This window comes from Faecalibacterium sp. Marseille-Q3530, assembly GCF_017377625.1.
GTDB classification, from domain to species: Bacteria; Bacillota; Clostridia; order Oscillospirales; family Ruminococcaceae; genus Faecalibacterium; species Faecalibacterium prausnitzii_E.
In genome coordinates this window covers 1-52,580 of sequence record NZ_JAFREH010000017.1, presented here as the reverse complement: position 1 = coordinate 52,580, position 52,580 = coordinate 1, and the positions used below count along the sequence as shown (strand labels likewise).

Sequence of the window (52,580 nt, the reverse complement as noted above, 5' to 3'; positions counted from 1 at the left end):
AGCTGGGATTGTTTTTGAGCGTTTTCTTCCATGAGTTTTTCATCATTTCGGTCGCACGGCTCAAGGATTTGTAAACCTTCATAAACTCGTCCGGCACATGATAGCACCGGAATTCTTCTGTTTGTGGTGTGGGCATGGGAACGGGTTCTGCTTTTTCAGGTTCAAATTCTGCACTGGCAGATTCCAACACTTCCAATGCCTCTGGATGCAGGATTTGAGCAAGGACATCTGAACGATGCTCGGCACTTACCTGCACGAGTTTGGACATTTCTTCGTTGGTAAACTTCACTTCGCCGGAAAAGACTTTCTGCTTGATGCCGGGAGAGAGGTTGTCTGCGATGTCGATGCCTCGTGTATAGTGGCTGGCGCGGAGAACGGAGGCGCGGCTGACACCGTTTTCCTCTGCGATCCGGTCACAGGTTTTCTTTCCAGAGTGGTGGTTATCACCGTGATCACCACCACTTTTCTTTGCTAAAGTGTACTGATTACCCCGAAAGATTTTTGCAGCTTTCTTTTCAGCTTCATACTGTTTCCCAAGCAGATAGCGTTTCTGTTCGGGGCTCAGGTTTCGCCGTCCCAACTGATTCCGGCAAATCCACGCAATGGTTTCTTCGCGGTTCTCAAATTGGAGCGGCGTAGTGGAAAAATAAATCTCAGGATGCTTCTGGAGAATGGCATAACGGTTGTGGCCGTCAACAAGGGTATTGTTCCAAACGATCAAAGGAGAGAGCAGCTTGCCTTCCTTGAGGATGTTTTCTTCAAGCTGCTTAAATTCATCATCGGTCAGAGGAGGAATCTGAGACTGGAACTCCGGGTCGATTTTCAGGTTGATCATACGCACACTCCTTTATCTCTCCTGCTGCGCCGGTTCTTCCTCCCGGAAAAAGGACGCAACATTCTGCTTTGCGGTTTTCAGCTTGAGCAGCTCGTTCTTGGCTTCCTTGTACTGCTCGTAGAACTGTGCCTTTTCGGATGCCAGCTGCGCATACTCGGCTTCCAGTTTCTTCGGGCTGGGCAGCTTGGTGATATCATTTGCCTTGAAATAGGCTGCTGCCGCCCGGTGCGCTGTCAGCTCTGCACGGTGCTGTTCTTCAAAGGCTGCGGGTCGTTTTGCAGCTTTTAACTGCTGTGCGACGCTCTTGGTGCTGGCGTAGGCTGCGACATGATAGCGCAGCTCTTTGTTGGCTTTCATGCGACCTTCGAGATCTTTCACCACTGCCAGCGAATCGTGGAACTTGGTATCAAGCTCTGTAATTCTCTGGTCGAGTGCGTCCTCGTTGAGCAGACCATTTTCCTGCAAGAGGATCAAGGTCTGTGCCATAGCTTTGAGGTTGTGTTTTTTCGCCCAACGCTCGTAGCCGATGCCCTTACCCTGCTTCAGCTTCGCCTGAATATCGATCAGTTTCCCGATGCGGTCAGACTTGGACTGGATAGTGCGCTTGCGTTCGGTATTGGCTTTCAGAGCGGCAAGCACAAGTTCTTTCTCGAACTTGTCACCGATGCTGCGCGCCCGGATGAACTTTGTCCTTCCAGCAGGCAGATAGCTGAGCCGTCCACGGCTTTCCTTGACGGTAATGCCGTACTGCTGCAAGAGCCTGTCCGAGAAATCTTCAAAACTCGTTGCAACATTGAGAACCTCCGAAATCTGTCTCCGCAAGACTTCTTTTGCGGTTTCAAACTTCGTTTGTGTGGGCTGCTGACCTGTTGCGAGCAGGGCAGCGTTTTCATGGTCGAGTTTCAGTTGACCTCGCTGTTTCATCCAGTATTCGCGCTCGCTCACACGAACCTTCGAGCCGTTGAGCAGGTCGATCTGGTACAGTCCAGCACCTTCGCACAGCTCCATGACCTCGACACGCAAGTGCCGCATGGTCTGGGCCGTGCTGGAGTGCTTCATACCCTCACACCAGTCGCGGGGCTTTTGCATATAGGGCTTGCGTTCCACTTCTCGCATTCGGATGCTGCCGATCACGATGTGGACATGGATGTTTCCCGAATGGTTGTGCCCATCGGGGTGAGTGCAGACGATGGCGGGATGACCGGGGAAGTTTTCTTCGCAGAATTTCAGGCCAAGTGCCTGTGCCTTTTCCATGGTCAAGCCGTTGTCGGCTGCATCTCTTGGGTCAAAGCTGATGATATACTGGTGGCTTTTAATATCACCATGCTGGGTGTTCTTGCCATACTTGCGGTTTGCCAGCAGACAGGCCGTTGCAAATGAGAAATCACCGCACTCAAGGGTGTCGATCAGGTACGAATCCCGCAGCATGGGCCTGCCTTGTTCGTCCAGAATTACCTTGCCGGAAAATTCATCGTGCTGGTAAACGAGGTACGCTTCGATGGCGGTGTAGTCCGAATTTTTAGAGGCGATATGCTTGAGCGTTGCCATACAGTTCACCCAGAACTTTCTCGGCGTGGAGCCGGAATGCAGTCAGGTCTGCAAGTTCGTCAAGAAGTTTCGCCCGGAGCTGTTCGGTGTCTGCTCCGCCAGAGTTAAAGTGTCGTGCGAGTTGGTTCAGGTTGCCGCCCACCCTGCTGCACTGGGCAAGCAGGGTGGAAACAGCGGTCAGGGTTTCTTCTCCGCCGCCAGCAACGACAACAGTGCGCTCGATCTTCGCACTGTGCAGCGCACGGCGGATGAGGGTGGACAGGGAGAGATGAAGGAGTTTTGCGGTTTGTTCGAGTTCCATCTTTTCAGTTTCCGTTACTCGGAACTTGATGATGTGCGTTTTGTTGTTCGGCGTGTCGTGGCGGTGGGTCGTGCTGGGATTCGCTTTGACATTCGTTTTGTTCATTGAACCTCCTGTCGTTTCGGATAGCTCCTCGGTGAAGCTATGTAAGCACGACACGCCGTTTGTTCGCGCCATCAGGCGCGAACTATGAGCAGGGTTTGGGGCAGGCACGCCCCAACAAGATCACTTGGAAAACTCGCAAGAGTTCGAGAAGTGAAGTCCCGGATGGACAGGAAATTTTCAAGAATTGAAAATTTGTGGCCACGGGACGGTTCTTGCCCTCTACCGCTGCGCTCAAAACGCATTTTCAACAAATGTTTCCGAATTGTTAAGGCGCAAAAAATAAGTAGAGGTGGTGCTGCTCATGTAAGGGGGATCACCGTTTGCTCCGAACGCAGTTCCTGCCCCTGTTTTGCAGCGGCGTTGACGAAAAGTCGGTATCACGTCCGGTCGGCTTATGAAATTTTCAAGGTACAACTCCCGTAAAGAAAAATACCACCCTGCAAGACAGGCGAAAAATTTTGTCGGGTGAATCGGCGGCAAAATGAATCGGGTGTGTTGCGGAGCGGTAAATCTTTCAGGGATAATCCACGGTGAGGCAGTGTTCAAAATGAACACGACCACATCTTGTGGATGGCTTTTGACCAATCTACAAGAACGGTGGGATTTAGAAGAAAAATACCACAGTATGTAGAATGCGTCAAGAGGGTTTTGAGAGATTTATGCCAGTAAAGTGGAGAGAGTAGGACTTCTTACGGCCTGCTTTGGATTCAAATGGATAAAAACTATGTCCGGACTTTTTCTTCGTTCAGGCTGGTGTCGATAAAACAAATGCAGTGCCCTCCACGGAGATTGGCTCGATTTTCAATTCTCCAAGCACATATTGAACGAGCCGCAATCCATCCGCTGTTCGGACGATGCCCTGTAACCAGTGCCACCGGAACTTCTCTCGACGACATAACAATAATCCTTTCTTTGCTGTGAAAAATGAAAACAGGATCGTTCTAATCGTAGAGGAACCTCAATTCAACGGGTGAATGCGATTCTTCGGATTTCTTTAGAGGGTCAGTTGCAGGATGTTTTTGAGATAGAAAAAATTTTACTTGCAATCTTCTACAAAATGTGGTATATCCATTATACGAAACATTGCTTTGAAAGAACGCTCCACCGTTTATTGACGTATAAAGTGAGGTGCCTGCCATGACCGCCGTGATCTACGCCCGCTATTCCAGTGACAACCAGCGCGAAGAATCCATCGAAGGTCAGATCCGGGAATGCACCGCCTATGCCGAAAAGAACGGCATCACCATCATCAAGCACTACATCGACCGTGCCATCTCTGCCAAGACGGACAACCGCCCGGAGTTCCAGCAGATGATAAAAGACAGCGACAAGAAGCTGTTTGACATCGTGCTGGTCTGGAAGCTCGACCGTTTTGCCCGGAACCGCTACGACAGTGCCCGGTATAAGACCCAGTTGAAGAAAAATGGTGTCAAGCTCATGTCTGCCACCGAGATCATCTCCGAGGGGCCGGAAGGCATCATTCTGGAGTCGGTGCTGGAAGGTTATGCCGAGTATTATTCCGCTGACCTTGCCGAAAAGGTTGTCCGTGGACAGACCGAGAACATCCTGAAAGGCCGCTGCAACGGTGGCCGTGGAACCTTTGGATATACGCTGGATTCCGAGCGGAAATTCCACATTGATCCGCTTGCCTCCCCTTTCGTGCTGGAATCGTTCAGGAAGTACCGGGATGGACTTACGATGAAGGAGATTCGGGACTGGCTGAACGAGAATGGCATCAAGAACCCGGTCGGCGGTGCGTTCACCTATAACAGCGTTGAACATATGCTCAAGAATCGGCGTTACATCGGAGAACTGAAATTCCGGGATGTGGTCGTGCCGGATGCCATCCCACCCATCGTTCCACTGGAACTGTTTGAGGATGTGCAGGAAAAAATCGCCAAAAACAAGAAAGCCCCTGCCCGGAGAAAGGCAGAGGATGACTATCTGCTTACCACCAAGCTGCACTGTGGTTACTGCGGTGCGCTGATGTTTGGAGAGAGCGGTACGAGCCGGACGGGAGAAGTTCATCGTTATTATAAATGTGCTACCGCAAAAAAGCACAAGGGCTGCAAGAAGAAAACTGTCCGTAAACAGTGGCTGGAAGATTTGGTCGTCAACCAGACGATGCAGCTTGTCAGGGACGATGCCGCCATGGAATCCATCATCGCCAAGGTCATGGAACTGCAAGACCGGGAGAACACCAACCTTCCCCTCTATGAGAAGCAGCTCCGGGATGCGGAATCGGGTATCCAGAATATGCTGAATGCGATTCAGGCTGGAATCCTGACCAGTTCCACCAAGGAGCGGTTGGAGCAGCTCGAAGAAACCAAGCGTGAGCTTGAGGCCCGTATTGCGGAAGAGAAGCTGGCAAAGCCCAAGGTCACGGAGGAGTTCATCCGGTTCTGGCTGCTGCGGTTCCGCAAGCTGGACATGAGCCTGAAAGATCAGCGGCAAGCGTTGGTGGATACGTTCATCAATGCGATTTATCTGTACGATGATAAGGTTTTGATAACCTTTAACTATAAAGAAGGTACACAGACCATCACATTTGCGGAAGCGGCTCAAGCCGCATCAAAGGGAAATGGTTCGGATTTGGATTGCTTTACTGCACCAGATGAGAAACCCGCATGAATGCTTGAAAATCAAGCGCTCATGCGGGTTTTTGTTTGTTTTGGAAGGTGCAGATACGAACGAATGACAGCGGTTTTAACGGCTTCTGACGCTCCCAAAGTCGTCAAAAAGTGGTAGAAAAGTGGTAAAAAACAAGAACAGAGGCAAACGTAAAAAGGCTCCACCAAACGGGAAACCGTTCGATGGAGCCTTTTCTTATGCGGAAGAAGGGACTTGAACCCTCACTCCGATGGAACTGGTGCCTAAAACCAGCGCGTCTGCCATTCCGCCACTTCCGCACGGAGCTTATTAAGTGTATCAAGTTTGCACCCAAAAGTCAATTCCTGCGGCACAATTTTATAATCACATCCCGCGCGGCGCATACTAGCAAAAAAGATTCCGGGGAGATGGCGAACGTGAAACAGCAGGACCGAGCGCACCGAAAGGGCTGGAAGCGGGCAAAGCGGGCGGCAGCATGGCTGGCACTGCTGCCGGTCGCTGCGCTGGGGTGGCTGTACAGCCGCCTGCCGGACCGCGTCTATCTGACACCGGGCGAGGTTCTGGCGCTGCCCCGCTTTTCTTATGTGGAGCCGCTGGGGGCACACGGAAGCCAGAATGTCGCCAGCACCCGCGCGGTGGGCAGCTACCAGACCACCCTCTCGCTGGGCGGCTGGCTGCCGATCAAGACCATCCGGACCATCGTTACCGAGCGGATGCAGGTGACGGTCTGCGGGACGCCGTTCGGGGTGAAGATGTTCTCGGAGGGAGCGCTGGTGGTCGGCTTTTCGGACGTGGAACGCCCCAGCGGCGGCACGGCCAATCCGGCAAAGGAAGCCGGGCTGCGCCTGGGCGACCGGGTCATCCGCATCGGCACGACCGTGACGGAGGACAATGACGCCGTCAAAGCGGCGCTGGAAGCAGCGCAGGGGCAGGCGGTGGAGGTCGTGTATATCCGGAACGGAGAGCAGCTCCGCACGACGCTTGTGCCGGTCTGGGATGCGGCAGCAGGGCAGTGGCGGGCCGGGATGTGGGTGCGCGACTCCTCGGCCGGTGTCGGGACGCTGACCTTCGCAGACGATGCACGGGGCATTTTTGCGGGGCTTGGCCACCCCATCAGCGACAGCGACACTGGCGAGAGCATTGCACTGCGCACAGGTGAGATCGTCCCCTGCGAGATCACCGGCTGCAGCAAAGGAACAGCAGGAAGCCCCGGCGAACTGAAAGGGCACTTTCTGGGCAGCCGGGCCATCGGGAGCATCCGCATCAATGGGGAGAACGGCGTATACGGCACAACCCGCACACAGTTCGCCGGGCAGCGCATGGAGGTCGCCTTTGCGCAGGAGGTCACAACGGGCAGCGCGGAGATCTGGTCTACGGTGTCCGGTGAGACGCCGCGCCCTTATCAGGTCCGGATCGAACGGATCAGCGACGCAGACCCCAAACGGAACATGGTCCTGCGGGTGACAGACCCGGCGCTTCTGGCGCAGACGGGCGGCATCGTGCAGGGGATGAGCGGGAGCCCCATCGTGCAGAACGGGCGGCTGGTGGGAGCAGTGACCCATGTTCTGGTCAACGACCCGACACGCGGCTACGGAATTTTTGCCCAGACCATGTTGGAACAGGCCGAAATCGCGGCGCAGAGGGCGCAGGATACAGAATCGTCAAAATGAATAAGCATCATTCGACAATCGACGCCATAATATGGCAAAAATAACCGTTGAAATCAATGGAAAAATATGGTAAAATCAAAAGCGTTAAGGGAACTGCACACTTTGGAGGAATGAACGATGGATAAAATTCGGTTTTTGATGTCGGATACCAGCGCAGAGATCACGGAAGCCTGCCGCGAGGCGCTGGAACAAAAAGGCGTGGAAGTTACGGTCGTCGAAAAGGACGGACAGAAGGTGCTTCAGAAAATGCTTTCGGTGCGGCCGCAGGTGGTGCTGCTGGACGCTTTTATGCCGGGGCTGGATGCACTGGCCGTCAAACAAAAGTACAACGCCGCAGGCGAGCGGCACACCTCGTTTTTTGTGACGGGTGCGTTCCAGAGCGAGGAAATGGTCCAGGAATTGCTGGATGAGGGATTTGCGTACTATTTCGTCAAACCGTTTGACGAAAATGTCCTCGCCAGCCGGGTCGTGAAGGTGGCAATGGGCAAGGAAAAGCATCACCTGCCCACCAGCGTGGACAGCGATGAGCTGACCGTGACGGAGATCCTGCACCAGATCGGCGTCCCCGCCCACATCAAGGGCTACCAGTTCCTGCGGGATGCCATCCTGCTCACCATGAACGAGCCGGAGTACATCAACGCTGTGACCAAGCGCCTGTATCCGGAAATTGCCAAGAAAAACGGCACCACCGCCAGCCGCGTGGAGCGCGCCATCCGCCACGCCATCGAGGTTGCATGGGACAGGGGAGACGTGGATACCCTCAACAGCTACTTCGGCTATACCATCCACAACCTGCGGGGGAAACCTACGAACAGCGAGTTCATTGCGATGATCGCTGATAAAATGCGGCTGGATAAACGGCAGCGGGTGGGGTAAAATATTTCGCGGTATCGAAGTATATGGAAGTATATAAAGGAATAAATTAGAATTGCTGGAAATTTGACTTCTGTTTATCGCTATAAAAATGTGGGATTATGGCTCCATGGCGATAAATGGGTTGAACAAAAAGCAATAAATCTCCTGTATTTATTTGGGGTGCAGTTCCCGATGCGTACAGGAGATTTTTGTCGTTGAACGACCAAAACTTAAAAATTCCCCCTTGCATTTTTCAAAAGTTGTGCTATAATATTTAAGCAATCGTTTCCAAGGCCGCTCGTGGGGGTAGCCGATATTGAAGGTTGTGATGGGCACATACATTGATAATATGGCCCCAATACGTCAGAACCAGAAATGAGGTGAAAAAGAATGAAGCAGGGTATCCATCCGAATTACGTTGACTGCACCATCACCTGCGCATGCGGCAACGTCATCAAGACCCGTTCCACCAAGCCTGAGATCCACGTCGAAGTTTGCTCCAAGTGCCATCCTTTCTACACTGGTAAGCAGAAGCTGGTCGACACCGGCGGACGTGTTGAGCGCTTCAACAAGCGCTTCGGCCGTAAGTAATTTTACTGGTCTTTTCCAAAGCGCCGTCTCCCTTGCGGAGGCGGCGCTTTTTTGCGTGTTAGGGCAGAAAAGTGCGAACGGTGGAACCTTTCGGAACTTACACGACTTTATCTTATTTTCATCACATTTGCAGACTAAAATAAACCAGCAACGAAATCCATCGCGTTCTGCGCGGCCTTTGAGAGGAGCGTTATTTGTGATCGAAGTTTCTCATCTTACCAAAAAATACGGGCACCGTCTGGCGGTAGAAGATGTTTCCTTTGCAGTGGCAGACGGCGGCATCTGCGGCCTGCTGGGGCCGAATGGTGCGGGCAAGTCCACCATCATGAACATCCTGACCGGGTATCTGTCCGCTACCAGCGGGCAGGTCACGGTGGCGGGGCACCCGCTGCCGGAGGAGGCCGATGCGGCAAAGAAGTGCGTCGGCTATCTGCCGGAGCAGCCGCCCCTTTACCCGGAGATGACGGTGCAGGAATATCTGGACTTTGCGGCTGAGCTCAAGGGCGTCAAAAAGGCCGAGCGGAAAGAGCAGGTGCGCAGCGCAGCCCGCCGCACCGGGCTGGAAAAGGTCCTGCCCCGGCTCATCCGCAGCCTCTCCAAGGGCTACCGGCAGCGGGTGGGCATCGCGCAGGCGCTGCTGGGCAGCCCGAAGCTCATCATCCTCGATGAGCCTACCGTCGGCCTGGACCCGGCGCAGGTCATCGAGATCCGCAAACTCATCCGGGAGCTGGGGCAGGCCCACACGGTCATCCTGTCCAGCCATATTCTGAGCGAGGTGCAGGCGGTCTGCCAGCAGGTGCTGATCCTGTCCAAAGGCAGGCTGGCGGCATCGGGCAGTCTGCAGGAGCTGACGGCGGACGGCAGGAGTCTGGAAGAAGTCTTCCTGGAACTGACCGGCGGTGAGACCGAGGAGAGCACAGGGGAGGAAGACGAATGAACGCCATTTTCAAGCGGGAACTCCGCAGCTATTTCCACGGGATGCTTGGCTATCTGCTCACCGCCTTTCTGCTGGCGTCGTCGGGCATCTATTTTCTGGCGCTGAACCTCGGCTACGGCCTGACGGATTTCAGCTACTATACGCTTTACCGCACGATCTTCATGCTGCTGCTCTACATTCCGGTCCTGACCATGCGGTCGCTGGCCGAAGAGCGCCGTAGCCGCACCGACCAGCTGCTTCTGACCAGTCCGGTCTCCGTCTGGGGCGTGGTGCTGGGCAAGTTCTTCGCGATGTGCGCCGTATTCGCGCTGCCGTGCCTTGCGGACGCCGTGATGATCCTCATCCTCTGGGCACTGGGCGGCACAGTCACCGCAATGGCCGCGAACTTCGCGGGCCTGCTGTGCTATTTTCTGCTGGGCTGTGCGGCCATTGCCATCGGCGAGTTCCTCTCCGGCCTGACCGAAAACCCCATCATCGCGGCGGTGGCGGGCTTCTCGGTGCTGCTGCTGGCCTATATGATGCCCAGCCTGCGCAGCCTGTTCAATGCGGGCAGCGCGGTGGCGCTGGTCGTCTTTGTGGGCATTGCGGGCGCAGCATCGCTCCTTGCCGGGCTGCGCACCCGGAGCTTTGTTCTGGGGTGTCTGGCCTTTGCAGTGTGCTGCCTTGGGCTGACGGGCCTTTTCCTCGTGAAGAGCGCCTGGCTGACCGAGGCGTTCAGCGCGGTGCTGAGCGCCCTGTGCCTCTTCACGCCCTTTGAAGATTTTGTCAACAACAGCTTTTCCATCCCGACGCTGGTCTATTACCTGACCGTGACGGCGGTGTTCCTGTTCCTCACGGCGCAGGGCATCGAGAAGCGCCGCTGGAATTAAAGGAGGTGCGCAGCGATGAAGTTCTTCCCCAAAGATAAAACGGCCCTGAATGGGCGGGTGTTTCGCAGCGGCCTCTGTTCCGCTGCCATCACGGCGGCCGTCCTGGTTCTGGCCGTGCTGGTGAACCTGCTGGTGCGGGCCCTCCCGACCAAATACACCACGTTCGACCTCTCGGAGGCCGGGCTGTATACCCTCAGCGACAGTTCCGCGCAGGTGGCGCAGGGCCTGACGCAGGATGTGACCATCTACTACCTCTGCGAGACCGGCAATGAGGACCAGATCATCTCCAAGCTCCTGGACAAATACGCATCCGAGAGCAGCCATATTACCTGGGAAATCAAGGACCCGGCCATCTACCCGACCTTTGCAGCCCAGTACGGCGCACAGGATGCTGCGTCTGGAAGTCTGATCCTGGTCTCCGGGGAGCAGAGTGTCGTGCTGGACGCCTCCGACCTCTACGATTATGACTATTCCGACTACTACACCACCGGCAGCTATCGTGTGACGTTCTCCGGCGAGAGTAAGATCACCTCGGCCATCTACCGCCTGACCAGTGGGGAACAGAAACACGCCTACTACACCACCAACCACGGGGAGCAGGCCCTGACCGACACGCTGACCGATGCACTGGAAAATCAGAACCTCTCCCTCACGGCGCTGGACCTGCTTTCCAGCGGCAGCGTCCCGGAGGACTGCGACCTGCTCATCATCAACGTCCCTGCACAGGACTTTACCTCGGCGGGCGCTCTGGTGGATGAGATGAGCCTTCTGCGCAGCTATCTGAGCGCAGGCGGCAAGGTTCTGCTCACGACCGATACCTATTATAATACGCCCAATCTGGACGCTGTGATGGCCGAATTCGGCCTGACCCGCGCCGAGGGGCTGGTGGTCGAGGGCGATTCCGGCCACTTCATGAACGGCTACCCCTACTATCTGCTGCCGGACTACACCAGCCCCACCGAGACCACGGCGCTGGAGGGCGTGGATACCAGCCGCCATGTTCTGCTCCAGATGGCGCAGGGCATCACCCTGACCGAGACGGAGAATGTGACCGCAGAAGCGCTGCTCACCACCTCCGATGCGGCCTACAGCAAGGCGGCCGGGTACGAGATGACCACGGTGGAGAAAGAGGACGGCGACACGGATGGCCCCTTCACGCTGGCAGCCTACGCCCGCAATACAGCCACCGAGGCGGAGGTCATCTGGATCAACTGCGGCAACATGGACAACGAGAGCGCGTATCAGGTCGTGCCCGGCAACTGCACTTTCCTGCAGGGCTGTGCATCCTCGCTGGCGGGGCAGGTCAGCAGTGTGCTGATCGACTCCAAGGCGCTGGAAGCTGCCCCTATCAGCGTTTCCAGTGCACAGGCGGCGGTGCTGGGTCTGGTGTTCATCCTGATCCTTCCGGCAGCACTGCTGGCGGCAGGTGCCGTCGTGGTCATCCTGCGGCGCAGAAAGTGAGGCCCGCATGAAAACGAAACAGCGCACCCTCATCGTTCTGCTGGTTCTGGTCTTTCTGGCGGGTGGAGCCTTCGCAGCCCTGACGGCGAAGAACGCGCGGGCCGCACAGGCCGAAAGCGCTGTGGCGGAGGGCACCATCCCGCTGTCCTCCTTTGCGGCGGACGACCTGACCGAACTTGCGGTCACGTACAACGGCGAGACGAATACCCTGACGGTTGCAGACGGCAGCTGGACGCTGGCCGAAGACCCGGCCTATCATCTGGACGCCACCGCCTGCAACACGATGGTCACCGTCCTGTCGGCGCTGAACGCCAAACGCCAGCTGACCGAAGAAACCGGCGAGGACTACGGCTTTACGGATGCGAGCCTGACCGTCACGGTCACGGCGGCAGGGGAGACGAACACCTTCACCTTTGGGGCGGAGAATGCTGCCACGGGGGATATCTACCTGAAAAAGGCCGGGGACGATGCCCTGTATACGGTGGCAGCGTCCAAGGCGGCCTGCTTTGCGCTGAGCCGCGCTGAGCTGTTCGGTGCCTTCAACCCGGCAGGGCTGACCCGTTCGGCCATCGAATCCGTCACCCTTGCCTGCGGAGATGAGCCGTTCACCCTGACGGCGGTTCCGGAAGCCGCAGAGCCCGACCGTTCGGCCGACTCCGAAAGCGACAGCGACAGCACGGCGTACACCACGGTCTGGAGGCTGGCCGATGCACCGGACGCAGAGCTGGACGAAACGCAGGTCAGCAGCCTGCTTTCGGCCCTCAGCAGTTACGTCACGGCGCAGGATCCCCACGGCGATGCGTCCGGCATGAAGCAGCTGGCCGCAGCCACGGTCTGCACAGCGGACGGCGAACGGACGCTGACCTATTACGAGGGCACGGACGGCTATTATCTGACCGTGTCGGGGGACGCTTCCCTCTACACGGTGGATGCCGCTACCGTGCAAACAGTGTGCACCGCAAAGGACCGTTACAAAGCGGCTTCGTGAAACAAAAGTTCATCTGGAAGTCCTTTTTGAGCCCGGAAGTTTCCCGCAGGGGAGCCTCCGGGCTTTTTGATGTTCCGGCCCGGTTTTTGCCCGGTGCGTAAAGTTTGGGCAAACTGTGTCAGAGCGATTGACATTTGTACGGAAATTGTATAAGATAGACACGAACAGGGGGAGAGACTGCGCAATTTGTCACCCAAGGCACGGCGCGTGGGGACCGATCGCCCTGGTACGAGGGATGGGGACACGAGCCCTGTCTTTTTTCGTATCTGAGTTTAAGGAGGATTTGGTATCATATGGACAACTCGGTGATCGTTTCACTGCGGGACATCGTAGTGGAGTTTGACGGCCAGCGCGTTCTGGACGGATTGAATCTCGATATCCATGACAAAGAGTTCGTTACGCTGCTGGGTTCTTCCGGCTGCGGCAAGACCACGACCCTGCGCCTGATCGCAGGCTTTTTGGAGCCGAATTCCGGCAAAGTTCTGCTCAAGGGCGAGGATATCACCGGTGTGCCGCCCTACAAGCGCCCGGTGAACACGGTGTTCCAGAAGTATGCGCTGTTCCCGCATCTGAACGTGTTCGAGAACGTGGCCTTCGGCCTGCGGCTGAAAAAGATGGACGAAGAGACCATCCGCCGCAAGGTGCGCGATATGCTGGAAGTTGTGGGCCTGAAAGGCTTTGAGCGCCGCAGCATCGGCCAGATGTCCGGCGGTCAGCAGCAGCGCGTGGCCATTGCCCGCAGCCTGGTCAACGAACCGGAGATCCTGCTGCTGGACGAGCCTCTGGGCGCACTGGACCTCAAGCTGCGCAAGGAGATGCAGCTGGAACTCAAGCGCCTGCAGCGCGAGATGAACATCACCTTCATCTATGTCACGCACGACCAGGAAGAGGCCCTGACCATGTCCGACACCGTCGTTGTCATGAACGGCGGCAAGGTGCAGCAGATCGGCACCCCGGAGGATATCTACAACGAGCCGAAGAATGCCTTTGTGGCGGACTTCATCGGCGACTCCAACATCGTGGATGGCGTGATGCACAAAGACTTCCTCGTCTCCTTCTCCGGTGTCCAGTTCCCGTGCGTGGACCGCGGCTTTGCCCGTGAGCAGAGTGTGCAGGTCGTCGTCCGCCCGGAGGACATCGAGGTCGTTTCGCCGATGGAAGGCCAGCTGGTGGGCGTCGTCAACGACGTCATCTTCAAGGGCGTCCACTTCGAGATGCACGTCGATGTGGAGGGCCGCGAGTGGCTCATCCATTCCACCCGTGCCTGCACCCCCGGCGAGACCATCGGGATGCGCATCGGCCCCAACGAGATCCACATCATGGCGCGTTCGTGAGGGGTGAGCCGAAATGATGAAGATTTACGATCGAAAGCTCGCGTATCCCTACTTCGTGTGGATGACGCTCTTCACGGTGGTGCCCCTCATCATCGTGGTGTATTATGCCCTGACGGACAGCGACGGCAATTTTACCCTGAACAACCTGCTCTCCATCAGCGGCTACGGCTCGGTGTTCGCGCGCAGCCTGCTGCTGGCCCTCATCGCCACGGTCATCTGCCTGATCATCGCGTTCCCCGTCGGCTATTTTCTCTCCCGCCTGCGGGTGAACAAGCAGCATATCATGCTGATGCTGGTCATGCTGCCCATGTGGATGAACTTTCTGCTCCGCACCTATGCGTGGATGGGTCTGCTCAGTGTCAACGGCCCGGTCAACGCGGTGCTGGGTGCCTTCGGCCTTGGCCCCTACACCATGCTGAATACCTCCGGTGCAGTGGTGCTGGGCATGGTGTACAACTACGTGCCCTATATGATCCTGCCGCTCTACACCAGTATGACCAAGATCGACCAGAGCATCGTGGAGGCGGCGCAGGATCTGGGCGCTTCCACCACACAGACCCTGCTGCGGGTGCTCATCCCCATGAGCGTGCCCGGCATCAGCACCGGCATCACGATGGTCTTCGTCCCGGCGGTGTCCACCTTCGTCATCAGCCGGATGCTGGGCGGCGGTTCCAACCTGCTGATCGGCGACCTGATCGAGATGCAGTTCCTCGGCAACAGCTACAACCTGAACGTCGGCTCGGCCATGAGCCTGGTGCTGATGATCATCGTTCTGCTGTGCATGAGCTTTACTTCGAGCTTCGACGAGGATGAAATGGAGGGGGTGTCCTGATGAAAACGAAACATCTCCGCCTGATGCAGCGGGTCTATATCATCCTGTTTTTCTGCTTCATGTATCTGCCCATCGCGTATATGATCGTGTTCAGCTTCAACCAGAGCAAGGGCTATGCGCTGTTCACCGGGTTTACGCTCAAGTGGTACACCAGCCTGTTCCACAACGCCTCCATCCTGCGGGCGCTGGCTGTCTCGGTGGAAGTGGCCCTCATCTCGGCCGTCATCGCCACCATCCTGGGCACGGCGGCTTCGCTGGGCATCGCCTCCATGGGCCGCAAGAGCCGCCTTGTGGTAACGAACATCACCTATATCCCGGTCGTCAACCCGGAGATCATCACCGGCATCTCGCTGATGCTGCTCTTCGTGGCCTACCAGCGTTTTGCGGGCCGGGTGGAGTTCCTGCCCGATACCATCATGGGCCTGCCCACGCTGCTCATCGCGCACATCGTGTTCAACGTGCCGTATGTCATCTTCAACGTCACGCCCAAGCTCAAGCAGCTGGACGTCAAACTGTATGAGGCGGCTCTGGACCTCGGCTGTGACCCCAGGCAGGCGTTCTTCAAAGTCATCCTGCCGGAGATCAGCCCCGCCATCCTGTCGGCTTTCCTCATCTGCCTGACCTACTCCATTGATGACTTCATGATCTCCTACTTCAACTGCGGCACGGTGGAGACCCTGCCCATCGCTATCTACTCCATGACACGCAAAAAGGTCAGCCCGGAGATCTACGCTCTGTCCACCATTATGTTCGTGGTCATTCTGAGCATCATCCTGATCTCCAACGCCATGGAGAGCCGCGGCTACCGCCGGGACCAGAAGGCACTGAGAGGAGGGGATGCCGCATGAAACAGATGAAGCGCATGGTGCTTTTGCTGCTGACGGTGGTGTTTGCCGTCAGTCTGCCGCTTTCGGCGTTTGCCGCCGGGACCATCGAGGTCACGGAAGATGTTTCCGTTTCGGATGATTACGACTGGACCCGCTTCAAGGGCCAGAACGTCACCCTGAATGTCTACAACTGGGGTGAGTATATCTCCAACGGCTCGGACGACAGCGTAGACGTGGTGGACGCCTTCCAAAAGCTGACCGGCATCCACGTCAACTACACCACCTTTGATTCCAATGAGTCGCTCTACGCCAAGCTGAAATCCGGCGCGGCGGATTACGATGTCATCATCCCGTCGGACTATATGGTCGCCAAGATGATCTCGGAGGGGATGCTCGCAAAGCTGAACTTTGACAACATCCCCAACTTCCAGAACATCGACGAAGTCTACCGCAACGCCGACTACGACCCCGCCAATGAATACACGGTGCCGTATATGCTCTGCACCACCGGCATCATCTACAACACCACCATGGTGGACAAAGCGCCCGCCAGCTGGGCTGACCTGTGGGATGAACAGTACGCCGGAAACATCCTGATGTTCAACAACAGCCGGGATGCGTACGCCATCGCGGCATTTGCCACCGGCCACAGCATCAACCCCCAGTCCACTGAGGAAGTGGACGAGGTGGTCAATCACCTCAAGGCGCAGAAACCGCTGGTCCAGGCCTACGTCATGGACGAGATCTTCGATAAGATGATCGGCGGCGAGGCGGCCATCGGCGTCTATTATTCCGGCGACGCCATCACCATGATCGACGACAACCCCGACTTGGCCTGGGTCTTCCCGGAGGAGGGCAGCGTCCTTTCGGTGGACAGCATGTGCATCCCCGCCACCAGCGAGAAGCAGGAAGCCGCCGAAATGTTCATCAACTTCATGTGCGAAGTGGACATCGGCAAGGCCAACGCCGAATACATCGGCTACACCACCCCCATGCAGGCCGTGTGGGAGGTGCTGGACGAGGACCTGAAGTACAGCGAGATCGCCTTCCCCTCGGAGGAGATCGAAGCGAAGGAAAAGGTCTTCACCGCCCTGAGCGACGAGGTCAACAGTGAGCTGGACGTCAAGTGGAGCGAGATGAAGAGCTACGACGAGGGCGGTAGCGGCATCGTCTTCCTGATGCTGCTTCTGGCCATGGTCGCGCTGGCCTGCTTCAACATCTGGCGCAAGCTGCGCAAAAAATCGCGGAACATGTATTGATCCATGCAGGCTGCGCCGCAAACGGTGCGGCCTGTTTTTGATAGAGAGGATATTTTTACCATGGAACTGAACCACTTTACTGAAACTGCGACCGTCCTGAACGCCGACTGTGATTTTCACCGGAAGCTCAAACCCAGCGCCCTGTTCCGTTATGTGGAGCAGGCTGCGGCGGATCACGCCCGCGCCTACGGCATGGACGACGATTTCTTTGCCGCCCGCCACACGACGTTTCTGGTGGGCAAGCAGGCCGTGGAGGTCTACCGGATGCCCACCCGAGGCGAGAGGATCACGCTGGATACCGCCTGTGAGCCTTGCAAAAAAGGCTCGATGAAGCGGATCACCCACATCCTCGACGAGGCCGGGAAAGAGCTGGCCCTCGTGGACTGCCGCTGGATCGTGGTGAACACCGAAACGGGGCACATCATGCGGCAGCCCAGCTGGTGCACCCCCAACTACGAAAACGAGGATGTGGAAGAGGAGCTGCCCCAGCTGGTGCACAAATGCAAGGAGCTGACCCCGGCGGGCAGCTGGACGGCCAGCTACTCGCTGTGCGACCTGAACGGCCATGTGAACAACTCGTTCTATCTGGACATCGCCTGCGACGCCCTGCCGCTGGATGCACTCCGGAAGGGCCCGCTGCGCTTCGCCTCCATCAAGTACCACCGCGAGATCCCGATGGGGGCGCAGGTGGCGGTGGCCTATGCGCCGTCGGCCGACGGCTGGTATGTGGTGGGCCGCCGGGACGAGCACATAGCCTTTGAGTGCTATCTGGAATTTTCCAGCGAAGCGGCTGAGAACGCCTGAGAAAAGAATTACAAAAAAATTACAAAAACTTTCGCAAAACCCCTTGCAAAATGATTTCAAAAGAGTTACAATATGGTTACAAGAAGAGCGAAAGCTCTTCTGCGTGAAATCTTTTTCTTCTTGTTATCCGTGGATATCGGGTGCGCACCGCTCCTCCTCCGGCTGTTCTCCTTCGCAGCTGTTGGTGTGCACCGCACAGGCGGTATCCTCGCTTCGTGTGCAAAAGAGCTCGCTCCCGTTCGGGGGCGGGCTTTTTTGCGCCCCAGGCCCGCAGCAGGGGAGAACGGCCCGCATTTTCGGGAATAAAGTGTTACTTTCCACCGTTTTCTTAGACAAAGTGTCTGGTTTTCGCAAGGACAGTTTTGGAAAGTTTGTTTTGCGAAATGCTTGCGTTTGTGCCGGTTTGTGTTACAATAGGTGCAAGCATTTTTAGCATCTTCCAGGCACGATAAGTGAAATGAATTTGCCGCCGTTTCTACGGGCTGCACGAGAGAAAAGGAGTTTGAGTATGGCATATTTCTATGAAGAACCTTCCCGCACCTTTGGTGAGTACTTGCTGATCCCCGGCTATTCTTCTTCGGAGAATGTCCCCACGGCGGTCAGCCTGAAGACCCCGCTGGTCAAGTACCGCAAGGGCGAGGAAGAATGCCCGCTGGAAATGAACATCCCCATGATCAGTGCCATCATGCAGGCAGTCTCCGGCGACAAGCTGGCGATCGCGCTGGCACGCGAGGGCGGCGTTTCCTTTATCTATGGCTCCCAGAGCATTGAGAACGAGGCAGCGATGGTCCGCCGCGTCAAGAGCTATAAGGCCGGTTATGTCGTCTCCGACTCCAATCTGGCCCCGACGGCCACCCTGCACGATGTGCTGGAGCTGAAGGCCCGCACCGGCCACTCCACCATTGCCGTCACCGCCGACGGCACCCCCAACGGCAAGCTGCTGGGCATCGTGGCCTCCCGCGATTACCGCGTCAACCACACCCCCGATGACGCCTCCGTCACCACCTTCATGACCCCCATCGAAAAGCTGGTCACGGCCCCGGAAAACACCTCCCTGCATGACTGCAACAACATCATCTGGGACAACAAGATCAACACGCTGCCTCTGGTGGATGCCGAGGGCAACCTGAAGTATTTCGTCTTCCGCAAGGATTACGACTCCCACAAGAAGAACGCCAACGAGCTGCTGGACGCCAACAAGAGCTATGTCGTGGGTGCCGGCATCAACACCCGCGACTACGCCGAGCGTGTTCCCGCTCTGGTGGAGGCCGGTGTGGATGTCCTCTGCATCGACTCTTCCGAGGGCTATTCCGAGTGGCAGAGCCGCACCATCGGCTGGATCCGTGAGCACTACGGCGACACCGTCAAGGTCGGCGCAGGCAATGTGGTCGATGCAGAAGGCTTCCGCTTCCTGGCAGAGGCAGGTGCCGACTTCGTGAAGATCGGCATCGGCGGCGGTTCCATCTGCATCACCCGCGAGACCAAGGGCATTGGCCGCGGCCAGGCTACCGCTGTTATCGAGGTCGCCAAGGCCCGCGATGAGTATTATAAAGAGACCGGCATCTATGTGCCCATCTGCTCCGACGGCGGCATCGTCCACGATTACCACATCACCCTGGCGCTGGCCATGGGCGCAGACTTCGTCATGCTGGGCCGCTACTTTGCCCGTTTTGACGAGAGCCCCACGAACAAGGTCCGCATCAATGGCCAGTATATGAAGGAGTACTGGGGCGAAGGCTCCAACCGTGCCCGCAACTGGCAGCGTTATGACCTCGGCGGCTCCACCAAACTGAGCTTTGAGGAAGGCGTGGACAGCTATGTCCCGTATGCAGGCCCTCTGTCCGATGGCGTCCAGACTACGCTGTACAAGGTCAAGAGCACCATGTGCAACTGCGGTGCGCTCTCCATCCCGGAGCTGCAGCAGAAGGCAAAGCTGACGGTCGTTTCCTCCACTTCCATCGTGGAGGGCGGCAGCCATGACGTCATGCTGAAGAACGCGACCCCCAACATCATGAATGGCTAAGCATCATTGAATCGAACGGCTGCTTCCCGGCTTCTGGAAGCAGCCGTTTTTTCTGGTTTGGAAAAAAGATTTTGCCTGCATCCGCCGGAATTTTACAAAACCTCTTGCACCCATCCGGGAAAGATGCTATCATGGTACAAACACCCTGTCATGACAGGGTGGAAGAGCCACGCGCCGCACCTGAGATGCAGACCGGGCCGGGGCGTTTTTTCAGCAGCCGCCCGGTATCGGCCGCTGTATGGATATGAAGAGAGGAAACTTTCATGGACGAGATCAAAGTTGTTCCGTATATTCCGGATGAAGATTACGATAACCCTGCCATGGTCGTGGATTTCTACGAGTTCACGATGGCCAACTGCCTGTTCCTGCACGGCTTCAAGGATACGACGCTGGTGTTCGATATGTTCTTCCGCAAGAACCCCGACAACCAGGGCTATTCCATCAGCGCAGGCCAGCGCAAGCTGACCCGCTTTTTGCTGAACTATCACTTCAACGAGCAGGATATCTGCTGGCTGCGCACCAAGGGCATGAGTGAGGAGTTCTGTGAGTATCTGCGCACCTACCGCTGGCAGGGCGACATGTATGCCCTGCCCGAAGGCACGGTCTGCTATCCCCATGTGCAGATGGTCCGCATCGAGTGCGACCTTGTGGGCGCTATCCTCATCGAGACCTATCTGCTGCAGACCATGAACTTCCACAGCCTGATCGCCACCAAGGCGACCCGCGTCACCGGTCTGAACACCCACACTCCCCGCAGCGTCATGGAGTTCGGCACCCGCCGCGCCCAGGGCGAGAGCGCGGGCAACGACGGCGCATATGCAGCCGTTCTGGGCGGCTGCATCGGCACCGCCAACTGCCTGGCCGAGATGAAGTATGGCTCGGAGGTCAAGGCCGTCGGCACGGTGGCCCACAGTTTCATCGAGTTCTTCCCGACCGAGTTCGACGCCTTCAAGGCCTTTGCCGATACCTATCCGGACTCTGTCAGCCTCCTGCTGGATACCTATAATATCATGGAGAGCGGTCTGCCCAACCTCATCAAGCTGGACGATTACCTCATTGAAAAGTATCCCAACGACCCCAGCCGCCGCGTCAAGAGCGCCCGCATCGACTCCGGCGACCTGGCCCGCGGCTCCAAGCGCCTGCGCAAGGCGCTGGACGCAGCAGGGAAGCCCTACATCAAGCTGGTGGCGTCCAACGGTCTGGACGAAAAGAAGATCGCCAACATGGAGCTGTATGAGCACGCCCACTTCGATTCCTACGGTGTCGGCGAGAACCTCATTACCTCTGCTTCCGACCCCGTCTTTGGCGGCGTGTACAAACTGGTGGCCGTCAAGCGCCCGGATGGAACCTATCAGCCCAAGATGAAGTGTTCGGATTCTGCCAGCAAGGCCATCATCCCCGGCAAAAAGATGCCGTGGCGTCTTTACGATGAAAACGGCCAGGCACAGTGCGACCTGATCGCCATGGATGGCGAGAAGATCGAGGCAGGCAAGCCTGTCACGATGGTCAACCTGGATTCTGACGCCATTGAGCGCACCGTGACCATCACCCCCACCAAGGTGAAAAAGCTGCTGGTGCCGCACATCCTCCACGGCGAACTTGCCATGGAGCTGCCCTCCATCGCAGAGAAAAAGGCCTACATCGCCCGCCAACTGACCGATGAGACCTGGGAGAGCGAGCTGCGCCTGGAGTGCCCCCACAAGCACTACGTCAACATGACCCCCGCCGTCGCCGAGTGCCGCTCCCGCATGTATGCCGAGCTGCATGGCGGCAAGGTATAACTTGACAAATCGGGATTTCTATTGTATGATATGAATTGCCGTTTGCAACTCTTGCAGCGGCAGTTCATTTAGAAGCCACTGTGGTGAAATTGGCAGACACGAGGGACTTAAAATCCCTTTCTGGCGACAGAGTGCGGGTTCAAGCCCCGCCGGTGGCATGAGAAAGCTCAGAATTGTTCGTTGATTCGAATGATTCTGGGATTTTTCTTTTTGCTCCATTTTTTGGAAGCATTGGAGGGGCGAGAGGGATTTTTCGCGAAAAAAGGAGGAGTCTCTCTCGTGCGTAACCGTGATTTAAGACCCGCTGCCAAGGCAAACCTCACCATCCAACAGGCCTTTGAAAGGTTCCAAAAGTACAACCGGATCAAGAACCTCTCCCATGGCTCACTCGACTTCTACGCCGCTAAGGGCAGAAGCTTCTTTCGGTTTCTGGGGGACACAGAACAGCCCATTCATACCATCACTGAGGAAACGGTGGAGGACTATATCTTCTATATGAAGGACCAGAAGCTTCACGATACTACCATCAATACGAATCTGCGCATGGTCCGGGCGTTCTTATACTGGTGTATGGAGAAAGGGTATGACGCCATGAACCCGCTGGAACAGATGAGCCATGGAAAGCAGCGGGGTGAAAAAATCGGGATGAAGCGGGAAAGGTGAAGGAGCGTGGATGCTTCTTCGCAGTGATCGTGTATATGAATTTGCAACTTTGCAATGTTGACAAAATTAAACGAAAATACGGTATAAATTGACGGTTTCAGAAATGCAAAGTTGAGCGGTCGCTGCAAGGTTGAAGTGGGAAGGACCAATTGTGCAGAAAGAGAAGTTCACGAAATGTTTATAAATGGAGCGTGACAATTACTGCCGACGGTGCTATAATGACTTTACCCCCGGAATGTTTCGTATGAAGCCCAGAAGTGAAGATGATGTCTCCGAGGGCCATTACGCGGACTCACAGTGATGGACTGCGTAACATATTTTATCTGTTCGTCGAGGTTCAGGATACTGAGCCTCACCTAGACGAATGGAGGTCTCAGCCTAAGGCGAGACGCATGATTAGATAGAGTAGTTTCCCAGAAGCTGTATTCTGCCGGTATACGGTATGAGTGCGGCTTGGGAGTTCTATCTTTTTGTGCGTCTTTTTTTGTTGCTGTTTTTTAGGAGGTGCACGATGTAGCGTAAAAAATAAAAATACGTCAAAATCATAAATGAACATAAAGGAGATAACTATGAGCTCTTTAAGTTTCTTTCCTCTGATCCCTGCCGTGACTACTGCTTCAGCTGTGCCGGTCTACCATGGAGGCATGATCCCGTGTCTGGGAGATGTGGAGCCGGTAAATACCCGATGGCTTGTTAAAGGATACTTCCCGATGGGAGCAGTGTCGGTCGTGGCAGGTCCCGGCGGCGTGGGCAAGGGCGTATTCATGGCGGATGTGGTGGCTGCCGTAACGACCGGACGTCCCACGATGCTCTTCCCTGATGCTGCAGTTGCACAGGGGAACGTTTTAGTACTTATGAAGTTCTAAAATCACTCTAAAAAGAGAGTGCGCATTATAGGAAACTCCGAACAGATCATTTCGGTGTGTTATTGAATCTCCTGTTCCAGCTCATCGAACAGCGCACAGGAAAAGAACTGACCAAGCGTGATCTCAAGGCCATCACAGAGCTTTTTGATGGTAGCGATGGATACACGCTGACGGGATGGGTCGAGCATACTATATACCGTAGATGGTGTTACACCAGCGCGGGTCGCTAACTCGTTGGGTCGTATCCCACGCTGGTCGCAGAGTTGTTCAAAGCGTTTGGCAACGGCATCTTTTACAGTCATGATGAAGTTCACCTCACCATGATAGTATAGAAGTTTGTGCAGTTTGGTATACGCAGTTGCGTAGATTACAAGAATGTTTTATAATACAAGGGGATACGCGATTGCGTAATGATAAAAGATGCATCTGCCGACAAAATAAAAAAGTATCCCCCACAGTGAAAATGAAAGACAGTGGCCGAAATCGAGCGTTATTCCATCAGATTCAGCGCCTTTCCACCCTTTATAGACACCTGATGGGAGAATATCCGGTTCATCTCTCGGCGCTTTCGGGTCAGGTCAGAATGCACATAGCGCTGCAAGGTAATGTTAGCATTGGCATGACCTAATAGCTCACTGAGGGTCTTTACATCGCACCCTGCCTGCAAACAGGTCGTTGCAAATGTGTGGCGCAGCGTGTGCGGACGTACTTGCCGGACCGTCGCCTGCTTTAGATACGCTTTGACGCTTTTCCGATAGCATCGGGGTTCTGTGGGTTTGGACTCGTCGCCAGATAGAAACCATGTAGCATTGCTGGTGTTTCCGCGCAGCTTTTTCAGCATCATAAGCAGCTGTTTCTGGATTGGAATTTCTCGGCGGGAGGTGCGGGTTTTAGGCGTTTGGATAACCACCTTTGTATGCCCGTTTCCGCAGGAAATTCGGCAGACCGTCCGACTGATCTTCAATGTGCCGAGTTTCAGGTCAAAGTCGCCCCATTGCAAGCCGCAGATCTCACCAATACGCAGACCCAATTCCAGCCCCAGCATTAAGCCGATCTTTCGAGGTGTGGGGTTCTCCTGTACATATTGATAAAGCCGCTGCTGTTCCGCCGGGGAGAGAGGCGTAGAAATTTTGTCGATAGCTTTTGGCAGTGCAACTTCCAGCTCTATCGGACGAATCAGACGTAAATGTGCGGCATACTTGCAGATACGGCGTAGCATCGAGAGACATTCCCGTGCAGAAGAGTTTCCCAGCGGTTTGTGTACGGCATCTGCGGGCGCAATAATCTGCTGCATGGCCTGTTCCAGAAAGCTTTCGTCAAGGGATGCGACCGACACTTTGTCCAAAACGGGGAGAAGATATTTGTGCAGCGTGTACGAATAATGCGCATAGGTGGATTCTTTTATACTGTTCCGCAGGGAGTGCAACCACACCTCGGCCAGCGCTTCAAAGGTCAGGTCGGTTCGTTTCAGGTTATAGAAACCCGCTTCTGCTTTCTTCTGGATCAGCGCCCGCTTGACCTCGGCATAGACTGTGCCATATACGTAGCCCCACTGGATTTTACCTTCTGATGTACGCGCTTTGATATAGCGGCCTTCCCACCGACCATCCTTGCGTTTGCGAATATTTTCTCCCCGTCGTGCCATTGCTGTCTCCTCCTTATAGCTTAGACACCCATCTGACCACTTATTTTGTCCACCCTCTTTTTTAGCTGGATTTTTCATGCAGAACTGGGCAAGGTGTAATAAAGTTTTGTCTTATGAGGTGTTTTTTCCACGGTCAAATTGGATATATTTGTTGAGATACCTATTGAATCCCAGATATAACCATGATAAAATAAGAAGAGAATTCAGACAACAGCGTCAAAAGATCGGTATCCTCCATTTTCACTGTAGAGGATACCCCTTTATCGCGGGAAGGGGTGAGTAGCGTGGCATTGCGTCTGTTTGAGCACAACGAAAAAGCATATCATGCGGCAGAACGGATGATGGAGCAGTACGGCAAGGCTGTGATTGTCCACCCAACTGGCACCGGAAAAAGCTACATTGCGTTCAAGCTGATCGAGGACAACCCGGAGAAGATCGTAATCTGGCTTTCTCCCAGTGAATACATCTTCAAGACCCAGCTGGAGAGCCTGAAAAGGAATGACCCGGAATTTCCGCTGGCAAACGTTCACTTTTACACCTACGCAAAACTGATGTGCTGTACGCAGGCACAGCTGGAGAAAATTGCGGCGCAGAAGCCCGCCTATATTATACTCGATGAATTCCACCGTGCCGGTGCAGAATGCTGGGGCGAAAGCACGGTGGCTCTATTAAAGTTATGCCCGGACGCAAAACTGCTTGGGCTGACAGCGACAAACATCCGATATTTGGATAACAACCGCGACATGGCTGAAGAGCTTTTTGACAGCCGTGTTGCGAGCGACATGACCCTTGGCGAAGCAGTCGTCAGGGGTATTTTGCCTGCCCCGAAGTACGTGACCACCGTCTACCAGTACCAGAAAGCCCTCGCGAAGTACCAGGCGCGGGTGGACAACCTGCGGACACCGGGCATTCAGGACGTGAATCAGAAATATCTGGACGCCCTGCGCCGGGCACTGGAACAGGCGGACGGTCTGGACAAGGTCTTTGCCCATCATATCACAAACAAATCGGGAAAGTACATCGTGTTCTGTGCCAATAAGGAACACATGGACGAGATGGTGTCCCATGTGCCGGAGTGGTTCGCGGGAGTGAACCCGGATGTGGTGGTATACGAAGCCTATTCCGATGACCCGAACACCGACAGGGCATTTTCGGACTTCAAAACGGACATCAGCAACCGGCTGAAACTGCTGTTTTGTATCGACATGCTCAACGAAGGCGTCCATGTGGAGGGCATTTCTGGGGTCATTCTGTTCCGACCAACGATTTCGCCCATCATCTACAAGCAGCAGATCGGACGCGCCCTGACCGCCGGAGATACCGCAACCCCGCTGATTTTGGATGTGGTCAACAACTTCGAGGGCTTGACCAGCATTTCCGGTCTGCAAAGCGAGATGCAGGAGGCCGTCCATCGGCTCTATGCCAACGGCGAGGGCGATAAAATCGTGACCGAGCGGTTCGAGGTCATCGAGCAGGTGCATGACTGCCGGGTGCTGTTTGAGCAGCTTCAGGCAAGCCTTTCTTCCAGTTGGGAACATTATTTCTCCGAAGCCAGCATCTACTACGCGGAGCACGGCAACCTGAATGTCCCGAAACTGTATACGACGCCCGGCGGTCTGAGTCTCGGCGTGTGGTTGGTCACGCAGCGTCGTGTGCGCGAGGGACAGATTCAAGGCAATCTGACCGAGCAGCAAATCGCGCGGCTGGACAGCATCGGGATGGTCTGGGGCAACCGGAAGGAAATTGCGTGGCAGCATGGATTTGAGGCTGCAAAGAAATACCACGACACCTACGGAAACCTGATGGTGCCCGGCAAATATACCGACCCGGACGGTTACCCCTTGGGACAGTGGATTATCAAGACCCGGCAGCAGAAGCTGAATGGCCGTTTGAAGGAAGAACGTATCACGCAGCTTGAAGAGATTGGCATGGTGTGGAGCGTTTTTGATGCCAAGTGGGAAAAGGCTTATGCGCTGGCTGCGGCTTATTACGAGGAAAACGGCAACCTGAATATCCCGCGTTCCTATGTAACAGCAGCTGGTGAACGGCTGGGACAATGGGTCGCAAGCCAGCAATGGGCGTACCCGAAAAGAAAGCTGACAGACGAACAGGTCGAGCGGCTCAACCGAATCGGGATGTACTGGGGCAACCGCAATGACCGCCAGTGGAACGAAGGGTATCAGGAGGCAAAGCGCTATTTTGATGTCCACGGAGACCTGAATGTCCCGGCTGATTATGTGTCACCGGGCGGTTACAACCTCGGAAATTGGGTCAAGCGGCAGCGGTATACCCGCCAGAATCCTGAAAAAAGCTGCGCGGTTCTGACAGAGGAGCGGATTGGAAAGCTGGATGCCATCGGGATGCGGTGGGAGAAAAGCAATCTGAAGCACCTATCTCAGCAAGCGGTACGAGTCGAAATAGTTGCGGCAAAAGCGGGTTGAAACAAGAAATTTAGAAACGAACACAAACTTATGTGAGGAAAAAATGGCTACGAATACGACTGGAATTGAGAAGAAAGTTGAAATTGACCGAAAAGAAAATCTGCACGACCATCGGCTGTATTGGTTCGTCCGCCGTGCGCAGGATATTGTTCTGTCGTCAGTGGCACTGGTGGTGCTGTCACCTGTTATGTTGATTACAGCGATTGCCATCGTGATAGATGATCCGTCCGCTGGCCCAATTTTCTCGCAGGAGCGTATTGGCCGCAACGGAAAACCCTTCAAGTTCTATAAGTTCCGATCTATGTGCCCCAACGCAGAGGCAAAGTTGGATGATCTGCTGGATCAGAACGAGATGGATGGCCCGGTTTTCAAAATCAAGGATGATCCGCGCATTACTCGTGTGGGCAAGTTTATCCGTAAGACCAGCATTGATGAACTGCCGCAACTGTGGAACATCCTGAAGGGTGATATGAGCATTGTTGGCCCCCGCCCTGCACTTCCCCGCGAGGTAGAGCAGTACGGCGACTACGAAAAGCAGCGCCTGTATGTGACTCCCGGACTGAGTTGTTATTGGCAGATCGCCCCGCACCGGAATGATTTGTCTTTTGAAGAGTGGATGGATCTGGATGTGAAATACGTCAAGGAGCGTAGCTTCTGGGTGGATTGGAAGATTATTTTTAAGACATTCAAAGTGTGCCTGCTGGGGCATGGGGAGTAATCGGTTGGATACATCATCTTTAAGGATAAGTACATAGATACAAAACTTTTTTAAAAGATGTGCGCGATAAGAACTGGAGGAATAGGTATTATGAAAAAATACAAAATTGCTGTTGCCGGTACCGGAGCTAGAGATATAATAGGGTCAACCAAGAAAAACTACGATAACTAAATGGTTTTGACGGCTTGAGTTGTCCTTCAAATGTTTTATTTGTTGAAAAACTGCAAGATGCGGAAAATCCGGGGTTATATGTAGGAGGCTTTTTGGAAAGCTCTGTTTTGACCCACAAAAGGAGCAGCAAATAAAGATTGAAGGAGAGTTCAAGCCTACGGTGGATTGCCTTTGTGCGGCCCGCCGTGGGTTTGTTTGTTTTTGTCCATAAGGGAATAGATGTAACATTAGCGATAAAATGTGAGGATAGAATAGAGGAATGAATTTTAGGAAAGAAATACAGCACATATATCTTGTGGGCGCGAAGTCATTGGGGGCTTACGGAGGTTATGAAACCTTTGTATACAAGCTCACGGAGTATCACCAGAATAAAGAAAACATCAAATATCATGTTGCCTGCAAAGCCAATGGCGATGGTTGCATGGATGAGAGCAAGTTTGAGGGCGTGACAAAGATCAATGATCACGAGTTTGAATTTCACAATGCCCACTGCTTCAAAATAGATGTTCCTCAGATAGGCTCTGCACAGGCAATTTATTATGATGTTGCTGCACTAAAGGCTTGTTGCGAACATATCAAGAAAAACCATATCCCTCATCCGATAGTTTACATCATGGCTTGCCGCATTGGGCCTTTTGCTGGTCATTTTTACAGAGAAATCCATAAACTGGGTGGTACTGTGTTCTTGAATCCAGATGGGGAGTGTGAAATAATACGCGGCTGTCATAATAGGGACAAGGGTACGGCAGAGAATGAAAGGCTCCGCGACCTGAAGTTCATATTTTCTTACCCGAAGAATGAACGATTGATCTTTCTGTGTGGCAGAAATGCCGCTCAGAAAGAAATCTCGACCATGAGGGTGGGGTGACAGCCAGCGGACAGGTGAACAAGCCTATCCGCTCTTTGTGTTGGCTGGAATGACCCAAAAATCGAATGTATGGGGATTAGACGTTGTTACAAGTAAAGGGGAGTGTGAAATAATATGGACAACCAGAGAAAAGCCTGATTTCATGCGGGTTTACGCGGCTTGACCTTTTCACCTCAACTTGTTTCTGCTTGTCATGGTGCGTTAGGGCTAGCGTGTTTTCAGGGGTTAATGGCTTCTGGTTGCGCTCTATACTTAACCCACCACAGCGAAAGCTGATAGAGCAGAAAACAGAATAAGGAGGTACGAAGGCGAGCCTGCGTATAGATTGCTACTGCAATCTGTATACAGGCTTGTTGTCGTGCAATGAAGTAAGCAGGGGATTCAACAAGAAATTGTGATGTAGGCAAGGGGAATTATTATGATTATTACACAAACACCGTTTCGCATGTCTTTCTTTGGTGGCGGAACAGACATGGAAAGTTTTTTTAGAGAGAATGGCGGAGCAGTTCTCTCTACAACGTTTGATAAATATTGCTATGTAAATGTACGTCATCTGCCACGCTTTTTTGACTATTCCACGGAATTATCCTATTCAAAAACGGAGCGTGTGACCTGCATTGAAGATATTCAGCATCCTGCAATTCGTAATGCAATGAAGATGTTGGATATGCACGAAATTCGGCTTACATATGAGGCAGACCTTCCGGCGCGCTCTGGTCTGGGTACTTCAAGTTCCTTCGCAGTTGGAATGTTGAATGCTTTTTATGCGCTGAAAGGAAAATATGCTGATAAGAAAAAACTGGCAGATGAAGCGATTTATCTTGAACGGAATCTATGCCAGGAAGCGGGCGGTTGGCAGGATCAGATCGCAGCATCCTTTGGCGGCTTTAACCGTATCAACTTCAATGCAGATGGATATGAAGTACTTCCAGTAATTATCGCTCCAGAGCGAAAGAAGCAACTGAACAAAAACCTGATGATGTTCTTTACTGGATTCACTCGGTTTTCCTCAGATGTCCAGAAGGCAAACGCCGCAGGAAAAACGGATAAAACGGCACAACTGAAAGAAATGCTGACGTTGGTTGATGAAGCAGAGAAAGTGCTGGTAAACAAAGAACGGGATTTGGATGATTTCGGAAGAATGCTCGACCATACATGGAAATTGAAACGCCAGACGGGTTCAGCAGTTTCGACTAACAGCATTGATGAACTCTATGCCAAAGGTATTGCAGCAGGGGCGTTGGGCGGAAAACTTCTTGGTGCTGGCGGCGGCGGTTTCCTTGTGTTCTATGTGCAGCCGGAACGACAGGATGCTGTTCGCTGGGCAATGCGTGATCTCTTGTATATTCCGTTTCAGTTTGAGGATGGCGGTACGCGGGTAATTCATTATACCCCGGAAGATTATGTGCCAAAGGATTGAATGTATGAAAGTTGTGATTATGGCCGGAGGAAAGGGTACTCGGATTTCCTCGGTTGCGAGTGATATTCCAAAACCCATGATAAAAGTTGAAGGCATCCCCGTTCTGGAGCGAGAAATCGAGTGTCTGAAGAATCAAGGATTTGATGACATTATTCTAACGGTAAGCCATCTGGGAAATATTATCATGGATTACTTTGGTGATGGCTCTGGAAACTCTCCGGTAACGGGCGAGCCGTTTGGTGTACATATTGACTACTATTTTGAAGAAGAGCCTCTCGGCAATGCGGGGGCACTGTTCAAAATTAAAGATAAGCTGACATCAGATTTTCTTCTGTTAAATGCAGATGCAATGTTTGATGTGGATTTCAACCGTTTTGTTGCTTTTCACCGGAAGCATGGCGGATTGGTTACGCTTTTTACGCACCCGAACAGCCACCCCTATGACAGTGGATTGATTATTGCAAATAAAAACGGTGCTGTCGAAAAGTGGCTGGCAAAGGAAGATGAACGGCCACAGTACTATAGAAATCGAGTGAATGCAGGCTTACATGTTATCAATCCTAAAGTGCTGGAACTTGTCGGAATCAATGCCGATTCGGTAGGTAAGATTGGCGTGGATGGTAAGCCTGTAAAGGTCGATTTGGATCGTCAGCTATTAAAACCACTGGCTGGAACGGGAAAGATGTTCTGCTATGACAGCCCAGAGTATGTCAAAGACATGGGAACACCGGAACGCTACTATTCCGTTTGTAAGGATTGCAAAGAAGGCAAAATCTCGGCTAAAAATCTGAAAAACAAGCAAAAAGCAATCTTCCTTGACAGGGATGGAACCATTAACAAGTATGTTGGATTTCTTAGAAATATAGATGACTTTGAATTGATTGATGGTGTTACTGAAGCAATTCGCAAGATCAATGAATCTGGATATCTTGCTATTGTTGTTACAAATCAGCCTGTTATTGCGCGCGGTGAAGTTTCCTTTGAAGAGTTGGAAGAAATACACAACAGGATGGAAACACTTCTGGGTAAAGAAGGAGCCTATCTGGATGCAATCTATTATTGTCCGCATCATCCACATAAGGGATACGAGGGCGAGCGTCCAGAACTAAAAATTGACTGCGACTGTCGTAAACCTAAGCCCGGAATGCTGTTAAAGGCAGCAGAGGATTTCAACATTGATCTTTCTCAGTCATGGATGGTAGGCGATGGCGAAAATGATATCAAGGCTGGAATCAATGCTGGTTGTAAAACGGTGCTTTTGAGCAGCGGTAATGAAAGTTTTGGACAGACCGTGACAGTCACTTCGTTAGCTGGATTTACACATTCCTTGGTGTAAGGAGAAAATGAATGAATAAATTATGGAGGCTTGGAAATCGCCTGTCAAAAATGGGGGGGGGGTACCACGCAAAATTTCAAGACTTCTTGAATTGATGAATCATTTGATTTGCGCCTGTTCGGTATCCATTGACGCCGAAATTGGCGAGGGAACGGTTTTCTATCATAGAGGAATTGGATGCGTTGTACATCCGAAAGCAGTAATAGGAAAAGATTGCAAAATCTTTCAAAGTGTAACGATTGGAAGTAAATGGTCAAAAGCTAACTGCTTGGGGGAAGCTCCCCACATTGGTAATAGTGTGATGATAGGAGCAGGAGCTGTAATTTTAGGAGCTATCTCAATCGGAGATAATTCCATTATCGGAGCAAATGCAGTTGTTACACACAGTGTACCAGCGAACTCACTTGCGTTGGGGGTTCCAGCGACGATTAAGAAACTGTGAGGAAAGAATGAAGAACAAACAGATTAAATTACTTGTTGAAAGATATCCAGTATTAAAAGCTATAGAAAATGAGGTTTTCGACGCATATCAGATTTTGGAAAACTGCTATGCACACGGCGGAAAGCTGTTGGTTGCCGGAAATGGTGGTTCTGCTGCGGATGCGGAGCATATTGTAGGAGAACTGATGAAAGGCTTTAAGCTGCCTCGTAAGCCTGACGCAGATTTCGCAGAAAAGCTGGTTGTGGAAAATCAGGAATTTGGTTCTGTTCTGGCAGAAAATCTACAGGGGGCACTGCCAGCCATTGCTTTGGATGGGCATCCGGCTCTTTCGACCGCATACATGAACGATTGTGAACCGTTGCTTTGCTTTGCACAGCAAGTCAATGGCTATGGCAAAATGGGAGACGTGTTTTTGGGAATTTCCACAAGCGGAAACAGTAAAAATGTGCTTTATGCAGCAACGACGGCTCATGCAAAAGGTATGAAAGTTATCGGGCTTACAGGAGCCAAAAGCAGCAAACTGGAACAGATGAGCGATGTTTGTATCAAGGTTCCGCAGACAGAAACATATATGATTCAGGAACTACACCTTCCTGTGTATCATTGCTTGTGTCTGATGTTGGAAGAGAGATTTTTTGGGGAGAACGGTTGAAATGGAAAAGCAGGCGTTGCTAAACACCTATATCAATAATGTAACGATGCCCGAAACAATTGCGGCCATTGAACAGATGATTGCGGACAACAAGAAATCATATGTTGTTGCAATTAATGTCGATGTGGTGATGAAAATCGAAAATGATCCATATCTCAAACAGGTGGTTGACAACGCAGATATGGTACTTGTAGATGGAAAGCCGCTTGTTTGGATTTCAAAATTGCATGGGAAGCCGCTGAAAGCGAAGATTTCCGGGTCTGATCTTGTTCCACTTCTTTGTGAAGTTGCAGCACAGAAGAAATATACAATCTTCATTATCGGTGGAAAAGATGGCATTGCGGAACAGGCAAAGCGAAAACTGGAAGAAAAGCTGCCGGGAATCCAGATTGTGGGAACATATGCGCCGCCGCTTGGATTTGAAAAGGATGAAAAGGAATTGGACAAGATCAACCAAATGATTTCAGGGGTTCACCCGGATTTGTTGATTGCCTGCTTTGGCTGCCCGAAACAGGAGAAGTGGATTTACGAAAACATCTCAAAGTATGATGCTAAGGTATCCGTTTGTGCGGGTGCAACCGTTGATTTTCTTGCGGGTAATGTCAACCGCGCACCAAGATGGATGAGCGAGCATGGGCTGGAGTGGTTCTATCGCTTTTTGCAGGAACCCAAGCGAATGTTTAAGAGATATTTTGTAGACGATGTGAAAATTGTTGGGTTAATTAAAAAGTATAGGTGATTTGATGAGCAAAGAATGCAAAGAAGAGCTTGTTAGCATCATTATTCCCGTTTACAATACGCCGAAACAATTCTTGGAAGAGTGCTTGGAATCTATAAGAAAACAGCGCTATAAAAATATAGAGGTTATTATTGTGGATGATGGTAGTAAGCATGAAACAGCAAGCTATCTTGATACACTGAAAGAAAAAAATATCGTCATAGCACATAAAAATAGGGGGGGGGAGTTAGCTCTGCGCGAAATTATGGAGTGCGGTGTGCAAAAGGAAACTACATTTGCTTTGTGGATGCGGATGACCTGATTAGCGAGAAGTTTGTGGAAAGCCTCTATAAGGGAATCAAAGAAAATCAAACTTTAATGTCGGCTTGTCGATTGGAAAAAGTAAGGAGTTTATCTCAAAAAAGAGAGCCAGAAGAGCAAATCACTTTTAAAAATTTTTGTGGTGCAGATATTTGGCAGAATGTAAATACAGGATACTGTGTTACAAAAATGTATGATAAATCTATTTTCTTGAATAGTGAATTTGATGAAACGATATCCATGTGTGAAGATGCTTTGTTTGTGAGCACGGTATTAAATAAAATACAGAGCTGCTGTGCAACAAAAAGTATCTTATATTATTATAGGGAAAATCCGCAAGGGGCATCACATTTAGCAAATGCTCAAAAGTATAAGCAGGCAATCGAAGTCAGTAAGAAGATTATGTTGTTTGATTTGATTGGGCAGACAGAAGAAAATTTGAGAATTTATAAAGACTTTCAAGCAGTATGGGAACTAAAATATATGCTTGCACTTTCTGCTGAGAATAAAAGTAAAGACAACGACCAGATAAGAAGTGAACAGAAACTTTACCGCAAAGAACTGCTTCCCTATACAAAAAACACGATGGACAAGCGAGTGAAGCTGGCAAACTTTATAATTATGCTTCCATACCCGATTTTTCAGCTGAGTTTAAGTGCTATAAATAACGTTTTAAGGAAACGATAATGGAACTTGAAAAGCAAAATATCCTCTTTATTGTTCGCACAATGGGCCTAGGCGGAACAGAAAATGTTGTGCTTCAATTATGCGAGATACTCTCAAGAAAAGTGAATAAGATTGTTGTGTGTTCGTCCGGCGGTGTCCACGAGAAAAAGTTGCAAGAAATGGGAATCAAGCATTATCTGATCCCAGACATTGCAAGCAAAAATCCGATGGATATGCTGAAAAGCTGTCGTTCAATAAAAAGAATTATAGATAATGAACAGATTACCATTGTCCACTCCCATCATCGGATGGCTGCTTTCTATGCGGAACTTGTTGCACCAAAGAGTGTCGTAAAAGTTGCGAATGCACACAACACATTCACTGACAAGAAGAAATTGACTCAACTGGCATATCGAAATACAAAAGTTATTGCTGTGGGAGAAATGGTCAAGAAAAACCTGACAGAGTATTTTGAAATTCCTAAAGAGCAGGTTAGTGTTATCCATAATGCCGTTAAGCCATTTGACGGCAAAAATGTTCCGGTTGAAATGCTTTATAAGGAACACGCAAAAGGAAATGTGTTGATTGGAAATATTGGAAGATTGTCTGAACAAAAGGGCATGACCTATTTTATTGAAGCGGCTGAAATTACAACAAGAACGCATCCGGAGGCACGGTTTATTATCGTGGGAGATGGTGAAGAAAGAGAGCAGCTTCATGCACAGATAGAAAAAAAGAAACTGCAGAATAAGATTCTGATTCTTGGATACAGGAATGATATTCAAAATGTAATGAGCCAGCTGGATTTTGTTGTTCTGAGTTCGCTTTGGGAAGGGCTTCCGCTTACGCCGATTGAAGCCTATTCTGTTGGTAAAACAGTGATCGGAACGGCAGTAGACGGAACACCGGAAATTATTCGTGATGGCGTAGACGGCTATCTGGTGGAACCGCGCAACCCGATGCAACTGGCCGAAAAGATGAATGAGCTAATTGAAAATCCTGAAATGCGGGAGAGTATGGGAATACAAGCAATGAAACGGTATCGGGATGAATTCTCTTTTGAGAAATTGTCCGAAAGATATATCGCTTTTTATGAGGGACTATAAGATGGAGCATACAAAAAGCTTAGGAAATCAAATGTCTAAGCCGGTTAAGTGTATTTACTATGCCGTGACATTATTTGGCAACGCAATCTGGAATAAAATTCCAAGTCGCCATCTAAGGAAGTGGTTTTACCAGCTTCTTGGCGCAAAGATGGGTAAAAACACATTTCCATGCCGTCGCGTGGAAATTCTTTTGCCGCAGGGACTGAAATTGGGTGACGGCGTTGCTGTGGGCTGGTTTGCGGAACTGGACGCGCGTGGTGGTATTACGGTAGACCACGATACTAATATTTCCAGCCATGTGAAGATGATTACAGGAAGTCATGATATTGATGACCCGGACTTTACTGCGGACTTTAAGCCCATTCATGTAGGGCATCATTGCTGGATCGGAACGGGTGCTACGATTTTGCAAGGCGTAAATATAGGCAATGGGGCTGTTGTAGCAGCAGGGGCGGTTGTTACAAAGGATATTCCTCCTTATGAAATCTGGGGGGGGGTCCCCGCTAAGTGCATAAGGAAAAGAACAGACGATCTCAGGTACAAAATTGGAGCACCGCCTCTGCTTCATTAAGGGACTCTGTAGAGAAAAACTGTAAGAGAGCATTTCTGGCAGCAAAATCTGTATGGATTTATGTGACGTTGCATATCCGTTATGGCACGAACATTGAAATGAGTGCAATAAATTCAATCAAAGGGAAATTTACCGTTGAACTTCTTCCAAAGAGTAGTTTACAGGTAGGAACATTTTTGATGAGTGCGGGTCCCTGCTATATAAAATGTACCGAAAAAGCACGGTGTAGAATTGGTGAAAAGGTTTTTATGAACCATAATTGTTCCATCACCTGTGCGGAAGAAATAACGATTGGCGATGCTTGCAACATTGCCAACAATGTTGTGATCGTTGATCATGACCACCGGCTTGGAAAAGTCGGCGTGGAAAATGGTTTGGAAAGTACCCCTGTGCATATTGGAAGAAACGTGTGGATCGGCGCAAATGCGGTGATTTTAAGAGGCGTTTCTATTGGAGATGGAGCCATAATTGCTGCGGGAGCAGTTGTGAACCATGACATTCCTGCCCACGAAATATGGGGTGGAATTCCGGCAAAGAAAATAAGAAATTTGTCGGAAAGCTGATAAACAAGGAGAAAAGCGATGATTCCTAAAATTATTCACTACTGCTGGTTTGGCGGCAACCCGTTGCCGACGGATGTTAAGCGGTGCATTGAGTCATGGAAGAAGATGTGTCCGGATTATGAGATAAAACGCTGGGACGAATCCAATTTTGATGTCAATGCTCACCCATTTACCAAAGCCGCATACGAGGCAAAAGCATGGGCTTTCGTTTCGGACTATGCTAGATTGAAAGTGGTATGCGATAACGGCGGAATCTACTTAGATACAGATGTTGAACTTTTAAAAAATCTGGACTCCCTTCGGGAGTATCAGTGTTACATAGGTGTCCAGCAAGCTGGACACCTATGTACCACTGGATTAGGTTTTGGTGCCACAAAATCTAATCCAGTGGTACAACAGATGTTGAGAAAATACGATGAAATCGTATTTTCAGAAGAAAGAAAAACAGAATTTGCTTGTCCGTATCTCAACAATGCAGTTTTGGAAGAACTTGGATACATTTACAATGAGAATGAACCCGTCAACCTTGGCAGAACGCTTGTGCTGCCACCAAAGTATTTAGATCCCATTGCACCGGGTGAGGGAATGAAGTTACTCCGCTGCGAGGATACGATCTCAATCCACCATTACAGTGCTTCTTGGATGGGAAATAAAACAAGACTAAAGCGTAGAATCATTAGAATTATTGGACAGGAAAATGTAAGCAAGATCAAACAATTCTGCCAGAGATTAAAGATGGGCTAATTAAAATGAAAATATCACTATTAACACTATATTATTTATTTGTTGAAATAGCATTTTTGTTTCCGAGAGGTTATGGAGAATACAGTGAAATTTATCATCTAATCATGACCTTATTGGTATGGTCTGCAGTAATGTTGATTACAATTACTGAAATTCCAAAGATTATAAAACATTCAAAAAGAGTTAGTTCTAATAGCAAGATGATTGCGGTGTATTTCCTTATGGCAATTATTATTACAATTGTGCTTCAGAAAGGAATGCAAAGTGGACTACAGCAGATGATTGCAAGCCCCATATTTTGCGTCTTCTTGATACAAAATATCAAAAAGCACCCACAAAAATTGTTGGATACTTTGGCCACGGTTTTTATAATGAATTTATCCTTAAATATCGTAATAACACGAATTGCATTTGTGCCAAATAGCCATATTATTTTTCTTGGACATGTTCAAATGGTTTCACAATATGGACTGGCAGCATTAGTCGTTTCAGTTCTGTACTATATGACGTACAAAGATAAGAAAATTAAAATGTGTGGCTTAGTTCTATTGACGGTATTTACGATGTTAACAACAGATGCTGACTCAGCAGTGTTCTCGGCATTGATAATTATAATTGGCTTTATCGTATATAAGTTTAAACTTTACCGAGTATTCTTCTTCAAAACAGAAATCTATATGTTTGGAATGATAGCTATGAACATAGCAATTGTTTATCTTACGGCGGTAAATAGGACTATCATTCCAGGGCTAGATTTTTCTGGTAGAAGATTTGTTTGGCAGGATGCTCTTTTGAATATTAAAGCTCATCCAATATTTGGATATGGCATTGATGGAATACTTCTACATACATTTTGGACAGAGTGGTCTGGCGGAGGATTTAACTACGCCCATAACCAAATTTTACAAAATCTTCTTGATGGAGGTGTAATGCTAACGATTTCCTTTTGGATAATGATCTTCGCATTTATTAAACCTGCAAAGAAAATTCCGGAAGTAAAATATCGTGTGTTTGTTAATTCGTCTATAATTGCTCTCTTATTTGTAATGATTTTCGATAGTACGACATTGTACAGTTATATGTATGTTGTTTTGACAATTATACACGCTGTGCCTTTTCTTCGCACAGAAAAATCAATAAAAGAAAAATGTGGCAGAATTGAATTTTTACAAGAAAGGAAACGATAAAATGGGATTGATTAGTAGAGCAAAGGCAGCGTTTGCAAGAGTATATTATCCATGGAGAATTAAAAGCGTTGCAGCAGAATGTGGGGAAAATGTTTATGTTGGAGGAAAATCATATGTGACACATAAAACGCATCTAGGAAAACATTGTTGCTTTAATGGCATGAGTATGTCGGGAAATGGCGTTATAAAAATCGGTGACTATTTCCACTCTGGTCCAGGATGTCAAATTATAACATCATTCCATAATTATGAAGGCGATGCTATTCCGTATGATGATACATTTATTGACAAAGATGTTGAAATTGGAAAATGCGTTTGGCTTGGTAATAATGTAATCATTCTTGGGGGGGTTAAAATTGGCGATGGAGCGATAATTCAGGCGGGCTCTGTTGTGTGTAAGGACATTCCGCCATATGCAATTGCTGGTGGACATCCAGCTATCCCATTTAAATATAGAAGTGAAGAACATTATAAAAATATGGAACTTCAGAATAAGTATCATTAAGGAGCAATTAGTATACGGATGAATATTACGACCATAAAAGAAAAATATGGAGCCTTATCATTACCAGTAAAGGCATCCTTATGGTATACGGTGTGCAATGTGATAAATAAAGGACTCGCATTGCTGTCAACGCCGATTTTTACCAGAATTATGACGGAGGAGCAATATGGCACATTTTCTGTTTTTCAGTCGTGGTATTCGATTCTGATTATATTTACTTCATTGAATGTTTTTCTTAGTGGATATCAGAAAGGGCTTATCTTATACAAGAACGACATACGGCGTTTTACATCAGCACAACTTGGATTGACAACGACCATTACAGTATTCGCTTTTGCACTGTATATTTTGAATGTTCCATTTTGGACGAAAGTATTTGATTTGCCCCCTGTTTTGATGTGTGCAATGTTTATAGAGCTTTTGCTCATGCCAGCATTGGAACTTTGGTCTGCACAGCAACGTTTTGATTATAAATATAAGAAGTTCGTTGCATTAACAATGGCCATGAGTGTTGTTTCGATTCTTGTGGGCGTTATTGCTGTTGTAACTGCATCCTATAAAGTTGAAGCTCGTGTGTTTTCCGATGTTGGAATAAAGGCCATTTTTTCAGGAATTGTTTTTGTACTGATTTTTATTACTGGAAAATGTTTTTGCAGTAAAGAATATTGGAAATATTCAATTGCGTTTAATCTTCCGTTGATTCCGCACTATCTGTCAAACTATATTTTGAACCAGTCGGATCGAGTCATGATAGGTCGGATGGTCGGAAATTCACAAGCTGCCTATTACAGTGTTGCATATACCATATCCACAGTTATGGTGCTGATAACAAATGCTATCAATAGTTCACTGACGCCATATATTTATAAATCAATTGCTTCTGATGAGAAAGGAAAAATAAAAAAAGCAACGCGGCCACTTGTTATTCTTGTGGCAGGATTGTGTGTTGTGACAATGGCTTTTGCACCTGAAGTTATTCGGGTATTTGCTGGAAAGAAGTATATGGATGCAATTTACGTTATACCGCCAGTTGCAGCGTCTGTATTTTTTATATTTTTATATTCCCTTTTCAGCACGATTGAATATTATTATCAAAAAACGGGTTTTATAGCGATAGCAACGTGCGTCTGTGCGGTACTGAATTTGGTTCTGAATTATTTTGGTATCAAAATGTATGGGTATTATGCTGCGGGATATACAACATTGATATGCTATGTCTGTTTGGCATTTTTTCATTATATCTTTTATAAAAAGGCTTTGAAAGAAGTAGGAAATGAGGAAAACATGTATGATGTAAAACTCATAGTATCCTTGTCAGCTATTGTAATAGCTATAATGATAATTATGGCTTTAACGTACAGCCAAACATGGATTCGATATGGCCTGTTGATTGCTATTGTATGTGTTTCGATTATTTTTAAAAACAAGATTCTTGAAGCGATTTCGGCATTGAGGAAGTAAGATATGAATCCAATAAAGTATTTACAAGAAAATGGTGTGAAACGAGCAATGAAAGTCCTTTATGATTATAAACTGGAACTTTTATTGGAAAAAATTGTGTTCGTTTTTACAAAACACAAAAATTTAAATGACGTCATTATGATAGAAAGCCATAACGATTTTGATTGTAATGGTGGGGCTTTTTACAACTATTTGATAAAAAATGGCTATAATAAGAAATATAAAATTGTTTGGCTGGTTCGAAAAAAAGCGAAATCTAAGTTCCCTACGAACGTTGAAACTGTGCCGTTATATGGTCCGAGTTTGAAAAAGGCATATTACGTTTGCACCGCAAAGTATTTTACATATGATTGCGAAAATGTCCAGAAAAAGCGTAAAGATCAATGTATGGTTTATTGTTCTCATGGCGCAGGTGGACTTAAAAATGCGAAAGGTAAACTTCATGTCCCTCCATATGTAGACTATATTTTGGTTCAATCCAAAGCGTATGCGCCGATTCAGGCGAATCAATGGTCTGTGACCTATCCGGATAAGAGAATTATAGCAATCGGCTATCCTGCACAAGATATTTTCTTTGATGAAAGTAAATCGGATGAGATACGAAAGATAACATCACGGAAATATAAAAAAGTGATTCTCTGGATGCCCACGTTCCGTAAAGGTGGCGGCTATCACAGAAACGACAGCAGAAAAGAACAAAAGCTTGGCATTCCACTGATCGAAACACAAGAACAGTACTTGAAATTAAACAATTATCTGGCCGAAAATGATGTTTTCTTGATTATAAAAATCCATCCAAAACAAGATTTGGAAAACCTGAAAATTAAGGATGAATCGAATATAAAAGTCTTGACTGGAGAGACAGTAAAGAAATTAGAAATTGATAACTATGCCTTAATGAAGTGCGCGGATGCTTTGATCAGCGATTATTCTGGTGCGGCATATGAGTATTTGCAATTGGATCGGCCCATTGGATATGTCTTGGATGACGTGAATGATTATATCGCAGGTTTTGTGGTTGAGGATATTCATACGTTAATTGCAGGAGCTGAAATATATAATTTCGAGCAACTGGAATCGTTTATTGTTAATGTTGTTTCTGAAAATGATTCCTTTAAGGAAAGAAGAGAAAAGATTAGGAACTATATTTATGAATATCATGATGCAAACTCTTCAAAAAGGCTGGCAGAACTACTTGGACTGTAACAGGTGAGGGACGATAGAATGTCAGATTATATTTTTTTGTTTGATATGGATTCAACGATTACGCAGAAAGAAGTGCTGCCAGAGGTCTCAAAACGAATCGGAAAACTCGAAGAAATGAGGAGATTAACGGAAGCTACAATGCGTGGAGAAATTCCATTCAGGACGAGTTTCCTGAATAGAGTAAAGATTTTGAGCGATATATCTGTAGCTGAGGTTAATCAAGTAGTTTCAGAAATTCCGTTAAATCCATACATTGCAGAGTTTATAGAACAGAATAGAGACCGTTGCTACGTTGTTACTGGAAATTTGGATGTTTGGATTAGTGGACTCATGAAAAAGCTGAAGATGGAGAATCATTGTTATTGTTCCAAAGCAGATGTTATAAATGACCGAATCTCAAAGGTCGTCAGCGTTGCGGATAAAGAGCTGATGGTTAGACAATTTGTGCAGCCTATGGTTGTCATTGGCGATGGAGACAATGATTCTGGAATGGCGCGAATGGCAGATATTGCGATTGGGTTTGGTGGCGTAAGGCCAATTGCACAGTCCCTTCTTAGAAATGCTGACTTTGCATTTTATGAAGATAAGAGATGCGCGGAATTTCTGTGGAAATTGCTGTAGGAGGACAATCTATGAGTTTTGACAAAAAGGATATTACAGTCATCATTTGCTGCGCAGGAATGGGAACAAGGCTTGGAATAGGGACAACGAAAGCTCTTGTGGACATTGCGGGAGAGCCTTTGATTATTCGAGAATTAAAACTGTTGAAAGAATTTGACGATATTCGTGTTGTGGTTGGCTTTGATGCGGAGCGTGTTATCAGTGTGGTAAAACAGTTTCGTAGTGATATTATGTTTGTTTGCAACTATGAATATGAACATAATGGTCCGGCAGACAGCGTAAAGAAAGCTTTATTAGGTGCGCGAAAATATGTTATTACGCTAGATGGCGATACGGTCATAAATCCAGATGATTTTAAACGTTTTGTTGATTTTTCGGGTGAATGTATAGCAGTGACAGAAAACGCATCAGACGAAACGATTGGTTCCAGCGTGCAGGATGGCAAAGTAATAGCACTCTCAAAAAAAGCAGGAAATATGCAATGGTCTGGAATTGCAAAAGTACATAAGTCTAAGCTATACGGGGACTCTTCGCATTTGTATGAAGTATTAGCACCGTATCTTCCAATGACAGCTTTTTCTATGCGATTAAAAGAAATCAATATTCCGAAGGACTATGAAAGTGCGATAGATTGGGTTTCTGCAGGGATGAGAGAGGAATAAAACAATGAAGGATTTAGTCATTTGCGTTCTAGGTGGAATGGGAACATATGCAACAATCAACCTTTTTAAGCAGTATGCAGAAGTTTTCCCGGCAGAAAAAGAATGGGAAAGACCTCGAATCGTTATCGACAATAGATGTACGATGCCAAGCCGAGTTAGGGCGTTTCTCTATCATGAAAATGTGGACAAATTGCTTGATGAAATGACAGATTCTATTGATTGTCTTTTGAAAATCGGGGGGGGGACAGCGAGAATTATTCTTGCTTGTAATACTTCTCATCTCTTCTTGCCAAAGATATTTGAAAGAATTCCGGAAGCAAAGAAAGCAGTCGTAAATATCATAGATTCCTGTGTAGATCAAATTGCCAACGATAATATAAAGCAAATTTATTTACTAGGCTCAGAAGGAACAATTGAATCCGAAGTATACCAAAAGGCACTTGCGCAGAAAGGTATTAAATGTCAGGTGCCTGAAAAAGAGCAATATGCACTTCTGCGAGAGTGTATTGAGGCTGTAAAACAAAACAAATATACAGATGAAGTTGAAAGTATATTTGAAAAACTTGTAGGCGAGTACGAGATGCCTGTTATTTTGGGATGTACGGAGTTGCCCATCCTTTATGAAAAATATAGAGATAACATTGAAGGGGTAGTATATGATCCGTTACAGATTGCGTTAAGACTGTTAAAGAAGGAATATGATTATGAGTAAAATTTTGACATTTGGAGTATATGATTATTTTCACTTGGGGCATTTGCGGCTGTTTAAGCAGTGCAAAAAATATGCGGATTATCTGGTTGTTGCTGTTCAAGATGGAAATTATATTAAAAAATATAAGCCGGATGCAGTAGTAATGTACACAACGGAAGAACGTGTTGAAATGCTGGAAGCATTGCGAATCGTTGATAAAGTACTTGTGTATGAGACGGTAAGCCCTGAATTTCTTGAAAAAGTGGATTTTGATATTCTTGCGCTAGGAGAAGATCATAAAGGTGGCCGTTTTGATGATGTAGAGCGATGGTGCGTTGCGCATGGCAAAAATGTGGTGCGACTAAAGAGAACCCCGGGTATTTGCTCATCTGAAATAAAACGGGAATTAGATAAAAGGTGTTAATAAAGTAAAAATTAGAATATAAAGTTAAATCAACGATAAATGAAAGGACTTATAACCCCCAAATTTACTATGAAAAAAGAATTGTATTGGCAAAGAGTAAGAGGCATTTGTATTTTGTCAGTTATAGGTATACTGTGTACTTAATTTTGCGGTTGTAGTAACAGGTCCCTATTTGATGGCTTTGTAATGAATAAGATCCTGCCCCAAAAGATGGCAAGCAGTTTAGGTATGTCGTAAAGTCTTTTACGAGCCCTCAAATATGTACTAGGAAGTTATGCCATTGATATTGATTGAAAAGTAGCATAGTGCTATACTAGAATCGTTTTTGAATTTTTATAAAGAAAATGAGGTATGTGTTTTATGCCCAGAACCAAAGGCAGCAAGAATAGGCCCAAAACTGTGACTGCTGATTTTGCAATGCAGATTGCAGAAAAGCAGTCCGCAAAGGATGCGCTCACAGCGGAAATCGCATCCATCACCGCAAACATTGACACTTTGAAGGCTGATTTGAAAGAGAAGAAGGCTGCTTTGAAGAAAGCCGAAAAAGAAGTAGCAATGCTGGAAACGAAGAAGGCAAGGGCAGATGCCAAGGCTGCTGAACAAGCAAAAAAAGCAGAAGCGGAATCCGTTCTGAAAAAACTGCTTGCCGAAGGCATGAGTGCCGACGAAATCCTCGCAAAACTGAAATAACACGAAAAACCCGTGATGGACAGGCATAACGCGCCGTTCATTACGGGTTTTAGAATTATGAGAACATAAGTTCATCCAACGGCAACATCAAACTGAAAATGTGCCGGAAGGTTGAGCTTTTTGATAAACGCATGGTGCTGGGCGTGGTAGTGACGTAGATCATATCCTAGATGATGCAGTTCCAGCAGCTTCACCAGCACCAGATTGAGGTGGATTCCCTTAGCAGCGGAAATTTGAGCAGCATCCAGCCCGCGCTTCGTCATTTGATAGACTTCATCACTGTCCAGCATCAGGTGGGATGTGAAAGCATTATGCTCGTAAAGAAGGATGTGCTTGTCCTTAATGGTCAGAAACTTGTTCAGGGTATGCAAGTCCATAAGTAGTTGATGTTCCAGATAATGTCCGAGTGCATAGCCGCACACCATCTGCTTCGTCTGTTTGTCCAGCTGGCGATTGATAAGGATCAATGGTTTGTCAAAATAGAGCGAAAGTAAACCCAACATATCTTTAATACGAGAGGTTTCACTGATGTCCAGACTGCAACTGCGCGCAATCTGTTTGATGTTGCGAGTTCCGGCATTTTGGACAAGTTCGTTGGCAGCTTGGTGAATAAACGCAGAATCCATAATGTAATCTCCTTCCGGGGATGGCATAGTGAATGGAACAGCGGTTTACAGGTTCATGATTCGTTCCTTTTCTCGTTTTTGTTCTCGGTACTTAAAATAGGCTTTGTGCATTTCATACATGATGCTGTCCATATCCTGCGGGGTCAACTCTCCGCTGGCAAATAGCTCAGTAAGCTCGAATGCGAGATGCTGGGCTTCTATTTTGCCCTTTTTTCCGTAGGCTTCGGCGGCACGTTCGATAAAAAAAGACTGATCCGGTTGCAAATAGGTCAAAGGTACATGGAATATATCGGCCATCTTTTCAAGCATTTCAATACTGCGAGGGTAGCGGCCATCACGCTCCCATCCGATGATCGTTCGTTTGTTGATACCCAGACATTGTGCCAATTCGTCCTGTGTTAAAGAATGTTTCTTTCGTAGATCGCGAACTTTCTCTCCAAATTTCATGTTTGTAACCTTTCTATGGAGTAGTTATCGTGCTGTAACAATGTGCAATGGAATTTGTAAATATTCAATCCGAAAGATGCAACGAATTTTCACATTTTCCTCTTGACACGACGACATGACTTGCTTATAATATATGCTATATTCTATCATCTTTTGGATTATTATACCGTAAAAATCGTAAATATGCAAGCTGAAAAAGGTGAAAAAAGAGCGGAAGTTCAAAAGGTGAAATTGAATAGAAGAAAAGAAGAAACTTAAACCAACACAAAGGAGGCCGTGAGAAGATGAGCAACGGAGAACATGAAATCCGCACCCCAAAGGGGCTGCGGATCGGGAATCGCAGTGTCGTTGATGGAAAGAATATGCTTCAGATCAAGCGTGGTGGCTGTGAAGATTATATTTCTGCTGAATCTCTGGTGGAGTGTATTCACGGCCTTCCCGTGAAGAGTATCGAATTTTTCACAGCAGAGAATCATCGGAAAGAAGCCTGAAGCAGGGAGCTTCATCGGACACTGAAAGCGCAGAGGTGGAATCTTAGGCGGCACGTAGTTAGCCGACCAGCTCCACCAGACGTTCTTTTGGGTCTACAATATAATATCTGTTTGTTAGAGCGATACCGTAGCAATATGTGATATAGGCCGGGACAGAATGAGCGAATGCAGCGCAGTAGTGCGCCTGCAAGTAGTTCATCCTGTTCCGGCTTTTTTTATTTTCTCGAAAATCTGTATTCCCAGGTGGCTCTACGGATTCATGTTAGTATAGGGACTTCAAAAAAATAGAAAACAGCAAGAGGAATCTTAGATTCCCGTTAAAAAAAACGGGTGAATCTGAGACGATTTTTGCTGCTTTTTTTCAGTTCACCCAGAGCCGGAAGGCAGAAAGGTGGACAAAATGCTTACATTGAAAAAGGTCAAGGAACTGGTAAACGCACCTGTACACACCAAGCGCGTACCCTCTCCAAAGGTGCTTTTGGAAGAAGGTCGGATTTTTCTGCGTAAAGAATTTGAGCATGGCAGTCATCTGACACTCTATCACAACGGCTATGTTTGGTTTTCTGCTGGAAAGCGCAATACTGTGTTCCATATCCATGACTGCCGTGGGGACTATGCCTACGGTGCATCAAAAGGAAAGGGCGAAGTGATTAAGGAAGAATACTTTGAAAACTGCGAGTGGCATATTCGCGCACTGTTTGAGGGCGAACAGAGAGTGGAGGAATCACAGCTGAAGTGCGAGGGCGTGGGGCAAACCAAAGTTTGTGTTTCGTATCATGCCGTAGCGGAAGATTGGGGCGAGATGGCGGATTCCACAATCAATATGCTGGATAGATTTATTGAGAAGGAAGCACTTCATGCAATGATGGCGGTTCTGACGAAAAAGCAGCGTAACCTGATCTACCAGAATTATGTTCTTGACAAGACCCATCAGGAAATTGCAGATGGTATGGGAATTGCACGCGGGTCGGTTACAAGGTCTGTCAATCAGGCACTTGAACGGATTCGCCGCAAATTTGATTTTGAAGCACATTATGAATTGGCAGTGGGAGACTTTACATGAAAAGGAAACAGCAGATGAGCAAGAATACCCGGCAAACAGAAAAAGTGGCAAGCGGTTCTCCTTATATCAATAGGTGCGGTGAATATACCATCGAGGTCGAATTTGCAGGCAGTAGTTCGTTGGAAAGCTGCATTGCAGCTTATCTCAATGAAAAATATCAAATTGAATAAAGATGAATGCTTCGATAATCCGTTAAAAATGAATGCGGGATAAAAAATTTCAAAAAATCTTTGGGAACTGTATCCCCCAAGGCCCCTTCAAATTCATATTAGTGTAAGGGTTAGAGAGAAGAGTACCTTACAAAGCTCCTTGACAACTGAATAAGCCATCCCAGAGAGATACTTCTGGCACTGAATGTGCATCCTGCGCGTCTTACCAGAGAAAACGCCGCTGAAATATGGGGCAGGAACGGGCTGGGGCAGAATGGCAAACTCAAATAACAGCAGATACACTGCGGTGGAGCATGGAAACGTGTTCCACCGTAGGAATGTACTGTTATTTCCAATAGTGCAAATCCAATCCGAATAGGGGGTGATGAATTTACATGGAGTACCCGTATTTCAAAGGTCTGGAAGCAGACCGATACAGCTTTTACCGTGTGCCGAAGGCACTGGTCAAGGCTGATCTGTTCCAGAAGATGTCCGGGGATGCCAAGCTGCTGTATGCTGTGCTGCTTGACCGTATGAGCCTTTCCATTAAGAACGGCTGGCAGGACAAGCACGGCAACGCCTACATTATCTGCACGATAGAGGAAGTCATGGACTCTATTCATTGTGCCAGACAAAAGGCAGTCAAACTGCTGGATGAACTGGAACAGGAGTTTCGGCTCATCGAGCGGCGCAGACAGGGACTTGGCAAACCCAATCTGCTGTATGTGAAAGACCTTTATGCGGGGCTTTCGCAATCGAACTACTGGAAGTATGAAAATCATACTTCCGGCGGTATGAAAACCGAACTTCCGGGAGTTCCAAAATCAAACGGAAGTAATACTGAGAAGATAAATAAGACAGATAATAGTGAAACTGATCTTATCTATCCGGCTGAATTGCAGGAAGAAGAACAGTACCGCCGCTATTTCAAGGAGGCTCTGGAACTGGAAATTCTGGAACAGGGCTATCCGGCAGATAAAGCGGTCCTGTATGAGATTCTGGAACTGCTGGTAGAAACTGTCACCAGCAGAAAGAAGTTCCTGCGCATTTGCGGGGAGGAAAAGCCGAAAGAGGTGGTGAAAAGCCGCCTGATGAAGCTGGATTCCTCGCATATCCAGTACATATTGGAGTGCTTAAAAGAAAACAGCACTCAGATTCGGAACATCAAGCAGTACCTGCTGGCAACACTCTATAACGCACCTGTGACCGTGGACAGCTATTATTCCGCACAGGTTCGGCATGAATTTGGGTGGGGCAGCAGAGTAGATAAGAACTAGGAGGACAACCCCATGAACATCGTATTCATGAGTATGGACACGCTGCCCTCTACGCTGTGGGCGCGTGATCTGTATGACCAGATGCACATTCGCAGCGATTTCCGCAAGTGGTTTCCGCGTATGTGCCAGTATGGTTTCATTGAGGGCCGCGACTACGAGTATATGCCCCGTGTCCGGCTGCAGGATGAAGGCGGGCGCACGGTGCAGCGGTATGTGAAAGACTACCGCATCACGCAGGACATGGCAAAGAAGCTCTGCAAACTGCACCACACGGCAGTCGGTGCGGCGTACCATCCGCAGCCGTTTGACTGGGATACACTGCTGGGCCTGCTGCATAAGAAGCCGCCGCGCCGGAGCAGCTATGAAGCGCAGCTGAGCGATTCCGATTCGCTGGTAACGACTACGCAGATCGCTAAAGAGTACGGCTGCGGAGCCAAGGTGTTCAATCGGTTACTGCATCTGCACGGCATCCAGTACCGGGCCAATGGCCAGTGGGTACTGTATTCGGAACACCACGGCAAGGGCTATACATCCAGCCTGACGTTCCGGCTCCAGCGCAGCGATGGTTCCGAGGTGGAAAAGCTGCACACGGCATGGACGCAAAAAGGCCGGAAGTTCCTTTACCATACTTTGAAGCGGCGTGGAGTGCTGCCGCTGGCTGAACAGGGAGGTTAAGCCTATGAATTTTACCGATAATCCGTTTGAACGCATGATGCGCCAGCGTCCGGGAACGGACAGCGGCCATCCCTGCAAGCACTGCCGGCACAAATGGGAGTGTGGCTATCTGCTGCACCAGTGCCGTAAGAAGTTTCGTTCGGTGCTGGTCGATACCGCACCGCCTGCGGCCGGGGCAGTCCGCCCCTGATGCAGCGGTGATAGATGGGAGGTGAGCAACCGTGCAGGAAGAAGTCAATGAGAAAACCATTTCGCTGTGCATCAAAGGAGGAAAAATCACGGCACAGATTTTGAAAGCAGCCCTGATAAAGCTGCTGGCAGAGATGGACAAGAAAAAGCAGCAGAAGAAAGGGAAAGGTCAATGCAAGAGAACAGGTAAGCAGAGCATCAAGAGCCTGCAAAAGAGCGGCGCGCAGATCACGAACATCGTGGTTACGGACAATAATATCAAGTCGTTTGACCGGGTGGCCCGGAAATATGGCATTGATTATAGTCTGAAAAAGGTGGAACAGGAGGGAAAAAGCGAATATCTGGTCTTTTTCAAGGCCAAGGACGTGGATGTTATGACCGCCGCTTTTAAGGAGTACACCAGCGAAACGCTGAAAAAGCAGAAACGCGAATCGGTGCGTCAGAAGCTGGAAAAGGTGAAAGAGGAACTTTCCAATCACCGTCAGCTCAAGAAAGAAAAGAAGAGGGAGCAGGAACCGATACGATGAAGAATCTGAAAAAACCTGCCCGCCTGCCGCGCAAAGCACCGTCCAACCAGACGGGCGGTACGGCTTGGGGCAAAAAACTGGCTGCAGAAATCAGCAGGATGGCGCAGGCAGCAGATATGAAAAAGCTGATCCTGCTGAATTTTCCGTACATCATCGCCTTTTACATGGTGGAAAAGGCCGCATGGCTCTACCGTCATTGCAATGGCGATTCCGTGATGGACAGGCTCATGGTTCTCTTTATGAACTTTGGTCTGGCCTACAAAAGTGCCTTGCCCAGCTTTCACCCGTTTGATCTGCTGGTAGGTCTGGTCGGCGCGGCTGTGCTGAAAGCAGTGATCTACTTCAAAGGAAAGAACGCGAAGAAGTATCGGCAGGGCGAGGAATACGGCTCTGCCCGGTGGGGCAACCAGAAGGACATCGAACCTTTTATTGACCCGGTATTCGAGAACAACGTCATCCTCACACAGACCGAACGGCTGATGATGAGTGGTAGACCAAAGCATCCGAAGTATGCTCGGAACAAAAACGTCATCGTAATCGGCGGCAGTGGCAGCGGTAAAACTCGATTTTACGTCAAGCCCAACTTGATGCAAATGCCCGAAAAGGTCAGCTATGTCCTGACCGATCCCAAAGGCACAATTATTGTCGAGTGCGGAAAGATGCTCTCGGATGCCGGGTATAAGATCAAAGTCCTGAACACCATCAATTTCAAAAAATCTATGCGATACAATCCGTTCCATTACATCCGCAGTGAGAAGGATATTCTGAAACTGGTCAATACCATCATCGCCAACACAAAGGGGGATGGCGAAAAATCTGGCGAGGATTTCTGGATCAAAGCGGAACGGCTGCTTTACTGTGCATTGATCGGCTACATCTGGTATGAGGCCCCGGAGGAGGAGCAGAACTTCTCCACCTTGCTGGAGTTCATCAACGCCAGCGAAGCCCGCGAGGATGACGAAAACTTCAAAAATGCCGTGGACGAGCTTTTTGAAGAACTGGAAAAGGACAAGCCGGAACACTTTGCTGTTCGCCAGTATAAAAAGTATAAATTGGCTGCCGGTGTTGTATGCTCTAAAAGACTTCTTAATCAAGCGGTTGGGAAGTCTCTTAGAACACACAACCTAAAACCGAAGAAAGGAGCGCAAGTTATGAGAAAAAACGAGAAAATCACTGCTCTGTACGAACGACTGAGCCGTGATGACTTTGGCAAAGATGATGACCAACAGCGTGAGAGCAATTCCATTTCCAATCAAAAAGCTATGTTGGAGGAGTTCGCCGCACGGCAGGGCTTTACAAACATTGTCCATTTCACAGACGATGGCATTAGCGGCACCTGCTTTGACCGTCCCGGATTTTTGGCAATGATGAAAGAGGTTGAAGCCGGGAATGTGGAGTACCTGTGTATCAAGGACATGAGTCGCATGGGTCGTGACTATCTGAAAGTCGGTCAGATTATGGAAATCCTGCGTCAGCGTGGCGTTCGCCTTATCGCCATCAATGACGGCGTGGACAGTGCCAGAGGGGACGATGATTTTACCCCTTTCCGCAACATTATGAACGAGTATTACGCCAGAGACACCAGCCGTAAAATCCGTTCCACTTTCCAGTCAAAAGGCAAGTCCGGCAAGCACCTCACAGGCACGGTCATTTACGGCTATCTCTGGAACGAAGCCAGAGACCAATGGTTGGTTGACCCCGAAGCCGCTGATGTGGTCAAGCGCATCTTTGCCATGACGATTGACGGCTACGGTCCGTATCAGATCGCCAGCAAACTGAAATCGGAAAAGGTGCTTATTCCGTCTGCTTACCTTGCCCAACACGGCGAGGGCGTGAACAAAAACAAGACTTTCAAAGATGTGTACGGCTGGGGTTCTTCCACCATCTGCAACATTCTTGAAAAGCGTGAATATCTGGGACACACCATCAATTTCAAGACCCGAAAGCACTTCAAGGACAAGAAAAGCCATTATGTCCCGGAGGACGAATGGACAATTTTCGAGAATACCCATGAGCCTATCATTGACCAGCAGACCTTTGACCTTGTGCAGAAAATCCGTGGGAATGTCAGACGCTACCCGGACGGCTGGGGCGAAGCAGCTCCCCTCACAGGCTTGCTTTATTGTGCCGATTGCGGCGGCAAGATGT

At 49.3% G+C, this 52,580-nt stretch carries 55 protein-coding genes and 2 tRNA genes; 49 read left to right on the top strand and 8 right to left on the bottom strand.

Annotated elements, in window-relative coordinates:
• The 3 genes from J3350_RS12320 to J3350_RS12310 all read right to left on the bottom strand — a co-directional run.
• On the bottom strand, positions 1 to 835 hold an 835-nt coding region (locus J3350_RS12320), incomplete at its 3' end, for a hypothetical protein (protein ID WP_207686820.1).
• A gap of 12 nt (positions 836 to 847) precedes the next feature.
• On the bottom strand, positions 848 to 2,383 hold the full coding sequence (locus J3350_RS12315; RefSeq protein WP_207686819.1) for a relaxase/mobilization nuclease domain-containing protein: 1,536 nt from the start codon (positions 2,381 to 2,383) through the stop codon (positions 848 to 850).
• A complete protein-coding gene (locus J3350_RS12310) occupies positions 2,355 to 2,789 on the bottom strand; it encodes a plasmid mobilization relaxosome protein MobC (RefSeq protein ID WP_097776423.1) in 435 nt (144 codons plus the stop codon). Before J3350_RS12310 ends, J3350_RS12315 begins: the two co-directional genes overlap by 29 nt.
• A gap of 1,137 nt (positions 2,790 to 3,926) precedes the next feature.
• On the opposite strand from J3350_RS12310, the gene J3350_RS12305 reads away from it, so the two are divergent.
• Entirely contained in the window at positions 3,927 to 5,420 is a 1,494-nt protein-coding gene (locus J3350_RS12305; RefSeq protein ID WP_207686818.1) for a recombinase family protein, read from the top strand.
• A 198-nt stretch (positions 5,421 to 5,618) separates the two neighbouring features.
• Here the strand turns inward: J3350_RS12305 and J3350_RS12300 are convergent.
• Positions 5,619 to 5,698 (bottom strand) — tRNA-Leu (locus J3350_RS12300).
• A gap of 117 nt (positions 5,699 to 5,815) precedes the next feature.
• On the opposite strand from J3350_RS12300, the gene spoIVB reads away from it, so the two are divergent.
• The 17 genes from spoIVB (at position 5,816) to J3350_RS14030 (ending at position 23,159) form a co-directional block, all read left to right on the top strand.
• Positions 5,816 to 7,069, top strand: coding sequence for a SpoIVB peptidase (gene spoIVB, locus J3350_RS12295; protein ID WP_370569325.1), 1,254 nt, complete (start codon positions 5,816 to 5,818; stop codon positions 7,067 to 7,069).
• Between the two features lie 117 nt (positions 7,070 to 7,186).
• Entirely contained in the window at positions 7,187 to 7,945 is a 759-nt protein-coding gene (gene spo0A, locus J3350_RS12290) for a sporulation transcription factor Spo0A (protein WP_097792156.1), read from the top strand.
• Between the two features lie 369 nt (positions 7,946 to 8,314).
• Positions 8,315 to 8,515, top strand: a complete 201-nt coding sequence (gene rpmE / locus J3350_RS12285; protein WP_005926533.1) for a 50S ribosomal protein L31 — start codon at positions 8,315 to 8,317, stop codon at positions 8,513 to 8,515.
• A 196-nt stretch (positions 8,516 to 8,711) separates the two neighbouring features.
• The gene (locus J3350_RS12280; protein ID WP_207686816.1) at positions 8,712 to 9,452 is read left to right on the top strand and encodes an ABC transporter ATP-binding protein; all 741 of its coding nucleotides are present in this window, start codon (positions 8,712 to 8,714) and stop codon (positions 9,450 to 9,452) included.
• On the top strand, positions 9,449 to 10,321 hold the full coding sequence (locus J3350_RS12275; protein ID WP_207686815.1) for an ABC transporter permease: 873 nt from the start codon (positions 9,449 to 9,451) through the stop codon (positions 10,319 to 10,321). The genes J3350_RS12280 and J3350_RS12275 overlap by 4 nt, the downstream gene beginning before the upstream one ends.
• A gap of 15 nt (positions 10,322 to 10,336) precedes the next feature.
• A complete protein-coding gene (locus tag J3350_RS12270; protein WP_207686814.1) occupies positions 10,337 to 11,782 on the top strand; it encodes a Gldg family protein in 1,446 nt (481 codons plus the stop codon).
• Between the two features lie 7 nt (positions 11,783 to 11,789).
• A complete protein-coding gene (locus tag J3350_RS12265) occupies positions 11,790 to 12,770 on the top strand; it encodes a DUF4340 domain-containing protein (RefSeq protein WP_207686813.1) in 981 nt (326 codons plus the stop codon).
• Positions 12,771 to 13,063: 293 nt separating this feature from the next.
• Positions 13,064 to 14,104 (top strand): spermidine/putrescine ABC transporter ATP-binding protein, encoded by a 1,041-nt coding sequence (gene potA / locus J3350_RS12260; RefSeq protein ID WP_097792161.1) that lies wholly within the window; start codon positions 13,064 to 13,066, stop codon positions 14,102 to 14,104.
• A 16-nt stretch (positions 14,105 to 14,120) separates the two neighbouring features.
• Positions 14,121 to 14,936: an ABC transporter permease gene (locus tag J3350_RS12255; protein ID WP_097792193.1), complete on the top strand. Its 816-nt coding sequence runs from the start codon at positions 14,121 to 14,123 to the stop codon at positions 14,934 to 14,936.
• The gene (locus J3350_RS12250; RefSeq protein ID WP_207686812.1) at positions 14,936 to 15,784 is read left to right on the top strand and encodes an ABC transporter permease; all 849 of its coding nucleotides are present in this window, start codon (positions 14,936 to 14,938) and stop codon (positions 15,782 to 15,784) included. Before J3350_RS12255 ends, J3350_RS12250 begins: the two co-directional genes overlap by 1 nt.
• 5 nt (positions 15,785 to 15,789) lie before the next feature.
• Entirely contained in the window at positions 15,790 to 17,022 is a 1,233-nt protein-coding gene (locus tag J3350_RS12245; RefSeq protein WP_207686825.1) for a spermidine/putrescine ABC transporter substrate-binding protein, read from the top strand.
• Between the two features lie 60 nt (positions 17,023 to 17,082).
• Positions 17,083 to 17,826, top strand: coding sequence for an acyl-[acyl-carrier-protein] thioesterase (locus J3350_RS12240; RefSeq protein ID WP_207686811.1), 744 nt, complete (start codon positions 17,083 to 17,085; stop codon positions 17,824 to 17,826).
• A 508-nt stretch (positions 17,827 to 18,334) separates the two neighbouring features.
• Positions 18,335 to 19,849, top strand: coding sequence for an IMP dehydrogenase (locus J3350_RS12235; protein WP_097792164.1), 1,515 nt, complete (start codon positions 18,335 to 18,337; stop codon positions 19,847 to 19,849).
• 263 nt (positions 19,850 to 20,112) lie between these two features.
• Positions 20,113 to 21,630: a nicotinate phosphoribosyltransferase gene (locus J3350_RS12230; protein WP_207686810.1), complete on the top strand. Its 1,518-nt coding sequence runs from the start codon at positions 20,113 to 20,115 to the stop codon at positions 21,628 to 21,630.
• 74 nt (positions 21,631 to 21,704) lie between these two features.
• A tRNA-Leu gene (locus J3350_RS12225) sits at positions 21,705 to 21,788 on the top strand.
• A gap of 121 nt (positions 21,789 to 21,909) precedes the next feature.
• Positions 21,910 to 22,293: a phage integrase SAM-like domain-containing protein gene (locus tag J3350_RS12220; RefSeq protein ID WP_207686809.1), complete on the top strand. Its 384-nt coding sequence runs from the start codon at positions 21,910 to 21,912 to the stop codon at positions 22,291 to 22,293.
• Between the two features lie 548 nt (positions 22,294 to 22,841).
• Positions 22,842 to 23,159 carry an AAA family ATPase gene (locus J3350_RS14030; protein ID WP_370569324.1) on the top strand — a complete coding sequence of 106 codons (318 nt, stop codon included), beginning with the start codon at positions 22,842 to 22,844 and terminating at the stop codon, positions 23,157 to 23,159.
• A gap of 59 nt (positions 23,160 to 23,218) precedes the next feature.
• Here J3350_RS14030 and J3350_RS12210 read toward each other — a convergent pair whose 3' ends face one another.
• Complete coding sequence (locus J3350_RS12210; RefSeq protein WP_207686807.1) at positions 23,219 to 23,461, bottom strand: helix-turn-helix transcriptional regulator; 243 nt, start codon at positions 23,459 to 23,461, stop codon at positions 23,219 to 23,221.
• A 188-nt stretch (positions 23,462 to 23,649) separates the two neighbouring features.
• Entirely contained in the window at positions 23,650 to 24,804 is a 1,155-nt protein-coding gene (locus J3350_RS12205) for a site-specific integrase (protein ID WP_207686806.1), read from the bottom strand.
• 284 nt (positions 24,805 to 25,088) lie between these two features.
• On the opposite strand from J3350_RS12205, the gene J3350_RS12200 reads away from it, so the two are divergent.
• From J3350_RS12200 to J3350_RS12090, 23 genes are all read left to right on the top strand, one after another.
• Complete coding sequence (locus J3350_RS12200) at positions 25,089 to 27,245, top strand: Helicase associated domain protein (protein ID WP_370569323.1); 2,157 nt, start codon at positions 25,089 to 25,091, stop codon at positions 27,243 to 27,245.
• Positions 27,246 to 27,288: 43 nt separating this feature from the next.
• Positions 27,289 to 27,963, top strand: a complete 675-nt coding sequence (locus J3350_RS12195) for a sugar transferase (protein ID WP_207686805.1) — start codon at positions 27,289 to 27,291, stop codon at positions 27,961 to 27,963.
• Positions 27,964 to 28,393: 430 nt separating this feature from the next.
• Positions 28,394 to 29,002: a DUF1972 domain-containing protein gene (locus J3350_RS12190; RefSeq protein ID WP_242700275.1), complete on the top strand. Its 609-nt coding sequence runs from the start codon at positions 28,394 to 28,396 to the stop codon at positions 29,000 to 29,002.
• A gap of 418 nt (positions 29,003 to 29,420) precedes the next feature.
• Positions 29,421 to 30,422, top strand: a complete 1,002-nt coding sequence (locus tag J3350_RS12185) for a kinase (protein WP_207686804.1) — start codon at positions 29,421 to 29,423, stop codon at positions 30,420 to 30,422.
• A gap of 4 nt (positions 30,423 to 30,426) precedes the next feature.
• Positions 30,427 to 31,758 (top strand): D-glycero-beta-D-manno-heptose 1,7-bisphosphate 7-phosphatase, encoded by a 1,332-nt coding sequence (gene gmhB / locus J3350_RS12180; RefSeq protein WP_207686803.1) that lies wholly within the window; start codon positions 30,427 to 30,429, stop codon positions 31,756 to 31,758.
• 22 nt (positions 31,759 to 31,780) lie between these two features.
• Positions 31,781 to 32,200, top strand: a complete 420-nt coding sequence (locus J3350_RS12175; protein WP_207686802.1) for a serine O-acetyltransferase — start codon at positions 31,781 to 31,783, stop codon at positions 32,198 to 32,200.
• 7 nt (positions 32,201 to 32,207) lie between these two features.
• On the top strand, positions 32,208 to 32,852 hold the full coding sequence (locus tag J3350_RS12170; protein ID WP_207686801.1) for an SIS domain-containing protein: 645 nt from the start codon (positions 32,208 to 32,210) through the stop codon (positions 32,850 to 32,852).
• A gap of 1 nt (position 32,853) precedes the next feature.
• Complete coding sequence (locus J3350_RS12165; RefSeq protein ID WP_207686800.1) at positions 32,854 to 33,591, top strand: WecB/TagA/CpsF family glycosyltransferase; 738 nt, start codon at positions 32,854 to 32,856, stop codon at positions 33,589 to 33,591.
• Between the two features lie 4 nt (positions 33,592 to 33,595).
• Positions 33,596 to 33,892, top strand: coding sequence for a glycosyltransferase family A protein (locus tag J3350_RS12160; RefSeq protein WP_207686799.1), 297 nt, complete (start codon positions 33,596 to 33,598; stop codon positions 33,890 to 33,892).
• Positions 33,874 to 34,578 carry a hypothetical protein gene (locus J3350_RS12155; protein ID WP_370569322.1) on the top strand — a complete coding sequence of 235 codons (705 nt, stop codon included), beginning with the start codon at positions 33,874 to 33,876 and terminating at the stop codon, positions 34,576 to 34,578. Before J3350_RS12160 ends, J3350_RS12155 begins: the two co-directional genes overlap by 19 nt.
• Positions 34,578 to 35,663: a glycosyltransferase gene (locus J3350_RS12150; RefSeq protein ID WP_207686797.1), complete on the top strand. Its 1,086-nt coding sequence runs from the start codon at positions 34,578 to 34,580 to the stop codon at positions 35,661 to 35,663. Before J3350_RS12155 ends, J3350_RS12150 begins: the two co-directional genes overlap by 1 nt.
• Position 35,664: 1 nt before the next feature.
• On the top strand, positions 35,665 to 36,234 hold the full coding sequence (locus J3350_RS14105; RefSeq protein WP_304999668.1) for a DapH/DapD/GlmU-related protein: 570 nt from the start codon (positions 35,665 to 35,667) through the stop codon (positions 36,232 to 36,234).
• Complete coding sequence (locus J3350_RS12140) at positions 36,171 to 36,797, top strand: DapH/DapD/GlmU-related protein (protein ID WP_370569321.1); 627 nt, start codon at positions 36,171 to 36,173, stop codon at positions 36,795 to 36,797. Before J3350_RS14105 ends, J3350_RS12140 begins: the two co-directional genes overlap by 64 nt.
• Positions 36,798 to 36,815: 18 nt before the next feature.
• The gene (locus J3350_RS12135; protein ID WP_207686795.1) at positions 36,816 to 37,541 is read left to right on the top strand and encodes a glycosyltransferase family 32 protein; all 726 of its coding nucleotides are present in this window, start codon (positions 36,816 to 36,818) and stop codon (positions 37,539 to 37,541) included.
• A 221-nt stretch (positions 37,542 to 37,762) separates the two neighbouring features.
• The gene (locus J3350_RS12130; protein WP_207686794.1) at positions 37,763 to 38,728 is read left to right on the top strand and encodes an O-antigen ligase; all 966 of its coding nucleotides are present in this window, start codon (positions 37,763 to 37,765) and stop codon (positions 38,726 to 38,728) included.
• Positions 38,691 to 39,233 (top strand): acyltransferase, encoded by a 543-nt coding sequence (locus J3350_RS12125; RefSeq protein ID WP_370569320.1) that lies wholly within the window; start codon positions 38,691 to 38,693, stop codon positions 39,231 to 39,233. Before J3350_RS12130 ends, J3350_RS12125 begins: the two co-directional genes overlap by 38 nt.
• 18 nt (positions 39,234 to 39,251) lie before the next feature.
• Complete coding sequence (locus J3350_RS12120; RefSeq protein WP_207686793.1) at positions 39,252 to 40,694, top strand: lipopolysaccharide biosynthesis protein; 1,443 nt, start codon at positions 39,252 to 39,254, stop codon at positions 40,692 to 40,694.
• Between the two features lie 3 nt (positions 40,695 to 40,697).
• Complete coding sequence (locus J3350_RS12115; RefSeq protein WP_207686792.1) at positions 40,698 to 41,900, top strand: CDP-glycerol glycerophosphotransferase family protein; 1,203 nt, start codon at positions 40,698 to 40,700, stop codon at positions 41,898 to 41,900.
• An 18-nt stretch (positions 41,901 to 41,918) separates the two neighbouring features.
• Positions 41,919 to 42,521, top strand: a complete 603-nt coding sequence (locus tag J3350_RS12110; protein WP_207686791.1) for an HAD family phosphatase — start codon at positions 41,919 to 41,921, stop codon at positions 42,519 to 42,521.
• A gap of 11 nt (positions 42,522 to 42,532) precedes the next feature.
• A complete protein-coding gene (locus tag J3350_RS12105) occupies positions 42,533 to 43,183 on the top strand; it encodes an NTP transferase domain-containing protein (protein ID WP_207686790.1) in 651 nt (216 codons plus the stop codon).
• 4 nt (positions 43,184 to 43,187) lie between these two features.
• Entirely contained in the window at positions 43,188 to 43,895 is a 708-nt protein-coding gene (locus tag J3350_RS12100; RefSeq protein WP_207686789.1) for an aspartate/glutamate racemase family protein, read from the top strand.
• Complete coding sequence (locus J3350_RS12095) at positions 43,888 to 44,298, top strand: adenylyltransferase/cytidyltransferase family protein (protein WP_207686788.1); 411 nt, start codon at positions 43,888 to 43,890, stop codon at positions 44,296 to 44,298. Before J3350_RS12100 ends, J3350_RS12095 begins: the two co-directional genes overlap by 8 nt.
• Positions 44,299 to 44,658: 360 nt before the next feature.
• Positions 44,659 to 44,988 carry a hypothetical protein gene (locus J3350_RS12090; protein ID WP_207686787.1) on the top strand — a complete coding sequence of 110 codons (330 nt, stop codon included), beginning with the start codon at positions 44,659 to 44,661 and terminating at the stop codon, positions 44,986 to 44,988.
• A 71-nt stretch (positions 44,989 to 45,059) separates the two neighbouring features.
• On the opposite strand, the gene J3350_RS12085 is transcribed toward J3350_RS12090, so the two are convergent.
• Positions 45,060 to 45,614, bottom strand: a complete 555-nt coding sequence (locus J3350_RS12085) for an ImmA/IrrE family metallo-endopeptidase (protein WP_207686786.1) — start codon at positions 45,612 to 45,614, stop codon at positions 45,060 to 45,062.
• Positions 45,615 to 45,659: 45 nt separating this feature from the next.
• Positions 45,660 to 46,061, bottom strand: a complete 402-nt coding sequence (locus J3350_RS12080) for a helix-turn-helix transcriptional regulator (protein ID WP_207686785.1) — start codon at positions 46,059 to 46,061, stop codon at positions 45,660 to 45,662.
• 284 nt (positions 46,062 to 46,345) lie between these two features.
• On the opposite strand from J3350_RS12080, the gene J3350_RS12075 reads away from it, so the two are divergent.
• The 8 genes from J3350_RS12075 to J3350_RS12040 all read left to right on the top strand — a co-directional run.
• Positions 46,346 to 46,552 (top strand): hypothetical protein, encoded by a 207-nt coding sequence (locus J3350_RS12075; RefSeq protein ID WP_120120202.1) that lies wholly within the window; start codon positions 46,346 to 46,348, stop codon positions 46,550 to 46,552.
• A 400-nt stretch (positions 46,553 to 46,952) separates the two neighbouring features.
• On the top strand, positions 46,953 to 47,615 hold the full coding sequence (locus J3350_RS12070; protein ID WP_242700279.1) for a sigma-70 family RNA polymerase sigma factor: 663 nt from the start codon (positions 46,953 to 46,955) through the stop codon (positions 47,613 to 47,615).
• A gap of 14 nt (positions 47,616 to 47,629) precedes the next feature.
• A complete protein-coding gene (locus J3350_RS12065; protein WP_207686783.1) occupies positions 47,630 to 47,785 on the top strand; it encodes a hypothetical protein in 156 nt (51 codons plus the stop codon).
• A 374-nt stretch (positions 47,786 to 48,159) separates the two neighbouring features.
• Complete coding sequence (locus tag J3350_RS12060) at positions 48,160 to 49,041, top strand: DUF6017 domain-containing protein (RefSeq protein ID WP_207686782.1); 882 nt, start codon at positions 48,160 to 48,162, stop codon at positions 49,039 to 49,041.
• A 12-nt stretch (positions 49,042 to 49,053) separates the two neighbouring features.
• Positions 49,054 to 49,716, top strand: a complete 663-nt coding sequence (locus J3350_RS12055; protein WP_207686781.1) for a phage antirepressor KilAC domain-containing protein — start codon at positions 49,054 to 49,056, stop codon at positions 49,714 to 49,716.
• A gap of 4 nt (positions 49,717 to 49,720) precedes the next feature.
• Complete coding sequence (locus J3350_RS12050) at positions 49,721 to 49,906, top strand: hypothetical protein (protein ID WP_207686780.1); 186 nt, start codon at positions 49,721 to 49,723, stop codon at positions 49,904 to 49,906.
• 31 nt (positions 49,907 to 49,937) lie between these two features.
• The gene (locus J3350_RS12045; protein WP_207686779.1) at positions 49,938 to 50,432 is read left to right on the top strand and encodes a PcfB family protein; all 495 of its coding nucleotides are present in this window, start codon (positions 49,938 to 49,940) and stop codon (positions 50,430 to 50,432) included.
• 98 nt (positions 50,433 to 50,530) lie between these two features.
• A partial coding sequence (locus J3350_RS12040; protein ID WP_207686821.1) for a type IV secretory system conjugative DNA transfer family protein occupies positions 50,531 to 52,580 on the top strand: 2,050 nt, incomplete at its 3' end.

Bases quoted from the DNA above. Each gene is read 5' to 3' on its own strand.
- J3350_RS12270 (WP_207686814.1), top strand. From the start codon at position 10,337: ATGAAGTTCTTCCCCAAAGATAAAACGGCCCTGAATGGGCGGGTGTTT.
- J3350_RS12210 (WP_207686807.1), bottom strand. From the start codon at position 23,461: ATGACTGTAAAAGATGCCGTTGCCAAACGCTTTGAACAACTCTGCGAC.
- J3350_RS12250 (WP_207686812.1), top strand. From the start codon at position 14,936: ATGAAAACGAAACATCTCCGCCTGATGCAGCGGGTCTATATCATCCTG.
- J3350_RS12110 (WP_207686791.1), top strand. From the start codon at position 41,919: ATGTCAGATTATATTTTTTTGTTTGATATGGATTCAACGATTACGCAG.
- J3350_RS12235 (WP_097792164.1), top strand. From the start codon at position 18,335: ATGGCATATTTCTATGAAGAACCTTCCCGCACCTTTGGTGAGTACTTG.
- J3350_RS14030 (WP_370569324.1), top strand. From the start codon at position 22,842: ATGAACATAAAGGAGATAACTATGAGCTCTTTAAGTTTCTTTCCTCTG.
- spo0A (WP_097792156.1), top strand. From the start codon at position 7,187: ATGGATAAAATTCGGTTTTTGATGTCGGATACCAGCGCAGAGATCACG.
- J3350_RS12275 (WP_207686815.1), top strand. From the start codon at position 9,449: ATGAACGCCATTTTCAAGCGGGAACTCCGCAGCTATTTCCACGGGATG.
- J3350_RS12310 (WP_097776423.1), bottom strand. From the start codon at position 2,789: ATGAACAAAACGAATGTCAAAGCGAATCCCAGCACGACCCACCGCCAC.
- J3350_RS12115 (WP_207686792.1), top strand. From the start codon at position 40,698: ATGAATCCAATAAAGTATTTACAAGAAAATGGTGTGAAACGAGCAATG.
- J3350_RS12205 (WP_207686806.1), bottom strand. From the start codon at position 24,804: ATGGCACGACGGGGAGAAAATATTCGCAAACGCAAGGATGGTCGGTGG.
- J3350_RS12170 (WP_207686801.1), top strand. From the start codon at position 32,208: ATGAAGAACAAACAGATTAAATTACTTGTTGAAAGATATCCAGTATTA.
- J3350_RS12120 (WP_207686793.1), top strand. From the start codon at position 39,252: ATGAATATTACGACCATAAAAGAAAAATATGGAGCCTTATCATTACCA.
- J3350_RS12085 (WP_207686786.1), bottom strand. From the start codon at position 45,614: ATGGATTCTGCGTTTATTCACCAAGCTGCCAACGAACTTGTCCAAAAT.
- rpmE (WP_005926533.1), top strand. From the start codon at position 8,315: ATGAAGCAGGGTATCCATCCGAATTACGTTGACTGCACCATCACCTGC.
- J3350_RS12165 (WP_207686800.1), top strand. From the start codon at position 32,854: ATGGAAAAGCAGGCGTTGCTAAACACCTATATCAATAATGTAACGATG.
- J3350_RS12160 (WP_207686799.1), top strand. From the start codon at position 33,596: ATGAGCAAAGAATGCAAAGAAGAGCTTGTTAGCATCATTATTCCCGTT.
- J3350_RS12185 (WP_207686804.1), top strand. From the start codon at position 29,421: ATGATTATTACACAAACACCGTTTCGCATGTCTTTCTTTGGTGGCGGA.
- J3350_RS12060 (WP_207686782.1), top strand. From the start codon at position 48,160: ATGGAGTACCCGTATTTCAAAGGTCTGGAAGCAGACCGATACAGCTTT.
- potA (WP_097792161.1), top strand. From the start codon at position 13,064: ATGGACAACTCGGTGATCGTTTCACTGCGGGACATCGTAGTGGAGTTT.
- J3350_RS12135 (WP_207686795.1), top strand. From the start codon at position 36,816: ATGATTCCTAAAATTATTCACTACTGCTGGTTTGGCGGCAACCCGTTG.
- J3350_RS12055 (WP_207686781.1), top strand. From the start codon at position 49,054: ATGAACATCGTATTCATGAGTATGGACACGCTGCCCTCTACGCTGTGG.
- J3350_RS12100 (WP_207686789.1), top strand. From the start codon at position 43,188: ATGAAGGATTTAGTCATTTGCGTTCTAGGTGGAATGGGAACATATGCA.
- J3350_RS12230 (WP_207686810.1), top strand. From the start codon at position 20,113: ATGGACGAGATCAAAGTTGTTCCGTATATTCCGGATGAAGATTACGAT.
- J3350_RS12105 (WP_207686790.1), top strand. From the start codon at position 42,533: ATGAGTTTTGACAAAAAGGATATTACAGTCATCATTTGCTGCGCAGGA.
- J3350_RS12175 (WP_207686802.1), top strand. From the start codon at position 31,781: ATGGAGGCTTGGAAATCGCCTGTCAAAAATGGGGGGGGGGTACCACGC.
- J3350_RS12195 (WP_207686805.1), top strand. From the start codon at position 27,289: ATGGCTACGAATACGACTGGAATTGAGAAGAAAGTTGAAATTGACCGA.
- J3350_RS12080 (WP_207686785.1), bottom strand. From the start codon at position 46,061: ATGAAATTTGGAGAGAAAGTTCGCGATCTACGAAAGAAACATTCTTTA.
- J3350_RS14105 (WP_304999668.1), top strand. From the start codon at position 35,665: ATGGAGCATACAAAAAGCTTAGGAAATCAAATGTCTAAGCCGGTTAAG.
- J3350_RS12065 (WP_207686783.1), top strand. From the start codon at position 47,630: ATGAGCAAGAATACCCGGCAAACAGAAAAAGTGGCAAGCGGTTCTCCT.
- J3350_RS12265 (WP_207686813.1), top strand. From the start codon at position 11,790: ATGAAAACGAAACAGCGCACCCTCATCGTTCTGCTGGTTCTGGTCTTT.
- J3350_RS12075 (WP_120120202.1), top strand. From the start codon at position 46,346: ATGAGCAACGGAGAACATGAAATCCGCACCCCAAAGGGGCTGCGGATC.
- J3350_RS12255 (WP_097792193.1), top strand. From the start codon at position 14,121: ATGAAGATTTACGATCGAAAGCTCGCGTATCCCTACTTCGTGTGGATG.
- J3350_RS12070 (WP_242700279.1), top strand. From the start codon at position 46,953: ATGCTTACATTGAAAAAGGTCAAGGAACTGGTAAACGCACCTGTACAC.
- J3350_RS12050 (WP_207686780.1), top strand. From the start codon at position 49,721: ATGAATTTTACCGATAATCCGTTTGAACGCATGATGCGCCAGCGTCCG.
- J3350_RS12130 (WP_207686794.1), top strand. From the start codon at position 37,763: ATGGCAATTATTATTACAATTGTGCTTCAGAAAGGAATGCAAAGTGGA.
- J3350_RS12090 (WP_207686787.1), top strand. From the start codon at position 44,659: ATGCCCAGAACCAAAGGCAGCAAGAATAGGCCCAAAACTGTGACTGCT.
- J3350_RS12150 (WP_207686797.1), top strand. From the start codon at position 34,578: ATGGAACTTGAAAAGCAAAATATCCTCTTTATTGTTCGCACAATGGGC.
- J3350_RS12240 (WP_207686811.1), top strand. From the start codon at position 17,083: ATGGAACTGAACCACTTTACTGAAACTGCGACCGTCCTGAACGCCGAC.
- J3350_RS12190 (WP_242700275.1), top strand. From the start codon at position 28,394: ATGAATTTTAGGAAAGAAATACAGCACATATATCTTGTGGGCGCGAAG.
- J3350_RS12095 (WP_207686788.1), top strand. From the start codon at position 43,888: ATGAGTAAAATTTTGACATTTGGAGTATATGATTATTTTCACTTGGGG.
- J3350_RS12305 (WP_207686818.1), top strand. From the start codon at position 3,927: ATGACCGCCGTGATCTACGCCCGCTATTCCAGTGACAACCAGCGCGAA.
- J3350_RS12315 (WP_207686819.1), bottom strand. From the start codon at position 2,383: ATGGCAACGCTCAAGCATATCGCCTCTAAAAATTCGGACTACACCGCC.
- gmhB (WP_207686803.1), top strand. From the start codon at position 30,427: ATGAAAGTTGTGATTATGGCCGGAGGAAAGGGTACTCGGATTTCCTCG.
- J3350_RS12245 (WP_207686825.1), top strand. From the start codon at position 15,790: ATGAAGCGCATGGTGCTTTTGCTGCTGACGGTGGTGTTTGCCGTCAGT.